Annotated in this window: 53 protein-coding genes (2 of these 53 only partly in view); 26 read left to right on the plus strand and 27 right to left on the minus strand. The window is 66.7% G+C overall.

What is annotated here, in order from left to right:
• A protein-coding gene (gene rbfA / locus G0A00_RS06165) for a 30S ribosome-binding factor RbfA (protein WP_066108464.1) crosses the window boundary here: on the minus strand, nt 1–29 show its start. The gene continues 391 nt to the left of window position 1, outside the view; 29 of the gene's 420 nt are visible here — the first part of the coding sequence; the start codon lies at nt 27–29; its stop codon lies off the left edge, out of view.
• A 228-nt stretch (nt 30–257) separates the two neighbouring features.
• Between rbfA and dapB the strand changes: the two genes are divergently transcribed.
• Nucleotides 258–1,073: a 4-hydroxy-tetrahydrodipicolinate reductase gene (gene dapB / locus G0A00_RS06170; RefSeq protein ID WP_066108466.1), complete on the plus strand. Its 816-nt coding sequence runs from the start codon at nt 258–260 to the stop codon at nt 1,071–1,073.
• A 2-nt stretch (nt 1,074–1,075) separates the two neighbouring features.
• On the opposite strand, the gene G0A00_RS06175 is transcribed toward dapB, so the two are convergent.
• A complete protein-coding gene (locus tag G0A00_RS06175; RefSeq protein WP_164179393.1) occupies nt 1,076–3,760 on the minus strand; it encodes a cation-transporting P-type ATPase in 2,685 nt (894 codons plus the stop codon).
• 90 nt (nt 3,761–3,850) lie between these two features.
• Complete coding sequence (locus G0A00_RS06180; protein WP_066108468.1) at nt 3,851–4,054, minus strand: DUF1674 domain-containing protein; 204 nt, start codon at nt 4,052–4,054, stop codon at nt 3,851–3,853.
• 101 nt (nt 4,055–4,155) lie between these two features.
• On the opposite strand from G0A00_RS06180, the gene G0A00_RS06185 reads away from it, so the two are divergent.
• The 8 genes from G0A00_RS06185 to G0A00_RS06220 all read left to right on the plus strand — a co-directional run bounded on the left by G0A00_RS06185 (nt 4,156) and on the right by G0A00_RS06220 (nt 14,317).
• A complete protein-coding gene (locus tag G0A00_RS06185; protein WP_164179395.1) occupies nt 4,156–5,478 on the plus strand; it encodes an RsmB/NOP family class I SAM-dependent RNA methyltransferase in 1,323 nt (440 codons plus the stop codon).
• Nucleotides 5,479–5,644: 166 nt separating this feature from the next.
• Nucleotides 5,645–7,393, plus strand: a complete 1,749-nt coding sequence (locus G0A00_RS06190) for a heparinase II/III family protein (RefSeq protein WP_164179397.1) — start codon at nt 5,645–5,647, stop codon at nt 7,391–7,393.
• 19 nt (nt 7,394–7,412) lie between these two features.
• Nucleotides 7,413–9,002 (plus strand): bifunctional phosphoribosylaminoimidazolecarboxamide formyltransferase/IMP cyclohydrolase, encoded by a 1,590-nt coding sequence (gene purH, locus G0A00_RS06195; RefSeq protein ID WP_164179399.1) that lies wholly within the window; start codon nt 7,413–7,415, stop codon nt 9,000–9,002.
• A gap of 144 nt (nt 9,003–9,146) precedes the next feature.
• Nucleotides 9,147–10,337, plus strand: a complete 1,191-nt coding sequence (locus G0A00_RS06200) for a serine hydrolase (RefSeq protein WP_164214196.1) — start codon at nt 9,147–9,149, stop codon at nt 10,335–10,337.
• 84 nt (nt 10,338–10,421) lie between these two features.
• Nucleotides 10,422–10,910, plus strand: coding sequence for a signal peptidase II (gene lspA, locus G0A00_RS06205; RefSeq protein ID WP_164179403.1), 489 nt, complete (start codon nt 10,422–10,424; stop codon nt 10,908–10,910).
• A gap of 55 nt (nt 10,911–10,965) precedes the next feature.
• Nucleotides 10,966–11,481, plus strand: a complete 516-nt coding sequence (locus tag G0A00_RS06210) for a DUF3035 domain-containing protein (protein WP_164179405.1) — start codon at nt 10,966–10,968, stop codon at nt 11,479–11,481.
• A gap of 101 nt (nt 11,482–11,582) precedes the next feature.
• Entirely contained in the window at nt 11,583–12,986 is a 1,404-nt protein-coding gene (locus G0A00_RS06215) for a pitrilysin family protein (protein ID WP_164179407.1), read from the plus strand.
• Nucleotides 12,987–13,000: 14 nt separating this feature from the next.
• Nucleotides 13,001–14,317 carry a pitrilysin family protein gene (locus G0A00_RS06220; protein WP_164179508.1) on the plus strand — a complete coding sequence of 439 codons (1,317 nt, stop codon included), beginning with the start codon at nt 13,001–13,003 and terminating at the stop codon, nt 14,315–14,317.
• A gap of 122 nt (nt 14,318–14,439) precedes the next feature.
• Here G0A00_RS06220 and dapA read toward each other — a convergent pair whose 3' ends face one another.
• Nucleotides 14,440–15,315, minus strand: a complete 876-nt coding sequence (dapA, locus tag G0A00_RS06225) for a 4-hydroxy-tetrahydrodipicolinate synthase (protein ID WP_164179409.1) — start codon at nt 15,313–15,315, stop codon at nt 14,440–14,442.
• Between the two features lie 140 nt (nt 15,316–15,455).
• Here dapA and G0A00_RS06230 point away from each other — a divergent pair, with 140 nt between their 5' ends.
• Nucleotides 15,456–17,411 (plus strand): lytic transglycosylase domain-containing protein, encoded by a 1,956-nt coding sequence (locus G0A00_RS06230; protein WP_164179411.1) that lies wholly within the window; start codon nt 15,456–15,458, stop codon nt 17,409–17,411.
• Between the two features lie 39 nt (nt 17,412–17,450).
• Here G0A00_RS06230 and G0A00_RS06235 read toward each other — a convergent pair whose 3' ends face one another.
• The 3 genes from G0A00_RS06235 to G0A00_RS06245 all read right to left on the minus strand — a co-directional run bounded on the left by G0A00_RS06235 (nt 17,451) and on the right by G0A00_RS06245 (nt 19,691).
• The gene (locus G0A00_RS06235; RefSeq protein WP_164179413.1) at nt 17,451–18,644 is read right to left on the minus strand and encodes a UbiH/UbiF family hydroxylase; all 1,194 of its coding nucleotides are present in this window, start codon (nt 18,642–18,644) and stop codon (nt 17,451–17,453) included.
• 56 nt (nt 18,645–18,700) lie between these two features.
• Nucleotides 18,701–18,928 carry a hypothetical protein gene (locus tag G0A00_RS06240; RefSeq protein WP_164179415.1) on the minus strand — a complete coding sequence of 76 codons (228 nt, stop codon included), beginning with the start codon at nt 18,926–18,928 and terminating at the stop codon, nt 18,701–18,703.
• A 118-nt stretch (nt 18,929–19,046) separates the two neighbouring features.
• A complete protein-coding gene (locus G0A00_RS06245) occupies nt 19,047–19,691 on the minus strand; it encodes a pyrimidine 5'-nucleotidase (RefSeq protein WP_164179417.1) in 645 nt (214 codons plus the stop codon).
• A gap of 170 nt (nt 19,692–19,861) precedes the next feature.
• Here G0A00_RS06245 and G0A00_RS06250 point away from each other — a divergent pair, with 170 nt between their 5' ends.
• Nucleotides 19,862–20,506 (plus strand): GntR family transcriptional regulator, encoded by a 645-nt coding sequence (locus G0A00_RS06250; RefSeq protein WP_066108491.1) that lies wholly within the window; start codon nt 19,862–19,864, stop codon nt 20,504–20,506.
• Nucleotides 20,507–20,511: 5 nt separating this feature from the next.
• Here G0A00_RS06250 and G0A00_RS06255 read toward each other — a convergent pair whose 3' ends face one another.
• Entirely contained in the window at nt 20,512–22,401 is a 1,890-nt protein-coding gene (locus G0A00_RS06255) for a glycosyltransferase family 2 protein (RefSeq protein ID WP_164179419.1), read from the minus strand.
• Nucleotides 22,402–22,508: 107 nt separating this feature from the next.
• On the minus strand, nt 22,509–23,654 hold the full coding sequence (gene carA / locus G0A00_RS06260) for a glutamine-hydrolyzing carbamoyl-phosphate synthase small subunit (RefSeq protein ID WP_164179428.1): 1,146 nt from the start codon (nt 23,652–23,654) through the stop codon (nt 22,509–22,511).
• A 196-nt stretch (nt 23,655–23,850) separates the two neighbouring features.
• On the opposite strand from carA, the gene G0A00_RS06265 reads away from it, so the two are divergent.
• Nucleotides 23,851–24,318, plus strand: a complete 468-nt coding sequence (locus G0A00_RS06265) for a GatB/YqeY domain-containing protein (protein WP_066108498.1) — start codon at nt 23,851–23,853, stop codon at nt 24,316–24,318.
• A gap of 61 nt (nt 24,319–24,379) precedes the next feature.
• On the opposite strand, the gene G0A00_RS06270 is transcribed toward G0A00_RS06265, so the two are convergent.
• From G0A00_RS06270 to gatC, 8 genes are all read right to left on the minus strand, one after another.
• Entirely contained in the window at nt 24,380–25,291 is a 912-nt protein-coding gene (locus tag G0A00_RS06270) for a hypothetical protein (protein ID WP_164179430.1), read from the minus strand.
• Between the two features lie 17 nt (nt 25,292–25,308).
• Complete coding sequence (locus G0A00_RS06275) at nt 25,309–25,812, minus strand: DUF2244 domain-containing protein (RefSeq protein ID WP_164179432.1); 504 nt, start codon at nt 25,810–25,812, stop codon at nt 25,309–25,311.
• Nucleotides 25,813–25,824: 12 nt separating this feature from the next.
• The gene (locus G0A00_RS06280; protein ID WP_164179434.1) at nt 25,825–26,610 is read right to left on the minus strand and encodes a metallophosphoesterase; all 786 of its coding nucleotides are present in this window, start codon (nt 26,608–26,610) and stop codon (nt 25,825–25,827) included.
• Between the two features lie 95 nt (nt 26,611–26,705).
• On the minus strand, nt 26,706–28,379 hold the full coding sequence (gene ctaD / locus G0A00_RS06285) for a cytochrome c oxidase subunit I (protein ID WP_066108512.1): 1,674 nt from the start codon (nt 28,377–28,379) through the stop codon (nt 26,706–26,708).
• A 464-nt stretch (nt 28,380–28,843) separates the two neighbouring features.
• A complete protein-coding gene (locus tag G0A00_RS06290; protein WP_368667667.1) occupies nt 28,844–29,515 on the minus strand; it encodes an N-acetylmuramoyl-L-alanine amidase in 672 nt (223 codons plus the stop codon).
• 7 nt (nt 29,516–29,522) lie between these two features.
• Complete coding sequence (locus G0A00_RS06295; RefSeq protein ID WP_066108518.1) at nt 29,523–30,218, minus strand: hypothetical protein; 696 nt, start codon at nt 30,216–30,218, stop codon at nt 29,523–29,525.
• A 31-nt stretch (nt 30,219–30,249) separates the two neighbouring features.
• Nucleotides 30,250–31,737 (minus strand): Asp-tRNA(Asn)/Glu-tRNA(Gln) amidotransferase subunit GatA, encoded by a 1,488-nt coding sequence (gatA, locus tag G0A00_RS06300; protein WP_164179438.1) that lies wholly within the window; start codon nt 31,735–31,737, stop codon nt 30,250–30,252.
• A complete protein-coding gene (gene gatC / locus G0A00_RS06305; protein ID WP_066108524.1) occupies nt 31,734–32,021 on the minus strand; it encodes an Asp-tRNA(Asn)/Glu-tRNA(Gln) amidotransferase subunit GatC in 288 nt (95 codons plus the stop codon). The genes gatA and gatC overlap by 4 nt, the downstream gene beginning before the upstream one ends.
• 361 nt (nt 32,022–32,382) lie before the next feature.
• Between gatC and G0A00_RS06310 the strand changes: the two genes are divergently transcribed.
• The gene (locus G0A00_RS06310; protein ID WP_164179440.1) at nt 32,383–32,964 is read left to right on the plus strand and encodes a hypothetical protein; all 582 of its coding nucleotides are present in this window, start codon (nt 32,383–32,385) and stop codon (nt 32,962–32,964) included.
• 3 nt (nt 32,965–32,967) lie between these two features.
• Here the strand turns inward: G0A00_RS06310 and G0A00_RS06315 are convergent, their stop codons facing one another.
• Both G0A00_RS06315 and G0A00_RS06320 read right to left on the minus strand, forming a co-directional pair.
• Nucleotides 32,968–34,371: a short-chain fatty acyl-CoA regulator family protein gene (locus G0A00_RS06315; RefSeq protein WP_164179442.1), complete on the minus strand. Its 1,404-nt coding sequence runs from the start codon at nt 34,369–34,371 to the stop codon at nt 32,968–32,970.
• 43 nt (nt 34,372–34,414) lie between these two features.
• A complete protein-coding gene (locus G0A00_RS06320; protein WP_164179444.1) occupies nt 34,415–35,641 on the minus strand; it encodes a multidrug effflux MFS transporter in 1,227 nt (408 codons plus the stop codon).
• Between the two features lie 175 nt (nt 35,642–35,816).
• On the opposite strand from G0A00_RS06320, the gene G0A00_RS06325 reads away from it, so the two are divergent.
• The 7 genes from G0A00_RS06325 to G0A00_RS06350 all read left to right on the plus strand — a co-directional run bounded on the left by G0A00_RS06325 (nt 35,817) and on the right by G0A00_RS06350 (nt 41,835).
• Nucleotides 35,817–37,349, plus strand: a complete 1,533-nt coding sequence (locus G0A00_RS06325) for an acyl-CoA carboxylase subunit beta (protein ID WP_164179446.1) — start codon at nt 35,817–35,819, stop codon at nt 37,347–37,349.
• Between the two features lie 13 nt (nt 37,350–37,362).
• Nucleotides 37,363–37,701 (plus strand): hypothetical protein, encoded by a 339-nt coding sequence (locus G0A00_RS06330; RefSeq protein WP_164179448.1) that lies wholly within the window; start codon nt 37,363–37,365, stop codon nt 37,699–37,701.
• A 46-nt stretch (nt 37,702–37,747) separates the two neighbouring features.
• Nucleotides 37,748–38,152, plus strand: a complete 405-nt coding sequence (locus G0A00_RS06335) for a DUF6497 family protein (RefSeq protein WP_368667668.1) — start codon at nt 37,748–37,750, stop codon at nt 38,150–38,152.
• A gap of 214 nt (nt 38,153–38,366) precedes the next feature.
• Nucleotides 38,367–38,510, plus strand: a complete 144-nt coding sequence (locus tag G0A00_RS26340; RefSeq protein WP_176806568.1) for a hypothetical protein — start codon at nt 38,367–38,369, stop codon at nt 38,508–38,510.
• A gap of 102 nt (nt 38,511–38,612) precedes the next feature.
• Nucleotides 38,613–38,975 carry a hypothetical protein gene (locus G0A00_RS06340; RefSeq protein ID WP_164179450.1) on the plus strand — a complete coding sequence of 121 codons (363 nt, stop codon included), beginning with the start codon at nt 38,613–38,615 and terminating at the stop codon, nt 38,973–38,975.
• Between the two features lie 442 nt (nt 38,976–39,417).
• Nucleotides 39,418–39,624: a hypothetical protein gene (locus tag G0A00_RS06345; protein ID WP_066108546.1), complete on the plus strand. Its 207-nt coding sequence runs from the start codon at nt 39,418–39,420 to the stop codon at nt 39,622–39,624.
• Nucleotides 39,625–39,834: 210 nt separating this feature from the next.
• Complete coding sequence (locus tag G0A00_RS06350) at nt 39,835–41,835, plus strand: acetyl/propionyl/methylcrotonyl-CoA carboxylase subunit alpha (RefSeq protein ID WP_164179452.1); 2,001 nt, start codon at nt 39,835–39,837, stop codon at nt 41,833–41,835.
• 54 nt (nt 41,836–41,889) lie between these two features.
• On the opposite strand, the gene G0A00_RS06355 is transcribed toward G0A00_RS06350, so the two are convergent.
• A complete protein-coding gene (locus G0A00_RS06355) occupies nt 41,890–42,351 on the minus strand; it encodes a DUF4174 domain-containing protein (protein ID WP_164179454.1) in 462 nt (153 codons plus the stop codon).
• 178 nt (nt 42,352–42,529) lie between these two features.
• Between G0A00_RS06355 and scpA the strand changes: the two genes are divergently transcribed.
• Nucleotides 42,530–44,665, plus strand: coding sequence for a methylmalonyl-CoA mutase (gene scpA, locus G0A00_RS06360; RefSeq protein WP_164179456.1), 2,136 nt, complete (start codon nt 42,530–42,532; stop codon nt 44,663–44,665).
• A 28-nt stretch (nt 44,666–44,693) separates the two neighbouring features.
• Here scpA and G0A00_RS06365 read toward each other — a convergent pair whose 3' ends face one another.
• Nucleotides 44,694–44,876 (minus strand): hypothetical protein, encoded by a 183-nt coding sequence (locus G0A00_RS06365; RefSeq protein ID WP_164179458.1) that lies wholly within the window; start codon nt 44,874–44,876, stop codon nt 44,694–44,696.
• Nucleotides 44,877–44,962: 86 nt separating this feature from the next.
• Between G0A00_RS06365 and G0A00_RS06370 the strand changes: the two genes are divergently transcribed.
• From G0A00_RS06370 to G0A00_RS06390, 5 genes are all read left to right on the plus strand, one after another.
• Nucleotides 44,963–45,577, plus strand: a complete 615-nt coding sequence (locus G0A00_RS06370) for a VOC family protein (RefSeq protein WP_164179460.1) — start codon at nt 44,963–44,965, stop codon at nt 45,575–45,577.
• Complete coding sequence (locus G0A00_RS06375) at nt 45,574–46,053, plus strand: GNAT family N-acetyltransferase (protein ID WP_164179462.1); 480 nt, start codon at nt 45,574–45,576, stop codon at nt 46,051–46,053. Before G0A00_RS06370 ends, G0A00_RS06375 begins: the two co-directional genes overlap by 4 nt.
• Before the next feature lie 102 nt (nt 46,054–46,155).
• Nucleotides 46,156–46,839, plus strand: a complete 684-nt coding sequence (locus tag G0A00_RS06380; protein ID WP_164179464.1) for a molecular chaperone DjiA — start codon at nt 46,156–46,158, stop codon at nt 46,837–46,839.
• A gap of 4 nt (nt 46,840–46,843) precedes the next feature.
• Nucleotides 46,844–47,845, plus strand: coding sequence for an endonuclease/exonuclease/phosphatase family protein (locus G0A00_RS06385; RefSeq protein WP_164179466.1), 1,002 nt, complete (start codon nt 46,844–46,846; stop codon nt 47,843–47,845).
• Between the two features lie 78 nt (nt 47,846–47,923).
• Nucleotides 47,924–48,367: a hypothetical protein gene (locus G0A00_RS06390; protein WP_368667669.1), complete on the plus strand. Its 444-nt coding sequence runs from the start codon at nt 47,924–47,926 to the stop codon at nt 48,365–48,367.
• A 15-nt stretch (nt 48,368–48,382) separates the two neighbouring features.
• Here G0A00_RS06390 and G0A00_RS06395 read toward each other — a convergent pair whose 3' ends face one another.
• The 6 genes from G0A00_RS06395 to G0A00_RS06420 form a co-directional block, all read right to left on the minus strand.
• Entirely contained in the window at nt 48,383–49,957 is a 1,575-nt protein-coding gene (locus tag G0A00_RS06395) for a Ppx/GppA family phosphatase (RefSeq protein ID WP_164179470.1), read from the minus strand.
• 223 nt (nt 49,958–50,180) lie between these two features.
• On the minus strand, nt 50,181–51,527 hold the full coding sequence (gene glmM, locus G0A00_RS06400) for a phosphoglucosamine mutase (RefSeq protein ID WP_164179471.1): 1,347 nt from the start codon (nt 51,525–51,527) through the stop codon (nt 50,181–50,183).
• Complete coding sequence (folP, locus tag G0A00_RS06405; protein WP_164179473.1) at nt 51,524–52,528, minus strand: dihydropteroate synthase; 1,005 nt, start codon at nt 52,526–52,528, stop codon at nt 51,524–51,526. The genes glmM and folP overlap by 4 nt, the downstream gene beginning before the upstream one ends.
• Before the next feature lie 51 nt (nt 52,529–52,579).
• On the minus strand, nt 52,580–53,509 hold the full coding sequence (locus tag G0A00_RS06410; RefSeq protein ID WP_164179475.1) for a dihydroneopterin aldolase: 930 nt from the start codon (nt 53,507–53,509) through the stop codon (nt 52,580–52,582).
• A gap of 94 nt (nt 53,510–53,603) precedes the next feature.
• Nucleotides 53,604–54,239, minus strand: coding sequence for a cell wall hydrolase (locus tag G0A00_RS06415; protein WP_164179477.1), 636 nt, complete (start codon nt 54,237–54,239; stop codon nt 53,604–53,606).
• 163 nt (nt 54,240–54,402) lie between these two features.
• On the minus strand, nt 54,403–56,001 hold the 3' portion of the coding sequence (locus tag G0A00_RS06420) for a putative PEP-binding protein (protein WP_164179479.1). The gene runs 966 nt beyond the window's last position; 1,599 of the gene's 2,565 nt are visible here — the last part of the coding sequence; its start codon lies beyond the right edge, outside the window — the gene reads right to left on this strand; it ends in the stop codon at nt 54,403–54,405.

Raw genomic sequence — 56,001 nt, forward strand, 5'->3', positions numbered from 1 at the left:
GAGCCCTCGTGGAATCTGTTTTTTGCCATGGCGCAGACATAGGCCTCCCGCAGGGCTTTGCCAAGAAGATGTCACCGAGATCTGCACGCGGCGCGGCGGGGTAGATGGGCGCATTTCTCGCCCCTTTCTCTACCGTATGGCGTCCACGGCCGGAAAGCGCCCTCTGCGGCGGTGCGCCTTCCTTTGGGACATCTGCTTTGCCAACCGCCCCGAGGCAGAGTAAGCCGGGCGCAAAGCTACGCGGAACGGAGAGCAAGATGTCGGAACTGCCGGGGATTGTCGTCACGGGCGTGTCGGGGCGCATGGGCCAGATGCTGGTGCGCGAGGTGCTGGCCAGCGACAAGGTCAAACTCGTCGGTGCGGTCGAGCGTGAGGGCAATGATTGGGTGGGCCGCGATCTCGGCACCTGCATGGGCGGGACCGAGATGGGCATCACCGTCAGCGATGACCCGCTCGAGACCTTCGCCAAGGCGCAGGCGGTGCTCGATTTCACCGCGCCCGCCGCGACCGTGCAGTTCGCCGAACTGGCGGCGCAGGCCCGGGCGGTGCATGTGATCGGCACCACCGGCCTCGAAGAGAGCGATCTGGAAAAGATCCGCGCCGCCGCGCGCCACGCGGTGATCGTCCGCGCCGGCAACATGAGCCTTGGGGTCAATCTTCTTACCAAGCTGACCAAGCAAGTGGCCGCGGCGCTCGATGAGGATTGGGACATCGAGATCGTCGAGATGCACCACAACCGCAAGGTCGATGCGCCCTCGGGCACGGCGCTGATGCTGGGCGAGGCGGCGGCAGAGGGCCGGGGCGTGACCCTTTCGGAAGCCTCGGACCGGGGCCGCGACGGCATCACTGGCGCGCGCGAGCGCGGCACCATCGGCTTTGCCGCGCTGCGCGGCGGTGACGTGGTGGGCGAGCATGAGGTGATCTTTGCCGCCGCGGGCGAGCGGATTTCGCTCAAGCACATCGCCTCGGACCGCGCGCTTTTTGCCCGCGGTGCGCTGAAGGCGGCGGTCTGGGGGCAGGACAAGGCGCCGGGCGAGTATGACATGCTCGACGTGCTTGGCCTCGGCGACTGAACTCAGCTACGGGTTTGCGCGCTTGATTCAGGCGCAGGTTCACCGGGCGTGGCTTCACTGGGCCGGGCTGCACGCAGCCCGGTCGCGATCTGCCCAACGACCAGCGGCACGAGGCTCAGGCCAAAGGCCAGCCCCAGCCCGGCCCCGCCCGGGGAGGGCAGGCGCAGCACCTGCGACAGGCCCGGCAGCCACAGCGCCGCGGCGATAAGCCCGGTGCAGAGCGCCAGCGCGCCCCAGACGTAGGGGTTGCGCAGCACGTCATTGTCCAAAAGCCCGGTGCCCGGCGCGCGCATGTTGAAGACGTTCCACAGCTGCGCCAGCGCCAGCGTTACGAAGGCGACGGTGATCGCCTCCTCGCCGGGCAGATGCAGCGCGTAGAGCGCCAGCGCAAAGGCCCCCAGCGTTGCGGCGGCCAAAAGACCGCCGAGCGCGGTGATCCAGACCCATTGCGCGCGGCCAAGGATCGGCTCCGCGGGATCGCGCGGCGGGCGCTGCATCTCCTGTGCATCGCCCCGGCCCATCCCCAGCGCGAAGGCGGGGAAGACATCTGTCACGAGGTTGAGAAAGAGGATCTGCAGCGGCAGCAGCGGCGCAGGCAGCCCGGCGCTGACCGCCAGCGTGACAACCAGCACCTCGCACAGGTTGCACGACATCAGATAGACCACGAACTTGCGGATATTGCCGAAGATCACCCGGCCCTGATGCACCGCCTCGACGATGGTGGCGAGACGGTCGTCGCGCAGCACCATATGCGCCGCCTCGCACGCCACCTGCGTGCCGCGCTGGCCCATGGCGATGCCAATGTCGGCCTTCTTCAGCGCCGGGGCGTCATTCACCCCGTCGCCGGTCATCGCAACGATCTCGCCGTCGCGCTGATAGGCGGCGACCAGCGCGAGCTTCATATCCGGCGCGACGCGGGCGAAGACATCGGCGCGGCGCAGTCGGGCGCGGTCGTCCTCGCTGGCGGTGGCGGGATCGAACCCGGCGAGCGCGCTGCCTTCGATCACCTCTGCCGCGCCCTCGTGCAGACCCGCGTCGCGGGCGATGCGGGCGGCGGTTTGGGCGTGATCGCCGGTGATCATCACCACGCGGATCCCCGCGGCGCGGCAGGCGGCGATGGCGGGGGGCACATCGGCGCGCAGCGGATCGGCAAAACACACCAGCCCCAGCAGGGTCAGCCCTTCGTAGGGCGCCTCATCCGGGGTTGCGGCATGTTTCATCGCCAGCGCCAGCCCGCGCAGACCATCCGCCGCCGCCGCTTCGTTGCGCGCCAGCCAGCGGGCACGCGCGGTCTCGTCGAGGCGGGTCTCTCCTGATGCGCTCAGAACCCGGTCACAGACCTCAAGCACCGACTCAGGTGCGCCCTTCACCGCATAGAGCACGCCGCCGTCGCTCGCGTGCACCGTCGCCATCATGCGCCGTTCCGGATCGAAAGCATGTTCGGTCAGCGCCGGGGTGTCCGCCGCAATGCCCGCGTCTTTCGCCGCCTCCAGAAGCGCCAGTTCCATCGGATCGCCAGTGCCGCGCGTGCCGTCCTGCCCAAGCTCGGCGCCATTGCACAGCGCGCCGACCTGCAGCGCCAGCGCGAGGGGGGAGCCCTTTGGCACGGCGCCTTGCGGCGGGAACGCGGTATCGCCCTCGTCCAGCAGGAAACGCGCCACCTGCATGCGGTTCTCGGTGAGCGTGCCGGTTTTGTCGGTGAGGATCACCGTCGTCGCGCCCAGCGTTTCCACCGACGCGAGCCGGGTGATCACCGCGTTGTGCCGGGCCATGCGCCACATGCCGCGCGCAAGGCAGAGCGTCGCGACCACCGGCAGCCCCTCGGGGATCGCCGCGACGGCGAGCGCGACGCCGGTCTGGATCATGTCGATCAGCGCATGGCCGCGCGCCACCCCGGCACCGATCATCACCAGCGCGAGGGCCAGCGTCAGCCACACCAGCTTTTGCCCCAGCCGCCCCAGCCGCCGTTCCAGCGGCGAAGCCTCGGCCTCGGCCTCCTGCGCCAGTTTCGAGATGCGGCCCAGTTCGGTCGCCATCCCGGTGGCGGTGACGAGGGCCTCACCGCTGCCGCGGGTCAGCGCCGTGCCCTTGAAGACCATGCTGCGGCGTTCGGCGAGCGCAGCCTCGGGCGCGGCGGGATCGGCGCTTTTCTCCACTGGCAGCGATTCGCCGGTGAGCACGGATTCATCGGCATAGAGCCCCGAGGCGCGCGTGAGCCGCAGATCGGCGGTGATCACGTCGCCCGCTTCGAGGATCACCACATCGCCGGGCACCAGATCGCGGGCATCCACCATCCGCGCGGCGCCGCCCCGCCGCACGCGGGTCTGCACCTCGGCCATATGCAGCAGCGCCTCCATCGAGCGGGCGGCGCGCAATTCGGTGAAAAAGCCGATGGCGGTGTTGAGCGCCAGCACCGCGAGGATCGCCAGCGCTTCTACGTGGTCCTGCACCAGCAGCGAGAATCCGGCGGCAGCAACCAGCAGCCAGACGATGACGCTGCGCAATTGGTGCACGAGGAGCGTCAGCAGGCTTTGGGGTTTCTGCTCGCGCAGCCGGTTTGGGCCGACCTGTGCCAGCCGCTTGACGGCCTCGGCCTCGGACAGGCCGGCGTCCGGCGCCACGCCAAGGCGGGTCGCCGTGTCCGCTGCGCTCAGCGCGTGAAAGCCGGTTTCGGCAGGGGGCGGCACGCTTTACCTCTTTGATCGACGGATAATCCGACGATTGCCAAGGCGGGCGGGCGCGTCAACAGGCGCTGGCGTCGCGGGAGGTGCGCGATCTCAGAAGTCGATCGCGATGCCTTTCTTCTCCCAGTCGCCATAGCGCGCCGGGTCGAGTCCGTCGCGGCCGCCGTATTCCTTGGCCTGCGGGGCCTTGGCGCGGGCCTCGGCTTCGGCCTTGCGGCGCGCTTCGGCCTCGGCCAGCGCGCGCTGCGCGGCGGGGGGAAGATCGGCGGAAATCTCGGGGCGTGTCTCGTCGCTCATGGCTATGCCCTCCTCGGGCGCGCTTTCCTTGCGTGGGTCCCCTTGATATAGGCCCCGAGATCAGGCGCGGGCAAGACCCGCAGGTTCGCGGAGTGGGTCCGATGGCAGAGAGCACAAAACGCCCCGGCAAGGGCAAGCGTCCGGGCAAAACCAAGGAGACCCCGTCGGCGAGCCCCGCGCGGGCCGCGGCGGTGGCGCTGCTTGGGCAGGTGCTGGGGCAGGGCCGCCAGCTGAGCGACGCGATGCAGGCCGGATCCTTTGCGCGGCTCGATCCGGCGGACCGCGCGGCGGCGCAGCGGCTGGCGACCGACGTGCTGCGCAACCTGCCGCGCTGCGATCAGGTGCTGAAGCCGCGACTGCGCAAGGCGCCGCCGCTGTCGGTGCGCAACGTGCTGCGGCTTGGCACCTATGAGCTTTGCACCGGCGGCGCTGCGCATGGGGTGGTGAACGATTGCGTCAGCCTGATTTCCGCCGATCGCAAGACCAAGACCATGTCGGGCATGGTCAACGCGGTGCTGCGAAGGCTGGCCGACGAGGGTCCCGAGCTGTGGGCCAAACTGCGTGTGCCGCGCCTGCCGCGCTGGCTGCGCGATCCGCTGGTCGCGGCATGGGGCAGCCCGGCCGTTGCGGAGATGGAGCGCGCACATCTGGCGGGCGCTCCGCTTGATATTTCCGTCAGCACGGATGCCGAAGGCTGGGCCGAGCGGCTTGGAGCCGAGCTTCTGCCCACCGGCTCGCTGCGGCTGGCGGATCCCGGTCAGGTTTCGGCGCTGCCCGGTTTCGATGAGGGCGGCTGGTGGGTGCAGGATGCCGCCGCGGCGTTGCCCGCCAAGCTGCTGGGCGACGTCAAGGGCCTGCACGTGCTGGACATGTGCGCCGCGCCGGGGGGCAAGACGCTGCAACTGGCCGCAGGCGGGGCCGAGGTCACGGCGCTCGACCTTTCGGAGGGCCGCATGGCGCGGGTGCTCGAGAACCTCATCCGCACCGGGCTGAAGGCCAAGACGCAGGTGGGTGACGCGCTGGAGGCGACCGGCAGCTATGACGCGATCTTGCTGGACGCGCCTTGTTCGGCCACCGGCACCATCCGCCGCCACCCCGATCTGCCCCACGCCAAGCAGGGCGAGGGCATTTCGGAGCTGATCGGCCTGCAGGAGGCGATGCTCGATCACGCGCTGTTGCTGCTGAAGCCGGGCGGGCGTCTGGTGTTCTGTACCTGCTCGCTGCTGCCCGACGAGGGCGAATGCCATATCGAAGAGGCGCTGACGCGCCACGACGGGCTGAAGGTTCTGCCGCTCGACGCGCCGTGGATCGAAGACGGCTGGCGCAGCGAAGAAGGTGGCCTGCGGCTGCGTCCGGACTTCTGGCCCGAGCGCGGCGGCATGGACGGCTTTTACATGGCGGTTCTGGAAAAGCCCGCCGGGTAAGCCTGCCTCGTTTCCGGGCGGCGGGGCCGTCCGGCGTTGCGCGCAGGTCGCAAAGGCGGGTGCATGGCATCGCGTTTGCGCGATTTAAGCCGCTTGCCCGGTGACTTGCGCCTCTGCCGGGTCTACCCTTGCCGCAAAAGCCCCGAGGCGGGCAGAAGGGCAGGGCATGGTAGATATGGCGAGCTGGTCGGTCACCGCCACGCAGTTTCTCAACCGCGTGCATTCGCGGCTCGCCGCGCGGGCCGGAAGCGCCACCGCCTTTGTCTCGCAGCCAGAGCCGCGCGCGACCGGCCAGTTTGCCCGTGGACGGCAGCTTTGCGCCGGGAACCTGATGTTCGCCGGCTATCTGGCCGAAGCGCCGGGCACCAGCATCTGGGACATCGAAGTCGACGACAGCGCTTGGCAGGAAGAGATCCACGCCTTCGGCTGGCTCGACGACCTTGCGGCGGTGGGGGACGCGCAGGCGCGGGAGCTCGCGCAGAACTGGCTGATGGGCTGGATCGACCGTTTTGGGCGCGGCACCGGGCCGGGCTGGGTGCCCGAGCTTTCGGGGCGGCGGCTGATCCGCTGGATCCATCACGCGCTGTTCCTGCTGCGCGGCATGACCCCCGAGCAATCGACGCGTTTCTACCGCGCGCTGGCGGCGCAGACCCGCTTTCTGGCCAAGCGGCGGGGGGCGGCGTTGCCCGGACTGCCGCGCTTCGAGGCGCTCACCGGGCTGATCTATGCGTCGCTTTCGCTGGAAGGGATGGGCGCGTATCTCGATCCGGCGCGCCGCGCCTTGGATCTGGAGTGCACCCGGCAAATCGACGTGGCGGGCGGGCTGCCGACGCGCAACCCCGAAGAACTGCTTGAGGTCTTCACCCTGCTGACATGGGCGCGCGCGGCGCTGGAAGAGGGCGATATCGAGCCCGGTCCCGCGCATCTCAACGCCATCACCCGCATCGCGCCGAGCCTGCGCGCGCTGCGTCATGCCGATGGTGGGCTGGCGCGGTTCCACGGCGGCGGGCGCGGCGCCGAGGGGCGGCTCGATCAGGCGCTGGCGGCCTCTGGCGTGCGGCGCCGCCCGGTCGATGGGCTGGCCATGGGATTTGCGCGGCTGGCAGGCGGGCGCAGCACAGTGATCATCGACGCTGCCGCGCCTCCGGCGGGGCGGGCCTCCGCCGAGGCGCATGCCGCGACGCTGGGGTTTGAGCTGACCTCGGGGCGACGTCCGCTGATCGTCAGTTGCGGTGCGGGCAAAGTCTTTGGCGAGGAATGGCGCCGCGCGGGCCGCGCCACGCCCTCGCATTCGACGCTGTGCCTTGATGCCTCCTCTAGTTCCAAGCTCGGCGCGCGCCGCCGGATCGGCGGCATCGAGCGCGAATTGATCGTCGAGGCGCCCGGCGATGTGCCGGTGGAGCTTGAGCAGGACGCCTCTGGCTGGCGCTTCGAAGGCGCGCATGACGGCTGGAAGCGCAGCCACGGGCTGACCCACGCGCGCAAGCTGGAACTGACGCTGGATGGGCGCATGCTGTCGGGCGAAGACATGCTGTTTGCGCTCGACGCCGGGGATCGCAAAGCCTTTGACCGGCGGATCGACAAGGCGGGGCTTTCGGGCATTCCCTATGAGATTCGTTTTCACCTGCATCCCGACGTGGATGCCGAGATCGACATGGGTGGCACCGCGGTCTCTCTGGCGCTGCGGTCGGGCGAGATCTGGGTGTTTCGGACCGAGCCGGGCGCGGATTTATCCCTAGAAAACTCGGTTTACCTCGAAAAGGGCCGTTTGAGGCCCCGCGGGGCGCAACAGATCGTTTTATCCGGGCGCGCGATAGAGTATGCGACGCGCATCCGCTGGTCGCTGGGTAAAGCGCAGGACACCGCTGTCGCGATCCGAGACCTTGCCCAGGACGAGCCGGATGTGACGCTCTGAACCATCTGGGACCCTCCTTATGCCTGATCTGCACCCCGTCGCCCGCGCTCTGATTTCCGTCTCCGACAAGACCGGTCTCATCGACCTGGCCAAGGCGCTGAGCGCAAGGGGTGTTGAACTGCTCTCCACCGGCGGCTCCGCCAAGGCGATCCGCGAGGCGGGCCTGACGGTGCGCGACGTGTCGGATGTGACCGAATTCCCCGAGATGATGGACGGCCGCGTCAAGACGCTGCACCCGCGCGTCCACGGCGGCCTGCTGGCGCTGCGCGACAACCCCGCGCATGTCGAGGCGATGAAGGCGCATGGCATCACTGGGATCGACCTGCTGGTGGTCAACCTCTACCCGTTCGAGGAAACCGTCGCCAAGGGCGCCGATTATGACACCTGCATCGAGAACATCGACATCGGTGGTCCGGCGATGATCCGCGCCGCGGCCAAGAACCACGCCTTCGTCAACGTCGTCACAGACGTGGCCGACTACGAGGCGCTGCTGGCCGAGCTTGACGCCAATGACGGCGCGACCACCTATGCCTTCCGCCAGAAGCTGGCGCAGGTCGCCTATGCCCGCACCGGCGCCTATGACGCCGCCGTCTCGACCTGGATGGCCGCCGCGCTGAACGACGACGCGCCGCGCCGCCGGGTGGTCTCGGGCGAGATTGCCCAGACCCTGCGCTACGGCGAGAACCCGCACCAGAAAGCCGCCTTCTACCGCGACGGTTCGGACCGTCCGGGCGTGGCGACCGCCGTGCAGCATCAGGGCAAGGAACTGAGCTACAACAACATCAACGACACCGACGCCGCCTTCGAGCTGGTCTCGGAGTTCCTGCCCGCCGACGGCCCGGCCTGCGCGATCATCAAGCACGCCAACCCCTGCGGCGTCGCCAAGGGCGCGACCCTGAAGGAAGCCTATCAGAAGGCTTTCGACTGCGACCGGACCTCGGCCTTCGGTGGCATCGTCGCGCTGAACAAGCCGCTGGATGCCGAGACCGCCGAGGCGATCACCGAGATCTTCACCGAGGTGGTGATCGCGCCGGGCGCCGATGATGCGGCCAAGGAAATCTTTGCCAAGAAGAAGAACCTGCGCCTGCTGACCACCAACGGCCTTGCCAACACCGCAGAGCCGGGGCTCGCCTACCGTCAGGTGTCGGGCGGCATGCTCGTGCAGGACAAGGACAACGGTCTGATCACGCTGGAAGATCTCAAAGTGGTCACCAAGCGCCAGCCCTCGGACGAGGAACTGCAGGACCTGCTGTTCGCGTGGAAAGTCGCCAAGCACGTGAAGTCGAACGCCATCGTCTACGTCAAGAACGGTGCCACCGTCGGTGTGGGCGCGGGCCAGATGAGCCGCGTCGACTCGGCGCTGATCGCCGCCAAGAAGGCCGAGCGCATGGCCGAGGCGCTGGAGCTTCCCGAGGCGCTGACCAAAGGCTCTGCCGTGGCCTCCGACGCCTTCTTCCCCTTCGCCGACGGTCTGCTCGAAGCGGCGGCTGCAGGCGCGACCACGGTGATCCAGCCGGGCGGCTCGATGCGCGACAACGAGGTGATCGCGGCGGCCGACGAGGCGGGCCTTGCCATGGTCTTCACCGGGATGCGCCACTTCCGGCACTGAATTCGGGCAGGGACGGGGGCTCTGCCCCCGCTTGGCCGATGGCCAATTCACCCCCGGACGTATTTGTGGAAAGATGAAAGAGGGGCCCTGCCGGGGCCTCTCTTTGCATTTGCGCAATTGGATTTGCCCGATGGGATTTGCCCGATGGGATTTGAGGGAGTGATTGGCGTGAAGGGATTTCTGGCGGTCGCGCTGATGCTGGTCGGGATGGGCTTTGCGGCGCCCACCAAGGCGCAGGAGGCCGAGCGCGCGGCGCTGCAGGCGCTCTTGAGCGATGGGGCGGGGGCGGTGACGGTCACGCCCGAGTTTGCCCAAGCGGTGCCCGAGGCGCAGCTCGATGGCCTGTTGGAGACATTGGCGGCGCAGGTGGGGCCGGTCGAGGAGATCGATCTGCAGCCCAGCGGCGCCGGCGAGATGCGCAGCGCGGCGCATCAGGTGCCGGTGCGCATCGTGCTTGATGATCAAGGCCGGATCGCCGGGCTGAGGTTCGGAGCGCCAGAGCCGCTGGTGGCCGATCTGCGCGCGGCGGTGGCAGGGCTGGAGGGGCTTGGCGCCGAGGTTTCCTGGTTGGTGCAGCGCGATGGTGGGGTGCTGGCGGCACAGGGCGCGGCGCATCCGCTGGCGGTGGCCTCGGCCTTCAAGCTGGGGATCCTTTCGGTGCTGGCGCGCGAGGTGCGGGCCGGAAAGACCGATTGGGACCGGGTGCTGCGGATCGCGGAGCCGCACCGCTCGCTGCCCACCGGGCGGCTGCAGGATTTCCCGACGGATGCGCCGGTGACGCTGCACACCGCCGCGCTGCTGATGATTGCCGAGAGCGACAATACCGCCACCGATCTGCTGCTTAATCTGCTGGGTCGCGAGACCGTGGCCGAGGAACTGGGGATCGCGCCCGAGGCGCTGCTCTCGACGCGGGAGTTCTTTGCGCTGAAGGCCGATCCCGTGGCGGCGCAGGTCTGGCGCGATGCCGAACCTGAAGCGCGGCCATCCATCGCCGCCGAAGCCGCGATGCTGCCGCCCGATGTTGCGGCGGTGAATGGCCCGTCGGTGCCCGGCATCGAGTGGTATCTGCCGCTCGAGACCCTTTGCGCGCTGATCGAGCCGATGGCCGATCTGCCGCTGTTGCAGCTCAATCCCGGCCCTGCCTCGGGCCTCGCCCCGGCGGCCTACAAGGGCGGCTCGGAGCCCGGCGTGCTGAATTTCACCGTTGCCCTGCACGACGAGGAGGAGCGGCTGATCTGCGCCGCGCTCACCGTCAACGACCCCGGCCCGATCGACGAGATCGCCGCCTCCGGCGCCTTCCGCGCGCTGCTGCGCCGCGCCATGGGGCAGCCGTGAGCCGGGCGGGGCTTTCCCTCTGCCGGCGCTGCCTGTAGACCGATGCGCGTGGAGCGGGGCGGGGCCCCGGCAATAGGAGACCTCATGCGTCTGGTATCGGTGACCGCGCTGATCACCTTCGTGGTGGATCAGCTTTCGAAATGGCTCGTGGTGCATGTGATGGGGCTCGCGCAGCGGCAGGCGATCGACGTGCTGCCGCCGTTCCTCAACTTCCGCATGGCGTGGAACCGCGGCGTGAATTTCGGACTGTTCGCCGATGACGCAGCAGCGGCGCGCTGGACGCTGATCGCCGTGGCGCTGGGGATCGTCCTGTTTGTGGCGGTCTGGCTGCGCCGCGATCCGCCGGGGCGGCTGGGGCTGATCTCGGGCGGTCTGTTGATCGGCGGCGCGCTTGGCAATGTGGTCGACCGGCTGCTCTATGGCGCGGTGGCGGACTTCCTCAACATGTCGTGCTGCGGGCTCGACAACCCCTTTGCCTTCAACGTCGCCGACATCGCGATCTTTGCCGGTGCCGTGGGCCTTGTGCTGTTTTCCGGCAATTCCCAGCCGGGCAAGCGTAAAAAGGCCCCGTGACGGGGCGCGCCGGATCGTATAGAGCGGACCCAGAGGCAAGAACCGGAGTATGGCCATGAAGCTGCCGCATCTCGTGCTGATGCTCGGAGTGACCGGGCTCGTCGCCTGCACGACGAGTGATCGCACGCTGCACCAAATGCGCAACAACCGCGGCACCCCCGAGGAGTTCGCCATCGTGCCGAACAAGCCGCTGCAGATGCCGCAGAGCTTTGCCGAGCTTCCTGCGCCGACGCCGGGCAGCGCCAACCGCACCGATCAGACGCCGCGTCAGGACGCTGTGGCCGCGCTTGGTGGCAACCCCGCGCAGCTTGCGGTGGGAGATGTGCCGGGCCGCGATGCGGCGCTGGTGAACCGCGCCTCGCGCTTTGGCCGTGACGGCAACATCCGCGCGCAGCTGGCGGTCGAGGATGCGCAGTTCCGCAAGGATCGCTCGATCTTCAACTGGAAGCTCTTCAAGGACGACGAGTACAACCGGGCGTATCGCACACAGATCCTTGACCCCTATGCGGTGCTGAACGCCTATCGCGGCGCGGGTGCGCGCACCCCTTCGGCACCACCGGGCGGCGAGTGAGCGCGCAGCGCATCACGATCGTGCAAGCCCAGCTTGGAAAGCCTGCTCCCGCCGCCTAGGTTGGGAGCAGTTTTCATTTTAGCGGAGATTGGGGCTTGCAGATGAAGTCATGGACCGCGGCGCTGGCCGCGATGGTGCTTTCCGCGATGCCGCTGCGCGCCGAGACGCCGCAGAAGACACCGGTCACCACCTTCTCGCTCGACAACGGCATGCAGGTCGTGGTGGTCGAGGATCACCGCGCGCCGGTGGTGGTGCATATGGTCTGGTACAAGGCCGGCTCGGCGGATGAGACCGCCGGCACCTCGGGCATCGCGCATTTCCTCGAGCATCTGATGTTCAAGGGCACCGACGAGCTGGAGTCCGGTGAGTTCTCGAAGGTGGTGGCGCAGAACGGCGGCACCGACAACGCCTTCACCTCCTTCGATCAGACCGCCTATCACCAGCGCGTCGCCGCCGACCGGCTGGGGCTGATGATGGAGATGGAGGCCGACCGGATGGTCAACCTGCATCTCACCGAGGAAGAGATCGCCACCGAGCGCGACGTGATCCTCGAAGAGCGCAGCATGCGCATCGACAATGACCCCGGCGCGCTGCTGCGCGAGCAGATGGGCGCCTCGCTTTACCTCAACCACCGCTATGGCGTGCCGGTGATCGGCTGGCGCCGCGAGATGGAAGACCTCGACCGCGACGACGCTCTGGCCTTCTACAAACGGTTCTACGCCCCCAATAACGCCATCCTCGTGGTCGCTGGTGACACCACGCCGGATGAGGTCCGCAGCCTTGCCGAAGAGACCTATGGCAAACTGCAGCCCAATCCCGATCTCGCCGCCGAGCGGGTGCGCCCGCAGGAGCCGCCGCAGCTTGCCGCGCGCCATATCGAGATGGAAGACCCGCGCGTCGCCCAGCCCTATGTGATGCGCCGCTACCTCGCGCCCGAACGCGATCCGGGCGATCAGAAAGAGGCCGCTGCGCTGACCCTGCTGGCCGAGGTGCTTGGCGGCGGTCAGACCTCGGTGCTGAACCAGTCGCTGCAATTCGATCAGAAAAAAGCGATCTACGTGGGGGCCTTCTACGATGGCACCTCTTATGACGACGGCAGCTTCGGCTTTGGGATGGTCCCGGCGCCCGGCGTGAGCTTGGAAGAGGCCGAAGAGGCGCTCGATGCGGAACTGGCGCAATTCATCGAAGATGGCGTCGATCCCGAGCAGCTTGACCGGATCAAGTTCCAGATGCGTGCCGCAGAGACTTATGAGCGTGACGACGTCGCCAGCGTGGCGCAGCGCTATGGCAATGCGCTGACCTCCGGGCTGACCATCGAGGACGTTCAGGCATGGCCCGAACTGCTGCAGGAGGTCACCGGCGAGGACATCGTCGCCGCCGCCCGCGAGGTTCTGGACAAGCGCCATTCGGTGACCGGCTACCTCAGCAGCCCCGCCGGGACGTCGCAGGCCGCTCAGCCCGGCGCCGTTCCGCCCTCCATGCCGCAGACCGAGGTGACCCAATGAACGCCCGCACCGTAATGATGCCGCTCTTTGCGGCGGCCACCTCGCTGATGTTCGCCCTGCCCGCCGCGGCGGAGGTCGACATCCAGCAGATCGAAACCCCCATGGGCTTCAAGGCGTGGCTGGTCGAAGAGCCCTCGATCCCTTTCACCTCGCTCGAGATCCGCTTCAAAGGCGGAACCTCGCTGGATGCGCCGGGCAAGCGCGGTGCCACCAACCTGATGGTGGGCCTGCTGGAAGAGGGCGCTGGCGCCTATGACGCGCAGGGGTTTGCAGCCGAATCCGAGGCGCTGGCCGCCAGCTTCGGATATGACGCGGGGCCGGACTCGGTGTCGGTCTCGGCGCGGTTTCTGACCGAGAACCGCGATGAGGCCGCCGAGCTTCTGCGCCAGAGCCTGATCGAGCCGAGCTTTTCCGAGACCGCGATCGAGCGCGTGCGCCAGCAGGTGATCTCGGGCATTCGCAGCGACGCGAAGGATCCCGATTCCATCGCCAGCGCGACGTTCGACAAGGCCGTCTTCGGCGATCACCCGTATGCCACGGATCAATCGGGCACGGTGGAGAGCGTCAAAGCCCTGACCCGCGATGACATCGTCGACGCGTGGCAGGGCGCCATGGCCAAGGACCGGGTCTATATCGCCGCCACCGGCGACATCAGCCCCGATGAGCTGTCGGCGCTGATCGACAACCTTCTGGGCGATCTGCCCGAGACCGGCGCGGCGATGCCCGAGGGCTATGACGTCGAGACCACGGCGGGCACCACCGTGGTGCCCTTCGACACGCCGCAATCGGTGGCCATTTTCGGCCACAAGGGCATGAAGCGCGACGATCCCGATTTCTTCGCCGCCTATGTGATGAACACGATCCTTGGCGGCGGCGGCTTCGAAGCGCGGCTGATGAGCGAGGTGCGCGAAAAGCGCGGGCTGACCTATGGCGTCTATTCCTACCTCGTGCCGATGGATCACGCCGAGCTTTACCTCGGTCGTGTTGCCTCATCGAACGACCGTATCGGCGAGGCGATCGAGGTGATCCGGGACGAATGGGCGAAGATGGCCGAGAACGGCGCCACCGAAGCCGAGCTTGAGCAGGCCAAGACTTATCTCACCGGCGCCTATCCGCTGCGTTTCGATGGCAATGGGCCGATCGCGCGCATCCTCGTAGGCATGCAGATGGACGGGCTGACCCCCGACTACATCGCCACGCGCAACGACAATATCGAGGCGGTCACGCTCGCGGACGTCAAACGCGTCGCGGGCGAGCTTCTGAAGCCGGACGCGCTGCGCTTTGTGGTGGTGGGCCAGCCCGAAGGCGTCGAAAGCGACGACGCGGGCTGAGCGTGCGCCGCGCGTAATCCACAATCGAGCCATAGAAAAAGGGGCGGGCCAGAAACAGGCCCGCCCCTTCGTCTAGATCGAAATATCCCGGGGGTGCGGGGGCAGAGCCCCCGATCAGAAGCTCAGTTCATCAGCCCCGCGTGGCGCAGCGCCGCGTCGATGCGCGCGCGCACCGGCTCGGTCACCGGCAGCAGCGGCAGGCGCATTTCCTCGTCGCAGAGACCAAGGCGGCTCATGGCGTATTTCGCGCCGCAGAGGCCCGGCTCGGCAAAGATCGCCTGATGCAGCGGCATCAGCCGGTCCTGCAGGTCCAGCGCCTTGCCGTAGTCACCGGCGAGGGTCGCCGCCTGCACCTGCGCGCAGAGCGCCGGAGCGACGTTCGCGGTGACCGAGATCACGCCGACGCCGCCTTGCGCGTTGAACCCATGCGCGGTGGCGTCTTCACCCGAGATCTGCAGGAAGTCCTTGCCGCAGGTGATGCGCTGCTGGCTGACTCGTGCGAGATCGCCGGTGGCGTCCTTGACGCCGACGATGCGCGGCAGTTTGGCCAGCTCGCCCATGGTGGCGGGGCTCATGTCCACCACCGAGCGTCCGGGGATGTTGTAGATGATGATCGGCAGATTGGTGGCGTCGTGGATCGCGGTGAAATGCGCGATCAGCCCGGCCTGCGTCGGCTTGTTGTAATAAGGGGTCACAACCAGCGCCGCCTGCGCGCCGACTTTCTCGGCGAACTGGGTGAAATGCACCGCCTCGGCGGTGGAATTCGACCCGGCCCCGGCGATCACCGGGATGCGGCCCGCGGCGGTCTTCACCACGCATTCGATGACCGCTTCATGCTCTTCGTAGCTGAGAGTCGGGCTCTCGCCGGTGGTGCCAACGGGGACCAGCGCCGAGCTGCCCTCTGCCACATGCCAGTCGACGAGTTTCTTGAGCGCGTCAAAATCTACGACGCCGTCTTTAAACGGCGTGACCAGTGCTGGCATCGAACCTTTGAACATGACACGCTCCTTGAATGTTGATGTGTTCGTTTCGCTATCGCGAAGCGCCGGTCTGGAGGGAATGTGAATTGGAACGCTCCAAGCCCCGCGCTAAGCTTCGCCGCGTGTCTATTCCTTTTCGCCAGGGAAATTGCAAGCTCATGTCGCGCCTCCGCGCCGCTCTCCTGCTGCTTCTCGCCATTCTCGCAACGCCCGCGCTGTCTCAGGACCGGCCCCTCGCCAAGGCGATGGCCGACATGCGTTCGGGCAACTGGGCCTCTGCGCTGATCGAGTCGCGCAGCGACGGTCAGGCTGCGCTCGATGTCATCCTTTGGAACTACCTGCGCGCGAGTAGGGGGGAGGCACCGCAGGTGATGGATTTCATCCGCCGCAACCCCGATTGGCCGGGCATGCCCTATCTGCGCGAGAAGAGCGAGATCGCCATCTCCGAGGCGGATCTGCCCACGATCCGCGAGTTTTTCACCGGCTATCTGCCGCAGACCGGGGCCGGCGCTCTGGCGCTGGCGCGGGCGCATATGGCCGAAGGAGAGCGCGGTGCCGCCGAGGCCGATATCGTGCTGGCGTGGCGTACGCTGCCGCTCAGTTCCGAAGAGCGGCAGACCTTCCTGCGCGACTGGGGCGACCTGCTGAAGCCGCACCATGAGGCGCGGCTCGACATGGCGCTGTGGCAGGGCTGGGAGGACAATGCCCGCGCGCTGCTGCCGCTGGTCTCGGACGGCTGGCGCAAGCTCGCCGAGGCGCGGCTGGCGCTGCGCGGCCTGCAGGCTGGTGTGGATACGCGGATCGAGGCGATTCCCGCCTCCTTGGCCGATGATCCCGGCCTTGCCTACGAGCGTTTCCTGTGGCGGGTGCGCAAGAACCGCGACGAGGATGCCATTTCCTTGCTGCTCGAACGCTCGAGCAGCGCCGATGCGCTCGGAGAGCCTTGGGCCTGGGCCGAGCGGCGTGACGAACTGGCGCATGAGAAGATGCGCCGCGGCGATCCTGAAACCGCCTATGCTATCGCCTCGCGCCACGGGCTGACCGAGGGTGATCAATACGCGGCGCTGGAATGGCTCTCGGGCTTCATCGCGCTGCGGTTCCTCGACGATCCGCAAACCGCGCTCAGCCATTTCCGCAACCACGATGGCGCGGTGACCTCGCCGATCTCCAAGGGCCGTTCGGGCTACTGGATGGGCCGCGCGCTGGAGGCGATGGGCGACGCCGAGGGCGCGCGCCAAGCCTATGCGCAGGGCGCGCGCTATCAGACGTCGTTTTACGGACTGCTTGCCGCCGAACGCGCCGGGCTGCCGCCGGATCCCAAGTTGGCGGGCACCGAGGAGTTTCCCGACTGGCGCGAGGCCCCCTTCACCAAGAGCAGCGTCTATAACGCCGCCGTGCTGCTGCTGGCCTCGGGCGAGACCACGCTGGGTGAGCGCTTCCTGACGCATCTCGCCGAGGGGCTGGACCGGCAGCAGATCGGCCAGCTTGGCCAGATGCTCGCCGAGATGCAGCGCCCGCATGTGGAGGTGATGGTCGGCAAGCGCGCGGCGCAATACGGCATCGAAATGCCGGGGCCCTATTATGCGCTGCACCCGGATCTGCTGAAGGCGAGCTTCCCGATCCCGCGCGAGATGGTTCTGTCGATCGCGCGGCGCGAGTCGGAGTTCGATCCGAGGGTGGTCTCGGGCGCCGGGGCGCGGGGTCTGATGCAGCTGATGCCGGGCACCGCCAAAGAGGTCGCGGGCTGGCTGGGCGTGCCCTACAGTTTCGACGGGCTGCTCGACAATCCGGGCTATAACGCCAAGCTCGGTGCGCGCTACCTGCAGAGCCTGTCTCAGCAGTTCGACGGCAACGTGGTGATGATGGCGGCGGGCTATAACGCGGGGCCGTCGCGGCCGCTCAGCTGGATGAAGATTTTCGGCAACCCGCTGAAGGGCGAGATCGATATGATCGACTGGATCGAAATGATCCCCTTCAACGAAACCCGCAACTACGTGATGCGCGTCTCGGAAAGCCTGCCGGTCTATCGCGCCCGGCTCGGCCAAGACCCGCATCCGGTGCCCTTCAGCGAGGAACTGACAGGCAGCACGCTGCTGCCGGTGGCCGAGCAATAAGGTGACGGCTGGGCCGCGAGCTGCGGCCCGCGCGGTGCGCTAGCCCTTCGCGCCGAGGCCCATCTGCATCAGCGTCTTGCGCACCGATGTCACCCCGTAGAGCGCATCCAGCGCCGTGGCGCGGGCGTCGCGCAGCAGCGGGTTCGACAGCATCGAGGTGCGGTTGAGCGCGGTGATCCCGGCCACGCGGGCGCGGATGTCGGGCATGCGCTTGCGGGCATAGGCGTCCAGCATAGCGGCCTCGCCAAGCGCGCCCGGCCGGGCCACCGCGAGATCATGCAGCACCTTCATGTCGGCCAGCGACATGTTCAGCCCCTGCGCGCCAATGGGCGGCACCACATGCGCGGCTTCGGCCACCAGCGCAAGGCGCTGGCCGGTGAGGCATTCAGCGTGCTGGGCGATGATCGGCCAGATGCTGCGGCGCGAGGCCAGTTTCAGCGGCCCGAACAGGTGGCACGAGCGTTCGGACATGGCGGCCTCGAAGGCCTCGTCATCCAGCGCCATCAGCGCCTCGGCCTTGGGGCCTTCCTCCATCCACACGACCGCCGACGACGGACGGCCCTCGAAATCGGGCAGAGGGACCAGCGTGAACGGCCCGCCGGTGCGGTGGATTTCGGTGGACACATTCTCGTGCGGGATCGGATGCGTGGTGGCGAAGGCCAGCGCCTTCTGGCCAAAGCGCGTGGTCTTCACCCCGATCCCCGCCGCCTGTCGCATCGGCGAGTTGCGCCCGTCGGCGGCGATCACCAGCCGTGTGCGGATGCGGCGCCCGTCGCTGAGCGTGACGCGGGCCTCGGCCTCGCGGGTGAACAGCGCGGTGGTGGCGGTGCCGGGCAGGAAGGTGACGCCCTCCATCTCGTGCAGATGGGCAGAGATCTCGCGCCGCAGCAGCCAGTTGGGAAGGTTCCAGCCGAAGGGCAGTTCAGAGATCTCGGCGCTGTCGAAATCCTTGACGATGCGCGGCTCGGGCAGGTCTCCGCCGGCATCGACGATGCGCATCACCTGCAGCGGCATGGCGTGCGGGGCAAGACGCTCCCACAGGCCCGCCTCGGCAAGGAAAGCCTGCGCGGGCTGCAGAAAGGCGGTGCTGCGCAGATCGGCGCCCTGCGCCTCGCGCTCGGTCACCGGCGGCGCCGGATCGACGCAAAGCACCGAAAATCCGGCGCTTCCAAAGGCGGCGGCTGCGGTGAGCCCGGCGATCCCGCCGCCCGAGATGAGAATGTCGTAATCCATGACCGCTCTCCTTTGTGCCTCTATCTAGGGCAGGCGGGCGGCTATGGCCATGCGGCTTACTTGCCGACGGTGATCCACAGGATCATGAAGTAGCACACGGGCACCAGCGCCAGCGCGGTCATCGCCAGACCCACCGGGCCGAAGGCAACGGTGTTGATTGCGCCGATCACCAGCAGCAGCGCTGCCACAAGGAAAAGCACGGCTTCGCCGCGGCTCTCGCGCGTGGCGGGGGCGTGGTTGGCGTGATCTGCTTGGGTGGTTGCGGTGACGTCGGTCGCGGTCATCGGTATCTCCTGCTTGGGCCCTGCAGCAGATAGGGGGCGCGTCTCCGCGCTCCCATTGTGAAAAATGTCGCATGGCCGCGCGGGCAGGGTCTTTCGGCCCGCAGCCGCGCGCCGCGGCTCAGCCGAGCCGTGCGAGGAAGGCCGCGAGGTCGTCGGTATGGTGATGGATATGCTCACCTTTTGCCCGCTCCGGCGCGACATGCACGGTGCGCATCCCCATGGCATGGGGTGCGGCAAGATTACGCGGGTCGTCCTCGAACATGGCGGCGGTGGCGGTGTCGGTGCCATCAAGGGCAAACACCGTCTCGAAGGCCTGCGTCTCGGGCTTCGGGCGATATCCCGCGTTCTCGACACCATAGATCGCGTCAAAAGCGGCATCGAGGCCGCGCGCCTCCAGCACCCGCGCCGCATAGGGCGCGCTGCCATTGGTGTAGACGATCTTGCGCCCGGGCAGCCCGGCGATCAACTCGGCCAGATGCGGATCGGGGGTGAGCGCATCGAAGGAGATGTCGTGCACCTCGGTCAGATAGGCATCAGGGTCGAGCTCGTGGTTGGCCATCAGCCCCGCCAGCGTGGTGCCGTGATCCATCCAGTAGCGTTTGCGCAGGGCGTTGGCCTCGGCGGCGCCAAGACCGGTGACGCGCATCACCACGTCGTTCATCTTGCGTTCGATCTGGTCGAACAGGCGCACCGCCGGAGAATAGAGCGTGTTGTCGAGGTCGAAGACCCAGTGGCGCACGTGGGAGAAATGCTGCTTTACCATGGCGCGCAACCTACGCCGCCGGGCGGCGGGCGGCAATGGGTGGCAGCGGGCGGCGATGCCACCGGACTGCGACCTTGATGCCGCAGCGGCGGGCGCGACAAAGGGGGGCGTTGATCCCAAGGCCCCGCTACCGCTATCTTGTCACATCACTTATGAAGGACCCCCCGCAGATGAGCCAGATCCGGACGCCGAACAAGGATGCCTATACGCTGATCCTCGAGGCGATCGATCAGGGGGTCTATCGGCCCGGCGACCGGCTGGTGGAAAGCGAACTGGCCGAGCGTTTCGGCGTCTCGCGCACGCCGATCCGCGAGGCGCTGCAGCGACTCGAGACGCAATCGCTGCTGGCGCGCGACGGGCGCTCGCTGATCGTCGCCTCGCTCGATCACAACCAGATGGCCGAGCTTTACGTGGTGCGCACCGAGCTTGAGGGGCTGGCGGCCCGGCTCGCGGCGCGGCATGCGACCGAAGAGGAAGTGAAGGTGCTGCGCGACATGATCGAGGAGGATCGCGCGCTGCTCAACGATCCGGCGGCGCTGGCCCGCGCCAACCGGCGCTTTCACCGGATGATCCAGCTGGCCTCGCACAATCGCTATCTGGTGCAGCAGCTTGACCTCGTGCACCGCTCGATGGCGCTGATGGCCACCACCTCGCTGGCCGCCGAGGGGCGTGGCACGGATGCGCTGGCCGAACACGCCGCGATCGTCGATGCCATCGCGCGCCGCGACGAAGAGGCCGCGGACCGGGCGCTGCGCGAGCATATCTCTGCCGCCTTCGTGACCCGCCTCAAGCTCGACAGCCGCAAGACCGCGTAACCGGCTCAGCGCCGCTCTTCGGGGATATCCGCATCCGGATGGTCGGGGGAGGACCGCCCGTGGGCGGTCTTGTCCCAGTAGAAGGGGCGGGCAAAGATCTCCCACAGCGCCTTGTAGATGGCGATTGTGCCGAGCGGGAAGTAGAGAAACAGCGTCGGCACCCAAAGCAGCAGCCCCGGATGCGGGCTGCGCGCCACCCCCGCGAGGCCAAGCAGCAGCGTCACGCCCTCGCCGAGCAGCAGCAGCCCGGTGACCGCTTTCAAAAGCGCGATGCTCTCGGGTCCGGCGAAGGGATGCGGCCAGCCCAGCAGGATCGGCCAGAACGACCAGAAGAGCGGTGCGAGAAGGAATTGCACGGTGCCGGTGAGCAGCAGAAGCTGCAGCCCCAGCAGCCGCCACGCGCCAAGCTGACGCAATGCCCGGCGCGGGTGCCGCATGTGCACGAACCAAGTGATCATATAGCCCTTCAGCCAGCGCGAGCGCTGGCGGATCCATGGCCAAGGGCGGCAGTTGGCCTCTTCGCGCGTCACCAGCGGCAAAAGATCGGTGCGATAGCCGAAGCGGGCGAGGCGAAACCCCAGATCGGCGTCTTCGGTGACGTTATGGGCGTCCCATCCGCCGACCCGCTCCAGCGCGGTGCGGCGAAAGAACACCGTGGTGCCGCCCAGTGGAATGGCAAAGCCGAGGCGGAGGAAGCCGGGCAAGAGAATGCGGAACCACGCGGCGTATTCGATGGTGAAACAGCGCGAGATCCAATTTGCGTGCGGGTTGTAGAAGTCCAGAATGCCCTGCACGCAGCCAAGCTCGGGCGGGGCGCGTCCGAAATGCGCCGCCATCATCCGCAGCTGACCCTGCGCCGGGCTGTCCTCGGCGTCATAGATGCCGATCAGCGCGCCGCGGGCAAAGTTGAGCGCATAGTTCAGGGCGCGCGGCTTGGTGGTGATCGTGCCGCCGGGCACCTCGATGACCCGCATCCACGGCGGTAGTGCGGCATCTTTCAGGGCGCGCCGGGTGGTGCTGTCTTCGGCTTCGAGCACAAGCAGCACATCGAGCAGCGCGCGCGGATAGTCGAGACGGCCGAGCCGCTGGACCAGCGTATCGGCGATCGCTTCTTCGCGGTGCAGCGGCACCAGAAGGCTGACCGGGGGCAGCCGGTGCCCCTCGGGCGGTGGGGCGGGCGGCAGCGGCGGCAGCCCGGCGACGAATGCGGAGATCTTTGCAATCTGGCCGAGCAGCAGCGTCACCGAGGCGATCATCAGCCCCGCAAGGAAGAAGGCGGTGGGCGCGATCAGCAACAGGGACAGGCAAAGCAGGGCCGAGGCGCCAAGCATCGCGCAGCGCTCTGCGGGCAGCCTGTTGAGGTCACGGCAGCTGAGCTCCGTGGGCAGGGCCTGCTCGGCGGCCTCTGTAAACGCTGGGCCATAGCGGGCCGCGATCTCGTCGAAAATGTCCTGCTCGGTGACAAGGGCCATCTCGACCGGGCCGCGATGGCTGATCAGATGAGCGCGCAGGCGGGCGAAGCTTTCGGGGTGGGCGACGGCCAGCACCAGAGTCTCGCCGCGTCGGAGCCAGGGCAGCCCCGCGTGGCGCAGGCACAGATGCGGCGGCAGCAGGGCGGCAAGCTCGGGCGCGGGCGGTGTGAGGCTGCGCATCAGTGCCGGGGCGCCATGGCAGCGCGCAAGCGTGTCGCGCAGGCGCGCGGGCGAGACATGCCCCTCGGCGATCAGGTGACGGGTAAGGTCGGTGCCCTCATGGCGACTGCGGGCCAGCGCTTCGAGCGCTTGTGGCGCATCGAGCGCGCCGTCTTCGAGCAGAACCGCGCAGACAGGGCGTCCGCGGTCATGGCCGCGGGACGCGCGGCGCTGGTCTTCGAACGTCGGAGGCGGGTTCGGCATGGGATGCTCCTGACCTTTCCGGGCGCGGACAGGTCAGGGCATCGCGGTAAACACAGGGTTAAATTGTGCGCATCACAGAAACAATGCGCACAATGTTCTCTGCATGATCACATGCTGTTCACGAACCGTTCGAACAGGTAGAAGCTGTCCTGCGGGCCGGGGCTGGCTTCGGGGTGGTGCTGAACCGAGAACACCGGGCGGTCGGTCATGCGAATCCCGCAGTTCGACCCGTCGAAGAGGCTGACGTGGCTTTCGACCACACCCGCAGGCAGGGTCTGCCCGTCGACGGCGAAGCCGTGGTTCATCGAGGTGATCTCGACCTTGCCGGTGTCGATCTCTTTCACCGGGTGGTTGGCGCCATGGTGGCCGTGGTTCATCTTGATGGTCTTGGCGCCGAGCGCCAGCGCCAGCATCTGGTGACCGAGGCAGATGCCGAAGACCGGCAGATCGGTGTCGTCGAGGATGCCCTTGATCATCGGCACCGCGTAAGCGCCGGTGGCGGCGGGGTCGCCCGGTCCGTTCGACAGGAAGACGCCGTCGGGGTTATGCGCCAGCACCTCTTCTTTGGTGGCGGTCGCGGGCAGCACGGTCACTTCGCAACCTGCCGAGGCGAGGCAGCGCAGGATGTTGCGCTTGGCGCCATAGTCGATGGCGACCACTTTCTTGCGCGGGTTGGTCTGCGGCAGGTAGCCATCGGGCCACGCCCACCGCATCTCGTCCCAGCGGTAGCTCTGGGCACAGGTCACGTCCTTGGCAAGGTCGAGCCCGGTAAGACCGGGGAAGGCGCGCGCGGAGGCGACCAGCGCCTCGACGTCGAACACGCCCTCGGGGTTGTGCGCGATGGCCACATGCGGGGCACCCTGCTGCCGGATCGCCCGGGTCAGACGGCGGGTGTCGATGCCGCCGATGGCGATGCGCCCGCGCGAGGCGAGCCATTCCGACAGTTCCTGCACCGCGCGCCAGTTCGACGACTGCGTGGGCATCCACTTCACCACCATGCCCGCGGCGACCGGTTCGCCGGTTTCGTCATCTTCGGGGTTCACGCCGACGTTGCCGATGTGCGGGAAGGTGAAGGTGACGATCTGCCCGGCGTAGGACGGATCGGTCATGATCTCCTGATAGCCGGACATGGAGGTGTTGAAGCAAAGTTCGGCCTGAGCCTCGCCGGTTGCGCCGAAGCCCTGTCCATAAAACAGCGTCCCATCGGCGAGCGCGAGGCATGCGGTAGGCTTTTGGGGGGTGGCGAGCGACATGGCGCGACTCCTGTTCGGATCTGGGCGGGAAGCAAATCGCGCCATGCCTAAGGGAAGCCGGGGAAAGGGTCAAGTGCTGATTTTCCTATAGAAATATAGCAAAATCAATGGGTTGCATTGGTATAGGGCGGGATTGCGCGCGCGAAGGGCTTTCTGTAGTGTCAGGGTTTGGAAACGTCAGGGGATATCCGTTCCTATGGAATTGCGTGAACGCATCAAGGCTGCGACCAAGCAGGCGATGAAAGACAAGGACAGCCAGCGGCTCTCGACGCTGCGGCTGATCTCTGCCGCAGTGAAGGATCGCGACATTGCCGCCCGTGCCGAGGGCAACGACGATGGCGTCGAGGATGCCGAACTGCTGTCGATCCTCGCCAAGATGGTCAAGCAACGCCGCGAGAGCGCGCGCACCTACGAAGAGGGCGGGCGGCTCGACCTCGCCGAGGCGGAACTGGCCGAGATCCCGGTGATCGAGGAGTTCCTGCCGAAGCCGATGAGCGAAGACGAGGTCTCGCAGGCGGTCAGCGCGGCGGTCTCCGAGGTTGGTGCCAGCTCGATCCGCGATATGGGCCGGGTGATGGGCGTGTTGAAGACGCGCTATCAGGGCCGCATGGACTTCGGTGCCGTGGGTCCGATGGTCAAAGACCGGCTCGCCGCCGCGGGCTGAGCCGGGCAAACGCCTTCAAAGGCTTTTGCAGCTCTCTTCGAAGAGAGCTGCAGCACAGATGTCAGGGGGCGGGAAACTCTTCCGCCACCTGCGCCAGTTCAGCGGCGTCTTCGAGGCGGAAGCGCTGAACGAAGCGGGTCTTGAACCCCACGCGGCCCCGGCGCGCGCCAAAGTTTTCCCCGTGATTGAGCACATAGAGCACCGAGGGCCGTTGCAGCGGCACCGGCATCTGTCCCGAAAGCGCGGCGAGATAGGGGAACATCCGGTGTTCGTGCTGCGTCATCTCGCGCAGGAAAGCCGCGCTTTGCGGCAGCGCCGGGTCGTGATGCAGCGCCATGCACGATCCGCAGAGCTTCCAGAACGGCTTGCGCAGCGGCAGGGCCATCGTCGGCTTGCCCGCCAGCGCCACATCGCCGGTGGCGTGGTCCATGACATAGCCCTGCTCCACGAGATAGCCCGGCGCTTGACGGGCCAGCATCTCCGTCACAGCGCCATCGCGCAGCAGGTCGTCGGCGTCGAAGCTCATCACATAGGCCGGGGCTTTGCAGACCCTGCCGAGATGATCGCAGAGCGCCGCTAGCTTGCGCCACTTGTCATTGCCGGGGGTCGGGTCGTCGAAGGGCAGCCAGCTGATCCTCTCGTCTTCGGCCAGCGCGCGGGGAAGGGGCGGGCGCTGCTGGCAGCAGATCACCGCGCGCCATGCGCCGCTCTGGCGCCGAAAGCTTTGAAGCGTCTTTGCCAGCCGCTCGGTCACCGCCTGCCAATCGCCCACATGTTCTGGCCCGACCAGCGGGAGGAGGAAGACCACCTCTTCGGCGCGCGGGCGAGGGTGGCCGTGGCGCGCCGCGCGCAGCGCCAGCGCGGCCTGTTCGGAGGGGGCGGGCGACAGGCGTTCGGCCAGAGACGGCGCCAGCGCGGCGGCAAGACGCAGGGCGCGGCGCTTCATCTTCGGGGTGGCAGGAACCTGAGCCATGAATACCTTTCGCGCGGTCAGGGCCGCGCCATGAGCCGCAGCCGGTCGGAGAGCTCGAGATAGAGCGCCTTGCGCTCCTCTTCGCTCAGAAATGCGCCGATCTCAACCTCGCGCCCCGCCCCCTTGAGCGTCACATAGTAGGGCACCGGCCCGCCGGTCTCATGCATCTGCGCGCTGACCCAATAGGTGTTGCTCTGCCAGTCCTGCGCCGGGCCGCGCGGGTTGTGCCGCAAAAGCTGGGTCGTTTCGGGGCCGAGGGTGAGCACTTCGAGGATTTGCCGGTCCTTCTCGTTGCGGCGCAGCGCGTACCAGATCCCCCAGAGCGCGGCGAGCATGAAGGGCAGCAGCCCCCAGAGCAGCAGCGTGCCCAAAAGGCTGTAGAAGGGGATCAGCGCCATGAAGAAGAAGATCCCGATGAAGGTGACGAACCCCTTGGCCGACAGCGACTGATGCGGCCAGAGCCTCAGCTCTGCCTCCTGCGTGCCGTCCTCCCCCGTGTCCATCGTCCAAGTGTATGGCATGGCTGGAATGTATCACCCGCCCGCGGTCTGCCCAATGGGATTTGCCGCCTCGCGGCTGATCCAGCCGGTGGTCAGCGCCTCGGCCCATTCCGCGCGGCCCCGGCTGCGGGCGCGCTGTGCCATGCGCGCGGGATCATAGGGCACATGGTGATGCGCGACGTGCCAAGCCGCGCCCTCGGTTTCCAGCACCGCGAAACAGGCGTGGGGCGTGCCGGTCTCGACCACATGCGGCACCGGGTGAATGTCGGTGTAGCCCGGACATCCGACGCTGCCGGGGTTCACGACGCAGTGCCGTTGCCAGCTGACAACGCGCGGCAGATGGGTGTGGGCGCAGAGCACCAGCGGCTGCGGGATCCCCTCTAGATGCCGGGCGATCTGCGCGGCCCCGGCGGGATGGACCATGCCGCCAGCGTCCACGTCATGCAGCCAGTAGCGATCGTCGGCACCGGGCGTGGCATGGCAGAGAAATATCTCGTCCAACTCCAGCGTCACCGGCAGGTCGCGCAGCCAGTCCAGCGCCTCCGGCGGCAGCTCGTCATGGGCCGCGCGGTCAGACGGGCCCATCTCTTCCGGCGTCTGGCTGATCAGGTAGCGGTCATGGTTGCCGCGCACCGTGGGCATGGGGCGGTCGCGCAGGATCTCCCAAGTCTCACCGGCCGCGAGCGGACCGCTGAACATATCGCCGAGGTTCACCACGAACTCGATCTCCATGGCATCTATACGCGCCAGAACCGCGCTCAGGGCGTCGGAATTGCCGTGAATGTCGGCGATGGCGGCGAAGCGGCGGGGCAGGGGCATCGTGGGAACCTTGCTGTGGCGGTCCCGCAAATGAGAACCGGCCCCGAGGGTTCCCCCGGGGCCGGTCTATGTCAATCGCTCAGAGCGTTATGCGCTCAGTGGGCGGGATGCTTGTCCCAATCCTCGCGCTTTGGCAGCTGCTCGAACGTGTGCTCGGGCGGCGGCGAAGGCAGGGTCCACTCTAGCGTATCCGCGTATTCGTTCCACGGGTTGTTCTGGGTGCATGCCGCGCCTTTGCGCAGCGAGTGCCACATGATCCAGAAGAAGAAGAGGAACGAGGCGAAGGAGATGATCGCACCCCAGCTCGACACATGGTTCCAGAGGGCGAAGGCCTCGGGGTAGTCGATGTAGCGGCGCGGCATGCCCTGACGGCCAAGGAAGTGCTGCGGGAAGAAGGTCAGGTTCGCACCGACGAACATGACGTAGAAGTGCAGCTTGCCCGCCCACTCGGGGTACATCTTGCCGGTCATCTTGGGGAAGTAGAAGTAAATCCCCGCGAAGATCGCAAAGACGGCACCCAGCGACATCACGTAGTGGAAGTGCGCGACCACATAGTAGGTGTCGTGGTAGGCACGGTCGACGCCAGCCTGGCTCAGCACCACGCCGGTCACGCCGCCGACGGTGAAGAGGATCAGGAAGCCGATCGCCCAGAGCATCGGCGTCTTGAACTCGATCGAGCCGCCCCACATCGTCGCGATCCAGCTGAACACCTTCACGCCCGTCGGCACCGCGATGACCATCGTGGCCAGCATGAAGTAACTCTGCTGGGTCAGCGACATGCCCACGGTGTACATGTGGTGGGCCCAGACGACGAAGCCGAGCGCGCCGATCGCGATGATCGCCCAGACCATCGGCAGGTAGCCGAAGACCGGCTTGCGCGAGAAGGTCGCGATCACATGGCTGATGATGCCGAAGCCGGGCAGGATCACGATGTACACTTCCGGGTGGCCGAAGAACCACAGGATGTGCTGGTAAAGCACCGGATCACCGCCGCCAGCGGGGTTGAAGAAGGTCGTCCCGAAGTTGCGGTCGGTCAGCAGCATGGTGATCGCGCCGGCCAGAACGGGCAGCGACAGCAGGATCAGCCACGAGGTGACGAAGATCGACCACGAGAACAGCGGCACCTTGAACAGCGTCATGCCGGGGGCGCGCATGTTCAGGAAGGTGGTGATCATGTTGATTGCGCCAAGGATCGACGAGGCACCCGAGACGTGCACCGCAAAGATCGCAAGGTCGGTCGACATGCCCGCTTCATTGGTCGACAGCGGCGGATAAAGCACCCAGCCGATGCCTGAGCCGAGCTGGCCGTTGCCGCCCGGCGCGAAGACCGAGCAGACCGCCAGCGTCGAGCCAGCCACATAGAGCCAGTAGCTGAGGTTGTTCATCCGCGGGAAGGCCATGTCCGGCGCGCCGATCTGCAGCGGCATGAAGTAGTTGCCGAAACCGCCGAACAGCGCGGGAATCACCACGAAGAACATCATCAGGATGCCGTGGCCGGTGATCATCACGTTCCACAGGTGCCCGTTGGGCGTACAGTTCTCGACCGCGGTCGGGAACAGGCGCGCGCCTTCCATGCACATGTACTGGACGCCGGGGCTCATCAGCTCCAGACGCATGTAAACGGTGAAGGCCACCGAGATGAGACCAACAAACGCTGCGGTAATCAGGTAAAGAATCCCGATATCCTTGTGGTTCGTCGACATGAACCAACGGGTAAAGAACCCGCGGTCGTCCTCGTGCTCGTGGCCGTGAATGGCTGCATCTGCCATTGCGTGCCTCCTGTATAGGTACGTCCCTCGCAAGGGCGCGCACTAAACTCCTCCACGCCCTTAGTCTGATCATCCTTTTAGAATGCGACCAAGTTCCGGGCAATCATCTCCTTTGATCCAGATCAAAATTAATTGTCGCACCCCCCTGCGCGCCTCACCTTGGCGTGAGAATTCAGCGGCTGGCGGGGTGGGGTATTCCAGACCTGCGCCAAAGCCGGGCAGGCGGTATGGTTCTGGGGTGCCGTCTCGTCTCCACCCGGGTGCCAACCGTTCCCGGCGGTCAGGTTCCGGTTCGGCCCGGTTCCTGCCCGGTTCCGGCCTGCGCAACGGTTCGCGGCCAACGCGGCACAGCGCCCCCGGCCTTGGCGCCGGGGGACGCACCCGCCCCTGCCGCGCCAGCTCCCAGATCGCCGCAGGGGCGGCTCCTGTTTGGCGAGCGAAAATGTCCGTAGGTGAGCGCTGAGTCAGGCGGCGGGCCAGCACGCGGCGAGCCCGGCCATCCGCGCGCGATCCTCATCGTCGAGCGGGCCGGTGGCGCCGGGGCGAAAGCGGTCGCGGAAGGATTTCAGCAGCGCATCGAGCTGTTCGGGCTCTGTCCGATAGCCGAAGCGATGCGCGTCCTGCCGGAACTGGTCGGGCGCGTCGCCGGGTGTCTGCGGCGCGGCATCGACGGCCAGCCCCTTTTGCACCAGACGGGCCCAGTCGAAGCGCGGGCCGGGGTCGATCTTGCGTCCCGGCGCCATGCAGGCATGGCCGATCACCCGCTGCGGCGGGATCTGCCAGCGCTCGAGGATGCCGGAAAGCAGCACCTCCAGCGCGTCCATCTGCGCGTCGGGGAAAGGCTCGTCACCGGTGTTGGCGATCTCGATGCCGATCGAGCGGGAATTGACCTCGGCGACCGAGCCCCATGCGCCCAGCCCGGCGTGCCACGCGCGCATCTCTTCGGTCACCAGCTGCCAGCAGGTGCCGTCATAGCCCAGCACGTAATGTGCAGAGACGCCGCTTTCGGAATTGCACAGCCAGTCGCGCGCCGCTTCGGCGCTTTTCATCGCGGTGTAGTGCAGCACTACGATTTCGGGCCGCGCCCCAAGTCGGCGCGGCCCGAAATTGTCGGAAGGGTGCCAGATCGGCTGCACCTGCCCGTCAGTAGCCGCGCACGGCGCGGAAGGGGGCCGGATCCCAGCTACAGGCGAAGCCGTCGCCATCGGGGTCGATGCCGTTGCGGTCCTTCTCGGGGCCACCGTCGGCAAGGAAGGCTTCCTGCGCGCGGTCGGTGGTCTCGTATTTGGCGCAGTTGCGCTGTGCCTTCGACTCCGACGAGAAGCTCGAACGGCTGTAGAGCGGCGTGCCCACCGGGTTGGTGGTCTGCAGCGCATAGGCCACGATGTTCGGCGCATCCGAGTCGGGGCGCGCGGGCAGGTCGGTCGGGGCGACCACCTCATATTGCGCGCGGTTCTGCTGGATCAGGGCCTTGTCGTCGGCGATGGTCCGTTCGGCCGAGACCGCGTCAAAGCTGTTCTCTTCCGAAAGCCCTGCGGAATCGGTCACCGACTGCGGTGCCGGAGTGGCGGCGGCGGTGGGCAGCGGCGCGCCCTCTGCAGGACCGTCGAGCACCGAGGTGGCCGCGGCGACCGCAGGGTCGCTGGAATCGCGACCTGCCGGCGGCAGCGTCGAGGAATCCACCGGCGCGCTGCCTTCGAGCGCGGCGTCACGCTGCGCGCGCTCGGCCTGATAGCTTCCGTAGTCGTCAAAACCGACCCCCGGCCCGCTGTCGGGGATCGGGGTGGTGCAGGCGGTCAGCGCGAGCAGAGCCGCGCCACCGAAGAAAATGCGAGTCATCACTCTGCCCTCGTCCTTTATTCCGGCGCCGTTACCACCACTTGGCGGGTTTCGACGCGAACCCGGCGGCCTGCTCCAGCGCATAGGCGGTGTTGAGCAGGTCGCCCTCTTCCCACGGACGCCCGATCAGCTGCAGCCCAAGCGGCAGCCCCTTGGAATCGAGTCCCGTCGGGACCGAAACGCCCGGAAGCCCGGCAAGGTTCAGTGTAACCGTGAACACGTCGTTGAGATACATCTGCACCGGATCGGCGGTCTTCATTTCTCCGATACCGAAGGCCGAAGAGGGCGTCGCGGGCGCGAGGATCGCGTCGACCCCTGCGGCGAAGGCATCCTCGAAGTCCTTCTTGATCAGCGTGCGGACCTTGCGGGCGCGGTTGTAATAGGCGTCGTAGAAGCCCGCCGACAGCACATAGGTGCCGACCATGATGCGGCGCTGCACCTCAAGGCCGAAGCCTTCGGCGCGGGTCTTCTCGTACATGTCGTTGATGCCTTCGCCCTGGCCCAGCTTGGCGCGGTGGCCGTAGCGCACCCCGTCATAGCGGGCGAGGTTCGACGAGGCTTCCGCCGGGGCGATCACATAGTAGGCCGGCAGCGCGTATTTGGTGTGCGGCAGCGAGATCTCGACGACCTTCGCGCCCGCATCTTCCAGCATCTTCGCGCCCTCGTCCCAGAGCTTCGAGATTTCCTCGGGCATACCGTCGACGCGGTATTCGCGGGGAATGCCGATGGTCTTGCCACGGATGTCGCCGGTCAGCATCGCCTCAAAGTCGGGCACGGGCAGATCGGCCGAAGTCGAATCCTTGGGATCATGGCCGCACATCGCCTGCAGCATGATCGCCGCGTCGCGCACGTCCTTGGTCATCGGGCCAGCCTGATCGAGCGAGCTGGCGTAGGCGACGATGCCCCAGCGCGAGCAGCGCCCATAGGTCGGCTTGATGCCGGTGATGCCGGTGAAGGCGGCGGGCTGGCGGATCGAGCCGCCGGTGTCGGTGCCGGTGGCCGCAAGGCACAGGTCCGCCGAAACCGCCGAAGCCGAGCCGCCCGACGAGCCGCCGGGGGTCAGCTTGGTGTCGTCGCCGGTGCGCTTCCACGGGTTCACCGCGGGGCCGTAGCAGGTGTTTTCGTTCGAGCTGCCCATGGCGAACTCGTCCATGTTGAGCTTGCCCAGCATGACGGCGCCAGCGTCGAACAGCTGGCTGGTGACGGTCGATTCATACTCGGGGGTGAAGCCCTCGAGGATCGCCGAGGCCGCCTGCGACGGCACACCCTTGGTGCAGAAGAGATCCTTCACGCCGATCGGCAGGCCGCACATGGCAGGCGCGTCGCCCGCCTTGATGCGCACGTCGGCGGCCTTGGCCTGCTCCAGCGCGATCTCGGGGGTCTTGTGCACGAAGGCGCCGAGCGCATCCGCGCCCTCGATGACCTTCAGGCAGGCCTCGGTCAGTTCGACCGAAGTCACGTCGCCCTTGCGCAGCGCGTCGCGTGCCTCAGAGAGCTTGAGCTTGTTCAGTTCGGTCATTCCACCACCTTCGGCACGGCAAAGAACCCTTCGCGGGCATCGGGGGCGTTCGCGAGGATTTTTTCCTGCATATTGCCATCGGTCACGCCATCGGCGCGGCGCTTGAGGCGCATCGGGGTCACCGAGACCATCGGCTCGACGCCCTCCACGTCCACCTCGTTCAGCTGCTCGATGAAGTCGAGGATATTGCTGAATTCCTGTGCCAGCGCCGGAAGCGCATCGTCTTCCACGCGGATGCGTGCCAGCTTGGCGACACGTGCCGCCGTCTGAATGTCGATCGACATGGGTTCCCCCTGTCCGTGAATGTCCGTCAAAGTCCCGTTGCCTTTACCCCCCCGAGCAACGCCCCGCAAGGCGCAGCGAGGGGGAGGAGTGCTTGGTCGCCCGGAATCAAGCGGAAGGCGCCGGGCGAGCGCCTGCCCGTCCCGGCGGGCTGGCGCTTTGTCATCGGTGCGCAACAGATCGAAAGCGCGCGGAACTGGCTGGGATAAAGCGCAGACCTCAAGTGTACCAGCGCCATCCCACGGGCAGGCGCCCGCCCGGCACGCGCCGTGCAGAGGGATGAGCGCTCCGCGCTCGACAGCCCCCCTCTCGCGCGCTAGGTCAGTTTAAGTTCCATTTCCCAACAACAAGACCGTCCGAGCCGTGCCCCAGTTCCTCTCCCGCCTCTCTCTGCTGCCGCTGCTGCTGGCCGCCTCGCTTCTCTCGGCCTGCGCGGGCACCCGCGATCCGCATGTGCCCGCGCCGCCGCCCTCGGAATACATGGCGCTGGCGCAGGCGATCGAGGATCTCGGCCCGGGGGTCGATCCCGAGGAAGCGCAGCGCATGGCGCGCATCTCGATCGACTACCCGCGTGAGCTTGCGGTGAAATGGAACGTCACCGACCCGGCGTATATCCACAACATCAAGGTCAACAATGGCACCCGCCCGCGCGGCCTGTGCTACCAGTGGGCCGACGATCTGCAGGCCCGGCTCGAGCAGGAGAATTTCCAGACCATCGACATGCACCGCGGCATCGCCAACGCGCTGAAGACGTTCCGCATCGAGCACAGCTCGGTCATCGTCAGCCAGAAGGGCGGCACGATGAAAGAGGGCATCGTGCTCGATCCGTGGCGCTTTGGCGGCGAGCTGTACTGGGGGCCGGTGGTGGATGACCACAAATACCCGTGGGTCGAGCGGCAGGAAGTCTTTGCCACCAAGCGGGCGCTGCGCCTGCAGGAGGGCTGAGCGCTATTCCAGCGTGTAAGGCAGGATGCCGCGGCGCTCGGGGTGGATCGACATCTTCTTTTCAAGCGGCGGCACCGAGCGCTGGTGGCAGTCGGTGCGCTCGCAGATGCGGCACGAGATGCCGATCGGCTCGAACGCCCGGTCGCGGCTGAGGTCCATACCGTCGGCATAGACCAGCGCGCCTGCGTGTTTCACCTCGCATCCCAGCGCGATGGCAAAGCGCCGCACCGGAGCGCCGAAGCGGCCTGCCGGTTTCGTGACATCGCGGGCCAGCAGCACATAGCGCGCCCCGTCGGGGGTTTCGGCCAGCTGACGCAGGAACTGGTTCGGCGTCTCAAAGGCCTGATGCACGTTCCACAGCGGGCAGGCCCCGCCGAAACGGGCGAATTGCAGCCGCGTGGCCGAGTGGCGCTTGGTGATGGTTCCGGCCTGATCGACGCGGGCAAAGAAGAAGGGAATGCCCTTGGCGCCGGGTCTTTGCAGCGTCGAAAGCCGATGCGCCACCTGCTCGACCGAGGCACCAAAGCGCGCGGCCAGAAGCTCCAGATCGTGGCGGGTTTCCTGCGCCGCCTCCAGCAGTCGCGCATAGGGCATCATCACCGCCCCGGCGAAATAATTGGCAAGGCCGAGCTTGGCGATGCCGCGCGCGGTCTCTGACTGGAAGCGGGCGAGATCGAGCGTCGCCTCCAGCAGCTTTTCCTGCCGCAGCAGCGCCACTTGGATCAGCATCTGGAAGGTCAGCGTCTCGGGCTGCGCCAGCGACGAGAGGGTCAGAACCCGCCGCTCGGCGTCATAGTTGCGCAGCGGTGCGGACTGCTGGAACTCGACGGTGATGCCGCGCTCGCGCAGATGCGCGAGGACCGCGCCGCGCAGGTCGGCGCCGCCTTGCCCCAGCCCATGCGCGTAGTGCTCGGCGGCGCGGTCCACGGCGTCGATGTAATTGTCGCAATAGTGGAAGAAGTCGCGCACCTCTTCCCAAGGCGAGGGCTGCATCTGCGTGCCCTCGCGCCCCAGCGCCTCGTCGAGCGAGGCGAGCCGCTCGTGGGTCTGCCGGTAGGCGCGGTGAAGCTCCAGAAACGCGCGGGCAAGGGCAGGGGCGTTTGAGGCGGTGAGCCGCAGGTCGGCCAAGGGCGGCGTGTGCTCGCCAAAAATAGGATCGGCCAGCGCCTCGCGCATGTCCGAGATCAGCCGCTCGGAATCGCCCTGACCCAGTTCGGTCACGTCGAAGCCGAACTCTTGCGCCAGCGCGAGCACCACCGTGGTCGAGACCGGGCGGTTGTTGTTTTCCATCTGGTTCAGATAGGGCAGGGAAATCCCGAGCTTTGCCGCGAATTCTTTCTGGGTCAGCCCCAGCCGTCCGCGCAGATCGCGCAGCTTCGCCCCGGCATAGAGTTTCCGTGTTGCCATGTTTGCGCCTTTGCTCCCCGCTGGGAACAATTTTGCAAACTCCTTACCCGGCGTCCAGACCTGCGAGCCGTCTTTCGCGCCGGAACACCATGAGGATTGACAGTACCGACGCGACCGAGGTCGCTAGCATCAGCCACAGCAGCGGCCATGCGCCGGTGCCGGGCTGCAGCAGCGCCCCGGCCAGCGCCGAGAGCGCCGCGCCGCCGCCGATCATGATCGCGCCGCCGAGGCCCGAGGCCGTGCCTGCCAGATGCGGGCGCACCGAGAGCGTGCCTGCGGTGGCGTTGGGAATGGTCATGCCGTTGCCAAGGCCGACGAAGCACATGAAGCCAAAGAAGATCAGCGCCGAGCCGCCGGTCAGCGCAAAGGTGATCAGCGCGGCGCCAAGGCCTGCGGTCAGGATCAGCGAGCCCCAGAGGATCATCTTGTTGATGCCGACGCGGGCCGAAAATTTTCCCGAAATCCAGTTGCCGAGGAAGTAGCCCACCGCCGGAGCGCCAAAGTGCAGACCCAGCGACGCCGGGGTCAGTCCGAACACTTCGGATCCGACGAAAGGCGCGCCGCCGAGGTAGGAAAAGAACGCGCCCGACGAGAAGGCGCAGGCCAGCGCGTAGCCCCAGAAGCGCGGCGAGGTGAGCAGTTCGGGGTATTCGCGGAACTGCTGCGCCAGCGACAGGCCGGAGGCGGTCGAGGTCTCGCCAAGGTCGCGCCAGCTCAGCCACAGCACCGCGCCGCCGAGAATGAACAGCAACCAGAAGATCGCTTTCCAGCCCATGAGCTCGCCAAGCGCGCCGCCGATCACCGGGCCGACCATCGGCACGACGGCGACGCCCATGGTCACATAGGCGATCATCGAAGCGGCTTCTTCTTGGCTGACCATGTCGCGCACCACGGCGCGGCTCAGCACCATGGCGGTGACGATCACCGCCTGACACATGCGGAAGAACAGGAAGAGCGACACATTCGGCGCAAAGATACAGCCCAGCGTCGCCACCATGAACAGCGCCACGCCCCAGAGGATCACCGGGCGGCGTCCCAGCTTGTCCGAGATCGGGCCGATCACCACCTGCAGCGCCGCGTTGACGGCGAGGTAGATCGCCACCGAAAGCTGCATCAGACGGTATTCCGTGTCGAAATATGCCGTCATCTGCGGCAGCGACGGCAGGAACACGTTCATCGCCAGCGCTGAGAGCCCGGCAAGCAGGACAAGCGTGACAAGATGTGGCGGGGTCGAGGCGTCGAGAAAACGGACGCGGGCTTTGGTGCTCATGGGTTTCCCGTATGCCGGGGGCCTCTCAAAGTCTACGTGTATCATCGCGTTGAGGCGATTTTTGCGAATTTGCTATTTGCTTGCAGAGGTATTTCCAGAGTTTGCAAATTTGCCGAATTTGACTTGAGTGCAAGGGCCTCCACTGTATGGTCCGGGCAAACGGAGAGGATTGGACATGAAAGACATTCTTCACGAGCTGGAGGCGCGCCGAGCCGACGCACGTCTTGGCGGTGGCCAGAAGCGGATCGACACGCAGCACGCCAAAGGCAAGCTGACCGCGCGCGAACGCATCGAGCTGCTGCTCGACGAGGGCAGTTTCGAAGAATACGACATGTTCGTTTCGCATCGCTGCACCGATTTCGGCATGGAAAAGAACCGTCCCAGCGGCGACGGGGTGATCACCGGCTGGGGCACGATCAACGGGCGCATGGTCTATGTGTTCAGTCAGGACTTCACCGTGCTTGGCGGGTCGGTCTCGGCCACCCATGCCATGAAGATCTGCAAGATCATGGATATGGCCATGCAGAACGGCGCGCCGGTGATCGGCCTCAACGATTCCGGCGGTGCGCGCATTCAGGAAGGCGTCGACAGCCTCGCGGGCTATGCCGAGATCTTCCAGCGCAACATCATGGCGTCGGGCGTGATCCCGCAGATCTCTGTCATCATGGGGCCCTGCGCGGGCGGCGCGGTCTACAGCCCGGCGATGACTGACTTCATCTTCATGGTGAAAGACACCTCCTATATGTTCGTCACCGGCCCCGATGTGGTGAAGACGGTGACCAACGAGGTTGTGACCGCAGAGGAGCTTGGCGGCGCGACCACCCACACCCGCAAATCCTCGGTCGCCGACGGCGCATTCGAGAATGATGTCGAGGCGCTGGCCGAAGTGCGCCGCCTTGTCGATTTCCTGCCGCTCAACAACCGCGAGAAGCCGCCGGTGCGGCCCTTCTTCGACGAGGTGGAGCGGGTGGAAAGCTCGCTCGACACGATCATCCCCGAGAACGCGAACCAGCCCTACGACATGAAGGAGCTGATCACCAAAGTCGCAGATGAGGGCGATTTCTACGAGATTCAGGAAGAGCACGCCAAGAACATCATCACCGGCTTCATCCGCCTCGAAGGCCAGACGGTCGGCGTGGTGGCGAACCAGCCGATGGTGCTGGCGGGCTGCCTCGACATCGACAGCTCGAAGAAAGCCGCGCGTTTCGTGCGTTTCTGCGACTGTTTCGAGATCCCGATCCTGACCTTCGTCGACGTGCCGGGCTTCCTGCCGGGCACCTCTCAGGAATACGGCGGCGTGATCAAGCATGGTGCCAAGCTGCTCTTTGCCTTTGGCGAGGCGACGGTGCCCAAGGTCACGGTGATCACCCGCAAGGCCTATGGCGGGGCCTATGACGTGATGAGCTCGAAGCACCTGCGCGGCGACGTGAACTACGCATGGCCCACCGCCGAGATCGCGGTGATGGGCGCGAAGGGCGCGACCGAGATCATCCACCGCGCCGACCTTGGCGATGCCGAGAAGATCGCCAAGCACACGGCCGACTATGAGGATCGCTTTGCCAATCCCTTCGTGGCGGCCGAGCGGGGCTTCATCGACGAGGTGATCCAGCCGCGCTCCACCCGCCGCCGGGTCAGCCGGGCTTTCGCGATGCTGAGAAACAAACAGCTCAGCAATCCGTGGAAGAAGCACGACAACATTCCGCTCTGATCCGGAGAGACCGATGCGCGTGAAGGGATGGCATATGGAACGCGAGGGCGAGGCACTGACCCTCGCCCGGCGCAGCCCGGCGCGGTTCGACCTGAAGGTCGAAACGCTGCTGCCGCCCGTTGGCCGGCTTGAGCGGCTGGCGCATCAGGTCCGGCAGGACATGTGGCGGGCGCTGCGCGATCTGCGCGGCTTCGCGCCCGTGGTGCGGGTGCGCCCCTGCGCGGGCGGGGTGAGTGTCGAGGCCGGAGGAGAGGTCGCCGGGGCGCTGCCGCGCAAGGCGGTCGAGGCTCGGATCGCCGAAGTTCTGGAAGACCGCGCCAACCGGGCGCGCTGGGTAAACTGGGCGGCCTGAGCGCCGTCCCGGACCGCTGCACGAGATGAGGAACGGGGAGATCCTTGTGACGAGGGTGATCGGATTTGGCATTCTGGCGTTGGCTGCGGCCATGGCGCCGGGCCAGACCACGGCGCAAGAGGAGAGCGCCGTGGTAGTGCCCTCTGGCATGCCCGTCATCTTCTACGACTCGCTCTGGGACAGCGCCTCTTCGACCGAGCGTTTTCGCTTTCTTGCGCCCCGTATCGGGGGTGACATGCCGATGGACTTTGCCGCTGTGTCACCTGACATGCAGCATTTGTGCGACAGTTTCGCGCTTCCGCGGCTTGGCGGTCGCGACAAGCTGCCTGCGCTGATCGTGATCTCGCTTATGGCCGAACCGGTCGCATTTGGTGATCCCGCACCGGGAATACCCCAATATTTCGAAGCCTATAGCCCAAAAGGCGGGATTTGCGCATGGGAGGCCTTCTGATCATGACCCCTGCACGCGCGGAAATCCGCTCATTTTCCTCTTATTTTACGGGTCCGGCGGGAGAATTTTTGCTCTCGAAGCGAGTTACGTATTTCTTTTTCGTAACTTGCGCTATGTTGGGGAATGATTGCACGCGAGCAATCGTAACACCGGAACGAGGGTTGGCAGGGCCGATACGGTCTGTCCGCCCTGAAGAATCTGACAGGAGATCAAGATGTCCAAGAGCATCCAACTGCTTGCCATGCTCGGCTTCGTTGCCACCCTTTCCGCTTGCGGCGGCCAGCAGGAAGAAGAGTACGTGGTCGTGGATCCCGAGCCCGTTACCGCGGAGCCCGTCTACACCGGCAAGTACAAGTAACTTGCCGACGGGACGGGCCTTCGGGTCCGTCCCGCCTTACCGGCCCCGCAGGGCCGACTACCACCGCCCGCTTCCACGGGCCCTTACAAAGGGGGGCCCGGTATGCTGAAGCACCGTGGCTTTCCGAGCCGGCTTCCCGGCACGGACTTTCAATTCACCATTCGCCGAGCCAATCCCAAAGGGATCACCGCGATCACGCGGCGCGAGCGCTATCGTGACCGCAAGGCGGCCGACAAGCGCGCGGACCTTGGGTTCATGGCGTCGCTCTGGGCGCATTTCGGCGATCAGCCCTTCGAACGCGGAAACCTCGATGCCGGGCGCCTGTCCTGGCTCTTTGGCCGCGAAGTGCTGGCCTACGACGATCCTTTCGATCCCGAAAGCTACGAGGCGATGCTGATCATCGATCCGGTGGTCGCGCGTGCCTCGTTCCCCGAAGCCTTCGAAGAGGGGAACGAATGGGCGTGAACTCGCTTTCCTTTCCGCGTGATGCGCGGAAACAGGCCGGTCCGGCATATCCTTTTGGATATCGCTTGGAGACGGCTGGCGAGTCGTGCAGCCTGACGGTGTTGCGGGCAATGACGCGGCGTTCCGCTGCGCTCGTTGCTCACCGTTACCCTTCCCCTCGCGGGCGCTGCGGCTCATCCCCTGACCGCACGCCCGCTTCTTTTCGTTCAGAGCATGGCGCATCGGCGTTTGGTTTTGCCAAGCGCAGAGCAGATTTGCGCGCGGCTGCCAGCCTGTCGTCGCGTCAACGCAGGGGCCGATCGGCAGGCTTGCGCAGCGCCGCCCACCCGGATCGGCGGGCGGGCGCCCACGCCGGGACAAAAGCAAAAGATGTATGGAACCTTCACCAATTCCGTGGCGTTGAGGAGCGACTTCAACTTACGGAACACAGGGAGTTTCCCACATGCAAAACGTTATTCGCATCGTCGCAGTCCTCGGGGTTTTTGGTGTCGCAGCCTGTGAGAACTCGGACCTTCCGCGCGCAGGCATCGGCGCTGGCGCGGGCTACCTCGTCGACCGCGCCACGGGTGGTGACGGCACCATCGGTGCTGCTGTCGGCGCGACCGCAGGCGTGGTCTGCGACGACGTCACCCCGCAGTACTGCAACTAATCACGCGCAGCGCCGCGGCGAGCTTCGCCGCGCGCTGTCAGTAACGATTTCCAAGGCCGCCGGAGCATCTCGCTCCGGTGGCCTTTTTGCTGCGCCGTCGCCCGTTTCGACGCCAGCCAACATCCCCGCCAACACCCCCGATACTCTGTCAGCCGCGCCCCGGGCCTGCGGCCAAAAAACGCGCCAAAAAACGCTACGAAAGGGAGAGACATGTTCGACAAGATCCTGATCGCCAACCGCGGTGAGATCGCCTGCCGGGTCATCAAGACCGCGCGCAAGATGGGCATCCAGACCGTGGCGGTCTATTCGGACGCCGACAAACACGCGCTGCACGTGGAAATGGCGGATGAGGCGGTGCACATCGGCCCGCCGCAGGCCAACCAGTCCTACATCGTGATCGACAAGATCATGGGCGCGATCCAGCAGACCGGCGCGCAGGCGGTGCATCCGGGCTATGGCTTCCTGTCGGAAAACCCCAAGTTCGCCGAGGCGCTCGAAGCCGCTGGCGTTGCCTTCATCGGCCCGCCCAAGGGCGCGATCGAAGCCATGGGCGACAAGATCACCTCGAAGAAGATCGCCCAAGAGGCCGGTGTCTCGACCGTGCCCGGCTATATGGGGCTGATCGAGGATGCCGACGAGGCGGTGAAGATCTCGGGCGAGATCGGCTACCCGGTGATGATCAAGGCCTCGGCTGGCGGCGGCGGCAAGGGCATGCGCATCGCATGGACCGACGAGGAGGCGCGCGAGGGCTTCCAGTCGTCCAAGAACGAGGCCGCAAGCTCCTTCGGCGACGACCGGATCTTTATCGAGAAATTCGTCACCCAGCCGCGCCACATCGAAATTCAGGTGCTCTGCGACGCGCATGGGGGCGGCATCTATCTCAACGAGCGTGAATGCTCGATCCAGCGGCGCAACCAGAAGGTCGTCGAAGAGGCGCCGAGCCCTTTCCTCGATCCCGAGACCCGCAAGGCGATGGGCGAGCAGGCGGTCGCTCTGGCCAAGGCGGTGGGCTACACCAGCGCCGGCACGGTGGAATTCATCGTCGATGGCGAAAAGAACTTCTACTTCCTCGAGATGAACACCCGCCTGCAGGTGGAACACCCGGTGACCGAACTGATCACCGGCGTCGATCTGGTCGAGCAGATGATCCGCGTCGCCAATGGCGAGCCGCTGTCGATCACCCAAGATGACGTGAAGATCGACGGCTGGGCGATCGAGAACCGCCTTTATGCCGAGGATCCCTATCGCGGCTTCCTGCCCTCGATTGGGCGCCTCACCCGCTACCGTCCGCCCGCCGAGGGCGAGCTGCATGGCGGCATCGTGCGCAACGACACCGGCGTCTACGAGGGCGGCGAGATCTCGATGTATTACGACCCGATGATCGCCAAGCTCTGCACATGGGCGCCGACTCGCGAGCAGGCGATCGAGGTCATGCGCAACGCGCTCGACAGTTTCGAGGTCGAGGGCATCGGGCACAACCTGCCGTTCCTGGCCGCCGTCATGGACCACGAGCGTTTTATCTCGGGCAATATCACCACCGCCTTCATCGCCGAGGAATATCCCGACGGCTTCGAAGGGGTGACGCTGGCCGAGCCCGCGCTGCGCGACGTGGCCGCCGCCTGCGCCGCGATGAACCGGGTGGCCGAAATCCGGCGCACCCGTATCTCCGGCACGCTCGACAACCACGAGCGCAAGGTGGGCGATCACTGGAACGTCACGCTGCAGGGCGAAAGCTTTGATCTGGTGCTCAGCGCCGACAAGGACGGCACCTCGGTCGAGTTTGCCGACGGCGCGACGCTGCGGGTCAGCGGCACATGGACCCCGGGGCAGGCGCTGGCGCACATGCAGGTGGACGGCAAGCCGCTGGTGCTGAAGGTCGGCAAAATCCCCGGCGGGTTCCACATCCGCAGCCGCGGCGCCGATCTGAAGGTCAATGTGCGCACCCCGCGGCAGGCCGAACTTGCGCGCCTGATGCCCGAAAAACTGCCGCCCGACACCTCGAAGATGCTGCTCTGCCCGATGCCGGGTCTCATCGTGAAGGTGAACGTGGCCGAAGGCGACGAGGTTCAGGAAGGTCAGGCGCTCTGCACCGTCGAGGCAATGAAGATGGAGAACATCCTGCGCGCCGAGCGCAAGGGCACCGTCAAGAAGGTCAACGCTGGGCCGGGCGACAGTCTGGCGGTGGACGACGTGATCATGGAGTTCGAATGACCCCATGGTCCGCGCGCCGCGCATAAGGCTCCAAGGCGGGGGCCTCGGCTCCCGCTACTGCCGCAGCGCGTCGCGGCGGTCGCGCACCTCTTGCTGGCGCAGCGGTTGCTTGTCGATGGAGCGGGTGATCTCGCGCACGTCCCACGGGCTGGGTTTGCGCAGGATGACCGAGCCGTCCTTGGCCAGCAGCATGATCATGAAACCGCGTGGGCGCATCGCCCGGCGGATCGGGCTGCGCGCGGCGGGGTCGGTATCGGTGATCACCACGACATCGCGCTCGGTCAGCGCGTCGAGGCGCTCGGTGATCAGTTGGATCTGCTGCACGTATCGCGGATCGCTCGGGTTGTCGGCAAAGACCAGAAGCGGGCGCTTAAGCCAGAGAAACTCGTCGAGCGTCGACTCGCCCGCCGGGCGGATCGGCTCGTCGATGCTGGGTGTCTCGGCGCCCTGTGCCGCCCCGAATCCCGCGGCGAGGGTTAGAAATCCAAGCAGGGCGAGGGCGATACGTCGGTTCATACTTCAAAATATAGGCAAAGCTCTGGCGGCTGCACAGGGCTTGCCGCGCGGGCTGACAAAAAATTTAGGCACGGCCTGCGCCAATTGGCGTCTCGGCGCTGCCGGATGATCACGAATGGAGGATGCCGTGCAGGTCGGGACCGCCCGCCTGCAGGCTGCTAGGAGAGAGGACGAGAGGATGACGGCCAAGAAGGACGACTGGCGCCAGCTCGCGGAGAAGGAACTGCGGGGGCGCCCGCTCGATGACCTGACGTGGCACACGCTCGAGGGGATCGACGTGCAGCCGCTCTATACCGCCGAGGACACGGCGGATCTGCCGCATATGGGCACGCTGCCGGGCTTTGGGCCCTTCACCCGCGGGGTGAAGGCGACGATGTACGCGGGCCGTCCGTGGACCATCCGGCAGTATGCCGGGTTCTCCACCGCCGAGGACTCCAACGCCTTCTACCGTAAGGCGCTGGCGGCGGGCCAGCAGGGCGTTTCGGTGGCCTTCGATCTGGCCACCCACCGCGGCTATGACAGCGACCACGAGCGCGTCGTCGGCGACGTCGGCAAGGCGGGCGTCGCGATCGACAGCGTCGAGGACATGAAGATCCTCTTCGACGGTATTCCGCTCGACAAGATCTCCGTGTCGATGACGATGAACGGCGCGGTGATCCCGATCCTCGCCAGCTTCATCGTCGTGGGCGAAGAGCAGGGGCATGATCGCGCGGTGCTTTCGGGGACCATTCAGAACGACATCCTCAAGGAGTTCATGGTCCGCAACACCTACATCTACCCGCCCGAGCCTTCGATGCGGATCATCTCGGACATCATCGAATACACCTCCAACGAGATGCCGAAATTCAACTCGATCTCGATCTCCGGCTACCACATGCAGGAGGCCGGGGCGAACCTCGTGCAGGAGCTGGCCTACACGCTGGCCGACGGGCGCGAATACGTGCGTGCGGCGATCGAGGCGGGCATGGATGTCGACAAATTCGCCGGGCGGCTGTCGTTCTTCTTTGCCATCGGCATGAACTTCTTCATGGAGGCGGCCAAGCTGCGCGCGGCGCGCACGCTCTGGCATCGCATCATGACCGAGTTCGGCGCCAAGTCCGAACGCTCGAAGATGCTGCGCACCCACTGCCAGACCTCGGGTGTGAGCCTGCAGGAGCAGGACCCCTACAACAACGTCATCCGCACCGCCTATGAGGCGATGAGCGCGGTGCTTGGTGGCACCCAGTCGTTGCACACCAACGCGCTTGACGAGGCAATTGCGCTGCCCACCGAGTTTTCGGCCCGGATCGCGCGCAACACCCAGCTCATCCTGCAGGAAGAGACCGGGGTGACCAATGTGGTCGACCCGCTGGCGGGATCTTACTACGTGGAAAGCCTCACCAACGAGCTGATCGAGAAGGCGTGGGCGCTGATCGAAGAGGTCGAAGAGATGGGCGGCATGACCAAAGCCGTCGCCTCGGGCATGCCCAAGCTGCGGATCGAAGAGACCGCGGCGCGCCGTCAGGCGCAGATCGACCGCGGCGAAGAGGTGATCGTCGGCGTCAACAAATACCGCAAGGACAAGGAAGACCCGATCGATATCCTCGATATCGACAACGCCAAAGTCCGCGAGAGCCAGATCGCGCGGCTGGAAAAGGTGCGGTCGAGCCGGGATCAAGCGGCCTGTGACGCGGCGCTGGCCGAACTCACCCGCCGTGCGCAAGAGGGCGGCAACCTGCTGGAAGCCGCGGTCGAAGCCGCCCGTGCTCGGGCCTCTGTCGGAGAGATTTCCATGGCCATGGAAAAGGAATTCGGGCGCCATCGCGCCGAGGTGAAAACCCTCGCCGGTGTCTATGGCGCCGCCTATGAAGGCGACGAGGGCTTTGCCCAGATCCAAAAGGACGTCGAGAGCTTCGCCGAGGCCGAAGGCCGCCGTCCGCGGATGCTGGTGGTCAAGATGGGGCAAGACGGTCACGACCGCGGCGCCAAGGTCATCGCCACCGCCTTTGCCGACATCGGCTTTGACGTGGACGTCGGCCCGCTGTTCCAGACGCCCGCCGAAGCGGCGCAGGACGCCATCGACAACGACGTGCATATCGTCGGTATCTCGTCGCAGGCCGCCGGGCACAAGACGCTCGCGCCGCAACTGGTCGAGGAACTGAAGGCGCAGGGCGCAGGGGATATCATCGTGATCTGCGGCGGGGTGATCCCGCATCAGGATTACGAGTTCCTCTACAAGGCCGGGGTCAAGGCGATCTTTGGGCCGGGCACCAATATCCCGGCTGCCGCCAAAGAGATCCTTGGCCTCATCGGCACGCCGCGCGCCGCGGAGTAAGCCGCACGCCCCGGATCGTGCCGCTGGCTCAGATCAGCGGCACGAAGGGCACGCCGCAGGCGGCAAGGCCGAGGGTGGCGATCAGCATCACGGTCAGGGTGCGGATTTTCATGGGCGTTCTCCTTGCCTCGTGGCGGCCGGGTCTTTTGCCCGCCGCCTTTGCCGGGCAGACTATGTGCTGCCGCCGCATCGGACCAGCGCTGCGCGACATTTTCTTGTGCCCGCGTGTCCATTTCCCGATTGCACCCCCCTTCGCCACGGCTAACGTGGTGCGGGTGCAACAGGGCCGGAGGGACGATGCTCGAGCTTGATCATGTGGCGGTGCTTGGGGAGACGCTGGCAGAGGCTGTGAGCCATGCCGAAAGCGCCTTGGGACTGCCGCTTTCGCCGGGCGGGGCGCATCCCGATTTCGGCACGCATAACTTCCTGCTCGGGCTGGAAAACGACCTATATCTCGAGGCCATCGCCGTCGATCCTTCAGCGCCCGATCCCGGGCGTCCGCGCTGGTTCGGGCTCGATGGGTTCGCAGGGCCCGCGCGGCTCGACAAATGGGTGTGCCGGGTGCCGGATCTGGATGCGGCGCTGAAGGTGCTTCCCATGGCAGGGGAGGCCGTGGCAGTCACCCGCGGCGCGCTCAGCTGGAAGATCTCGGTGCCGCGCGACGGGCAGCTGCCCTTTGACGGCATGTTCCCGGCGCTGATCGAATGGGTCAGCCCGGTGCCGCCGGGCGTGTCGCTTGCGGGGGCGGGCATCCGGCTCGACCGGCTGACCGTGGCGCATCCGCAGGCCGACGAGTTGCAGGCGCTGCTCGCACCGCATCTGAACGTGCCGCTGGCCGAGTTTGAAGTCGAGGCCAAGCCCGCCCTGCGCGGCAATTTCGTCACCGTCTCGGGCTCGCGGGTGCTGCAATGATCATTCGTACCGCCAACAGTGAGGACGCCGCCGCCATCACGGCGATCTGGAACCCGATCATCGACGACAGCGCCGCTACCTTTACCAACCTGCGCAAAACGCCCGAGGGTCTGCAGGCCGACATCGCGGCGCGCGGTCCGGCCTTCCTCGTGGCCGAGGAAGACGGGCTGGTGCTGGGCTTTGCAACCTTCTTTCCGTTTCGCGGCGGGCCGGGCTATGCCCAAACCAAGGAGCACACGGTGATCCTCGGCCCGGCGGCGCGCGGGCGCGGCGTGGGACGGGCGCTGATGACCGCCCTGATGGAAGAGGCGCGCGGGCAGGGGGTGCATTCGCTGATTGCCGGGGTCTCGGGCGAGAACGGCGCGGGCGTGGCCTTCCATGCGGCGCTGGGCTTTCGCGAGGTCGCCCGGCTGCCGGAAGTGGGTTTCAAGTTCGGTCGCTGGATGGATCTGGTGCTGATGCAGAAATTCCTGTGACCGCTTTCGGTGAGGCCCGGCCTCACCCGGTCCTGACAGAAAATTTAGCCGACTTCTCATTGTCGCACTGACAGTTGCCGCGTTGCCGCGTAAACTGCGGGAATGTCGATTTGGTCGCGCATCTCCGAAGCTCTCGCCGCCCTTGCCAAGGGTGAGGGGCTTACCGCTGTCTTCGAGAAACTTCGCCAGCCGCCCGAACGCAGCGTCGCCTTCACCATCGCGGTCATCGCGCTGTCGGCAAAGATGGCCAAGGCCGACGGGCAGGTCACACGCAATGAGGTCGCCGCCTTCCGCGAGATCTTTACCATCGCCCCCGAGGATGAGGCGGCGGCGGCACGTGTGTTCAACCTCGCGCGGCAGGACGTCGCGGGTTTTGAGGAATATGCCCGCCGCATCCGCCGCATGTTCGACAGCAACGCGGAGCAACTGTCGGATCTGATGGAAGGGCTGTTCTACATCGCGCTGGCCGATGGCGACTACCACACCGCCGAGAACGCCTTCCTCGAACGGGTTGCCGAGATTTTTGGCATTTCCGACAATGCCTTCCGGGCGCTGCGGGCACGCTTTGTGCCCGATGCCGTCCCGGACCCCTTTACCGTGCTCGGGGTCAGCCCCGACATGCCCATCGCCGAGATTCGCAAGCAATGGCGCAAGCTGGTCCGCGAGAGCCACCCCGATGTGATGTGCGCCCGCGGCCTGCCCGAAGAGGCGATCAAGCTTTCGGAAAAGCGCCTGATCGACATCAACCGTGCTTGGGAAGAGATCTCGGCCCGCGAACAGGTCTGATCCGATGCGGCTCGCCACCTACAATGTGGAGTGGTTCGACGACCTCTTCAGCAAGCGGGGCGAGCTTCTGATCGACGACCATTGGTCGGGGCGGCGCGATGTCACCCGCGCGCAGCAGGCCGAGGCGCTGGGGATGGTGTTCACCGCGATGGATGCCGACGCGGTGATGATCATCGAAGCGCCCGACACCGGCATTCGCCGCGACACGCGGCGCGCGCTGCACAGTTTCGCCGAGGCCTTCGATCTGCGCGCCCGCGAGGTTCTGGTGGGCTTCGTCAACGACACGCAGCAAGAGATCGCGCTGCTTTATGACCCGGATGTGCTGACCGCGCGCCATGTCCCCGGGCACAGCGCAGACGCACCGCGCTTCAACGGCACGGCGCAGATCGACCTCGGGATCGGCGACGGCGAAGAGGCGGTGATTTTCTCCAAACCGCCGCTGGAGGTCGAACTGACCATGGCGGGCGGGCGCAGCCTCCGCCTTCTCGGGGCGCATCTGAAATCCAAGGCCCCGCATGGCGCGCAGGGCGCGGCCGAGGTCAGACGCCTCGCCATCGCCAACCGCCGCAAGCAACTGGCGCAGGCGATCTGGCTGCGCCGCCGGGTCGATGCGCTCTTGCAGGATGGCGAGAGCGTGGTGGTTCTTGGCGATCTCAACGACGGTCCCGGCGTCGATGAATACGAGCATGTCTTTGGCCGAAGCTCGGTCGAGGTGATCCTCGGCGACGGCGAGACCGCGCTCTACGATCCGCACGCCAGCGAGGCGCTGCGCGGCAAGCTGACGCCCCAGCCGACCACCGCGCGTTTCTATATCGAGCCGGAAAAGCGCTACCTGCAGGCGCTGCTCGACTACATCATGGTCTCGCAGGACCTGCGCGAGGTGGCGCAGGGCTGGCGCATCTGGCACCCGTTCGAAGACGCCCGCTGCTGGCAGGCCCCAGACCTCTGCAGCGCGCTGCTGGCGGCCTCGGATCACTTCCCGGTCACGCTGGATCTCGCCATCTGACTGGCTCATCCGGCTGGAGCGACAGGCTTTCTCTACCCCGACTCAGCCCGCCGCCCTATATTACGTGGCATGAGACGCATGTTTCCCCTCGCCCTCGCGGCCAGCCTCGCCGGTGCCTCTCTGGTGCCCCTCGCAACTTCCGTGCTGGCGCAGCAGGAGGCGCAGCCCGACACCGAACCGCTGATCGAGGAGGACACCCCGGAAGAGGGGCGTGGCCTGATGGAGCGCGGCGCCGATATGTTCCTGCGCGGGCTGCGCGACGAGATCGACCCCGCCGTGCAGGATCTCAAGCGGCTCGCCGAACGCATGGGCCCGGCGCTGCAGAGCTTTGTCGAAGAGATGGGCCCGGCCATGGCCGAACTGTCGGACAAGGTCGAGGATTGGACGCTCTATGAGTCGCCCGAGATGCTGCCCAATGGCGATATCCTGATCCGCCGCCGCGAAAAGCTCGATCCCGATGCGATGCCCGAAGACGCCCCCGATCTGCCGGAGCCCGGCCCCGGCGGCGAGGTCGAACTCTGAGTCTTCGGCAGCGGTTCAGATCAGCGCCCGCGGCTCCTCGCCGTCGATCTCCAAAAGCAGCGCCTTGGCCGACAGCGCCTTGGCCAGCGAGTTCAGCCGCGCCTCTGCGACTTCGCCATAAAGCGGCGCCGCATCGCGGGTCAGCTGCAGCCGCAGCTCGCGCGCCTCGGGGTCCCAGAGGAACTGCGCCCCGTCCTCGCGGGTGACATCCGACATCCACAGCATCGAGCCGAAGCGCATGGCCTTGCCGAGGATCTCGGCGGCCTGCGTGCGCTCCTTGTCGAGCAACGCATAGAAATCCTCGAACCGGGTGCCCTCGCGCTTGTTGCGGTAGCGGTGCAGCAGCGCAAGGCCAAGGAACACCCGCTCGGGGTGGTCGAGCCCGCCAAGGTTGGCGCGGGTGGCATTGTCAAAACAGGTCTCGGCCCGATAGTCGGGATGCGCGCGCCAACTGACGTCATGCAGCAGGCAGGCCGCCTTCACGATGCGCAATTCGGCCTCGCTGGCCTCGGGGAAAAGCGGCAGCACGAACCGGTAGAGCTTTTTGCCAAAGCCCGGCAGACGCGCATCCTTGGCCTCGGAAAAGCGGCAGGCCTCGATCAGCGGGTCGCGGTCGCGCAGCATCTGCGGCATCTGCTCGTAAAGCAGCCCCTCGCGGATGCCATAGCTCGAGATGGCGATGGCGGTGGGCTCAAAGACCTTCAGCAGCTCCGCCAGCACTTCGGCGGCAAAGGGCACAAGGCTCATGCGCGCGGAAGAAATGCCGCATGCGCTGCGCAGCGCGTCGAGATCGGCATCTTCGATGAACTTCAGCGTCTCGCGCGCGTTCTCGAGGGTCATCCGATATTCGTGCAGCACATGCAGCGGATAGCCGAGGCGCTCCATGTCGATGCGCGCGATGGCCCGCCACGAGCCGCCCACCAGAAACAGCGGCATCGGCGCGCTGCCCATGCGCTCGGCCAGCTCGGCGATGGCTTTGGTAATGTATTTCTCGCGCGCCTTCTTGCCGCCATTGAGGTCCTTGAACTTGAGCGGCCCCAACGCCGATGTGGCCCGCTTGCCGATATGGCCGCCGCGGATCTCGGCCAGTTCCATCGACGAGCCGCCGATGTCGCTCACCAGCCCGTCGGCGCCGGGCCAGCCCAGCAGAACGCCCTGCGCCGACAGCCGGGCTTCCTCGTCGCCGTCGATCACCCAAATCTTGAGGCCGGTGGCCTGCTCGATCTCGGCGCGGAAGGCCGGGCCATCCTCGGCGTCGCGCATGGCGGCGGTGGCCACGGCGGTCAGCGGCGGCAGTTCCATACCGCGCGCCAGCGTCTGAAAGCGTTGCAGCGCCGCCAGCGCGCGGGTCTTGCCCTCGGGGTTCAGCCGCCCGGTCTCGGACATGCCAGCCCCCAGCCCGCACATGATCTTCTCGTTGTAGAAATACGCCGGGCTGCGGGCCGCGCCGTCAAACACGACAAGCCGCACCGAGTTCGACCCGATGTCGACCACGCCGACCCGCGACAGCCGTCGCGCGCGCGGATCGTCGAAGAGCGGCTTGCCGAAGAGGCCCGCGTCGCTCTGGCTGGAGTCGCCGTTACCGTCCATCTGCTCCTCCGGCATTGGTCTTCCGGTTTCATCTAGCACGGAGAGGCCAAAGCGCAAAAGAGAGTTAGCGGCAGCAAACCTCTCTGCCGCAGCGGCACCCGCAAGCCCCTCGTCTGCCTCAGCTTAAGGTGCACCGCGCCCAGGCAAAACCGCGTCCCCGGCTTCTTCTCTTTCCAAATACGCATATCCGGCAGCGCCGCGCGCGGTGCCGCCGGGGTGGGGCTCAGACCGCCGCCGCCTGCACCTCGGCGACGATGCCGTCGACGACCTGCGCCAGCAGCGCCTCGTCCTCGCATTCGGCCATCACCCGGATCAGCGGCTCGGTGCCCGATTTGCGGATCAGCAGGCGCCCCCGGCCCGAGAGCGTCGCCTCGGCCTCGGCGATGGCCCCCTGCACGCTGGCGGCCTCCAGCGGGGTCTGCCCGGCGCCGAAGCGCACGTTCTTCAGCAGTTGCGGCACCGGCTCGAAGTTGCGCGCAAGGCGGCTGGCGGGCTGGCCGGTGCGCACCATCTCTGCAAGGAACTGCAGCCCCGCCATCAGCCCGTCGCCGGTGGTGGCGTAATCGGTCATCACGATGTGGCCGGACTGCTCGCCGCCGAGGTTGTAGCCCTTGGCGCGCATCATCTCGACCACATAGCGGTCGCCCACTTTGGTGCGGGCCAGTGTCAGCCCCCGGTCATCCAGATAGCGCTCCAGCCCGAGGTTCGACATCACCGTGGCGACCAGCGTGCCGCCCGACAGCCGGTCTTCCTCGGCCCAGCGGCCCGCCATCAGCGCCATGATCTGATCGCCGTCGGCCACGGTGCCCTTCTCGTCGATCAGGATCACCCGGTCGGCATCGCCATCAAGGCAGATGCCCACATCCGCGCCATGCGCCACCACCGTCTCGGCGGCGGTCTGCGGCTTGGTCGAGCCGCATTGGTCGTTGATGTTGAGCCCGTTCGGATGGGTGCCCACCGGGATCACCTCGGCGCCCAGTTCCCAAAGCACTTCGGGCGCGGCGCGATAGGCGGCCCCATTGGCGCAGTCGATCACCACCTTCATGCCATCGAGGCGCATGCCATGCGGGAAGCTCGACTTCACCCGCTCCTGATAGCGGAAGCGCCCGTCGTCGATGCGCTTGGCGCGGCCGATATTGCCCGCCTGCGCGGGCTCGACGCCCGAGGCCACCAGCGCCTCGATCTCGCTCTCTGCCTCATCCGACAGTTTGAAACCGTCGGGGCCAAAGAACTTGATGCCATTGTCATGCGCCGGGTTGTGCGAGGCCGAGATCATGATGCCCACATCGGCGCGCATCGACGGCGTCAGCAGCCCCACGGCGGGGGTGGGGACGGGGCCCAGCAGCAGCACGTTCATGCCCGTCGAGGTAAGGCCCGCGGTCAGCGCGGTCTCGAACATATAGCCCGACAGCCGCGTGTCCTTGCCGATCACCACCCGGTGCGTGCCGCCCGCCTCGCGGCGGAAATAGCGCCCGGCGGCGGCGCCGATGGCCAGCGCCATTTCGGCGGTCATCGGGTGCATGTTGGCGGTGCCGCGCACCCCGTCGGTTCCGAACAGTTTGCGACTCATCTGGAGCCTCCTTCTTCGACAGCCTGCCAGAGCGTCAGCGCCTGACGGGTTTGCGGCACGTCGTGCACACGGATGATCTGGATCCCCTGTGCCGCCCCGGCAAGGGCGACAGCGATGGATCCGGGGAAACGTTGCGCGGCGTCACCCTCGCCTGAGAGCTTGCCGATGAAGCCCTTGCGCGAAACGCCCAGCAGGATGGCGCAGCCGAGCCCGTGAAAAATCGACAGCCCGTTCAGCAGCGCAAGGTTCTGCTCCAGCGTCTTGGCAAAGCCGATGCCGGGATCGACGACGATCTTCTCGCGCGGCAGCCCGGCATGTTCGAGCGCGTGGATCTGCGTCTCGAGGAAGTCATAGACGTCGAGCAGCACGTCCTCATAGTCGGTCTCGGCGGTCATCGTCTCGGGGGTGCCGCGCATATGCATGACGCAGACCGGCAGGCGCGCGGAGGCGCAGAACTCGGTCATCTCGGGATCGAAGACGAGGCCCGACACATCGTTGATCAGCGTCGCCCCGGCCTCGGCAGCGGCGCGGGCGACGGCGGCCTTGCGGGTGTCGACCGAGATCGGCACGCCCTTCAGCGCCTCGGTCACCGGCACGACGCGGGCGATCTCTTCAGCCACCGGCACCTCGGGCGCGCCGGGACGGGTGCTCTCGCCGCCGATGTCGAGGATCTCGGCGCCATCGTCCAGCATCTGCCGCGCACGGGCGATGGACTCGGCCACCGAGCCATCGGTGCCACCGTCCGAGAAACTGTCGGGCGTGACGTTGAGGATGCCCATGATCCGGCAGCCCTGCATCGACAGGCCCGCCACCGGCTCGCGCGGGGCGGTCAGCCGGGCCAGCACGTCCTGCGGCACTTCGGCGGCGGGGATCACCGTGACCGGCGCGCCGCGGGCATGGCGCGCGCAATGGGTGAACCAATGCGGGCCACCCGCCAGCGGCAGGGCATCCTCGGGGCGGGGCGTGGCGGTCTGGACGAGCGGTCGGTATCGGGCAGTCATTCTAGTGCTGTGCCCGATGCGCTGCGGCTTGGCAAGCCGGGGCTGCCGGGCTCAGAGGCTGGGGTTTCCAACTGTTACAGATCGCGCGGGCACGGTCACATCCGCGGGCGGCTCTTCGCCGATCATCACCAGTTCGCGCGCCTCCATCAGCCCGGCGAACCACGCGGCCAGCTCTGCCGGATCCTCGGGGTGGGCGTGATGCCCGGCGGGCGTGTCAAGCACGATCTTCGAGGGTGCCCAGATGCAGCTCTGGCCGTTCTTCATCGCCCAGTCGAGTTCGGTCCGGGTGGCCACCACCTTGGCGCGAGGGTCGCGCGCGGCAAGCGTCCATGCGTTCTGCTCGATGGCCAGAAGGTCGATCCGGCGCTGCGCCAGCGGATGCGCGGCGCTGGGGCGGGGGCCATCCGGCAGACCCACGCAGAGGATCACCGGCGCGCCCAAAGCCTCGGCCTGATCAAGCCAGCTGGACAGCGCGGCATCCGCGATGGCGGCGTTCGACAGGTAGATAACCCGCGGGTGCGGCCGCTCGCGCGCCGCATCCTGCGCCGAGCCCACCGGCTCGCCGTCGCGGGCGCGGACGATCTCGACCCCCAGCGCACCGGGACCGCGATCCAGCTTCTCGATCCGCACGAAGACCCGCAGCGCCTGCGGCTCCAGCAGGATGCGCTCGGCGATGCGCTCGGCCAGCGTCTCGAGCAGGTTGAGCCGTTCGGCCTCCAGCTCGGCGGCGATGGCCTCGGTCACCTTGTCGTAAGAGAGGATCAGATCGACGTCGTCTTCCAACGCGCCCTTACCGGGGGCCACTTCGACCACGACGTTGAAGCGCACGCGCTGGGGATGGCCGCGCTCGGCCTGAAAGGCGCCGATCTCGACCTCCACCACATGGTCACGCAGCGAGATGCGGTCGCGCGGCGTTTCGCCCGCGGTGGCAATGGCGCGTTCGTCGGGATGGGCGAAGGCGAGGCGGATTTCGTCGGCCATGGCAGCGGCTCCGAATGGAAAAGTGCCGCCTCTCTAGCAGGGGCTTTCCGCAAGGGCGACCCCGCGAACGTCGCCGCGGGGACGAAAAGCGGCCTCAGTTCGAGCTGACGCGATACCCGGCGCGATAAAAGTAATGCGCGCCGATGCTGGCGGTCTTGGTGAACTTGCGCGCCCAGCTGGGGCGCACGGCGCGGGTGTGATAGAAGGTGGCGCCCTTGGTCAGCACGCGCGGCGCGCCGGTCATCACCGCCTTGGCGACTTTCGCCACGCGGTCCCACGCGGCCTTTTCGCTCACATGCTCGGGGCGGCCATCGCAGGTGTAGGAGAACTGGCAGGCGTGCAGCCGCCCGGTGCCCTGATTCACCACGCCGCAGATTGAGCCGGGGAAGCGCGGGCTGTCGACCCGGTTCATGATCACCTCGGCCACCGCGAACTGACCCTGCAGGCTTTCGCCGCGGGCCTCGAAGTACAGCGCCTCGGCGAGGCACTGGAACTGCGCGCCGCCCGTGGCCTGGGGCTGGGTGGCAAGCCAGCTCTTGTCGTAGCTCGGCCCTTTCACCGCGCTGGCAGAGACCGGCGTGATCATGCTGCGCAGATGCGAAGAATTTGCGGAACGAAGTGCGCTCTGCTCGAGTTTAACGAGGTGACGGATACTATCATGCTGAATGTCAGCACGAGCGGGCAGGGCAGCCGAAAAGGCAGCGATGGCGATCGCGATGGCACGGAACATTCTGGGCTCTCACATCTCGGGGAGGCTAACGCAGGGTTGCCGAAATCTGGGGCGATTTACAAAAATGTCGCCTAATGGTCCAGCCTGATGGAGTCACACAAAAGTATCGGTGCCGTAACCTTTCGAGGGAAACGGCTCATTTAGGGCGAAAATCGGGCAAAACCTACCCGATCTTGTGTTTGATCGCGAGCTGTGCGGCAGCAAGTCGCGCCACCGGAACCCGGAACGGAGAGCAGCTCACATAGTCGATGCCCGCCTCTCGGCAGAATGCAATCGAATCAGGATCGCCGCCATGCTCGCCGCAAATCGACAGCATGATTCCCCCGTTACCGTGTCTTCCGCGCTCCACCCCGATGCGGATCAACTCGCCCACACCCTCGGGATCGAGCCGGTGGAACGGGTCCTCTGCAAAGACCCCCTGTTGCACGTAATGCGACATGAAGCGCCCCGCGTCGTCGCGCGAGAGGCCATAGGTCATCTGCGTGAGGTCGTTGGTGCCGAAAGACATGAAGTCGGCATGCTGGGCGATCTCGTCGGCGCGCAGGCAGGCGCGCGGCGTTTCGACCATCACGCCGAGCGAATAGTCGAAATCGCGCCCGCGCTCGTTGCGCACGGCGGCGGCCACCGCGTCGATGCGCGTCTTGACCAGTTCCACCTCTTTCATCGCCGAGACCAGCGGCAGCATGATCTCGGGCTCGACCGGGGCGCCGTCCTTCGAGGCGTCGATCGTGGCCTCAAAGATGGCGCGGGCCTGCATGTCGTAGATCTCGGGCACCGCGATGCCGAGACGAACGCCGCGCATGCCCAGCATCGGGTTGTATTCGCCCATGGATTCCACCCGCCGCGTCACATCGCTGACCGGCAGATCCAGCGCTTCGGCGAGATCGCGCAGCCCGGCGCGGTCGGTGGGAAGGAACTCGTGCAGGGGCGGATCGAACAGGCGGATGCAGACGGGCATGCCTTCCATGATCCGGAAAAGCTCTGTGAAATCCGCACGTTGCATCGGAAGCAGGCGCGCCAGCGCGGCCTTGCGGTCATCGGGGCTGTCGGCAAAGATCATCTCGCGCATCGGCGTGATGCGATCCGCCTCAAAGAACATATGCTCGGTCCGGCACAGGCCGATCCCCTGCGCCGCGAAGTTGCGCGCGGTGGCGGCATCGGCGGGCGTGTCGGCATTGGCACGGATGCCGATGTCGCGCGCCTCGTCTGCCCATGACATGAACGTATGGAAGGCGTCGTCCAGCGCCGCCTCGACCATCTGCGGAGCCCCTGCCAGCACCTGACCCGACGAGCCGTCGATGGTGATCACATCGCCCTCGCTGAAGCGGCGACCGTCCTGCGAAATCAGCACCTTGTCGTTCAGCCGGAAGCCCATGTTCGCGGCGCCCACCACCGAAGGCAGGCCAAGGCCGCGTCCAATCACCGCCGCATGGCTGGTCATGCCGCCACGCTCGGTCAGCACCGCGGCGGCCACATGCATGCCGCGCACGTCCTCGGGCGACGTCTCGCGGCGGACAAGGATGCAGGGCTCGCCGCGCGCGGCAGAGGCCTGCGCCTCGGCGGCGTTAAAGACGATCTTGCCGGTCGCCGCACCGGGCGAGGCGGCCACGCCGCGTCCGATTACGTCGCGCTCGGCCTCGGGCGAGACCTGCCGGTGCAGCAGTTCCGAAAGCCCGCGCGGCTCGACCCGCATCAGCGCCTCTTCGCGGCTGATGATGCCATCCTCGGCCAGCCGCACGGCGATGCGCAGCGCGGCGCGGGG

The organism is Salipiger sp. PrR002 (genome assembly GCF_010500775.1).
Taxonomy (GTDB): domain Bacteria; phylum Pseudomonadota; class Alphaproteobacteria; order Rhodobacterales; family Rhodobacteraceae; genus Salipiger.

Excerpts from the sequence above, each read along its gene's own strand:
- dapB (WP_066108466.1), top strand. The coding sequence starts at position 258 with ATGTCGGAACTGCCGGGGATTGTCGTCACGGGCGTGTCGGGGCGCATG.
- G0A00_RS06180 (WP_066108468.1), bottom strand. The coding sequence starts at position 4,054 with ATGAGCGACGAGACACGCCCCGAGATTTCCGCCGATCTTCCCCCCGCC.
- G0A00_RS06185 (WP_164179395.1), top strand. The coding sequence starts at position 4,156 with ATGGCAGAGAGCACAAAACGCCCCGGCAAGGGCAAGCGTCCGGGCAAA.
- G0A00_RS06190 (WP_164179397.1), top strand. The coding sequence starts at position 5,645 with ATGGTAGATATGGCGAGCTGGTCGGTCACCGCCACGCAGTTTCTCAAC.
- purH (WP_164179399.1), top strand. The coding sequence starts at position 7,413 with ATGCCTGATCTGCACCCCGTCGCCCGCGCTCTGATTTCCGTCTCCGAC.
- G0A00_RS06200 (WP_164214196.1), top strand. The coding sequence starts at position 9,147 with ATGGGATTTGAGGGAGTGATTGGCGTGAAGGGATTTCTGGCGGTCGCG.
- lspA (WP_164179403.1), top strand. The coding sequence starts at position 10,422 with ATGCGTCTGGTATCGGTGACCGCGCTGATCACCTTCGTGGTGGATCAG.
- G0A00_RS06210 (WP_164179405.1), top strand. The coding sequence starts at position 10,966 with ATGAAGCTGCCGCATCTCGTGCTGATGCTCGGAGTGACCGGGCTCGTC.
- G0A00_RS06215 (WP_164179407.1), top strand. The coding sequence starts at position 11,583 with ATGAAGTCATGGACCGCGGCGCTGGCCGCGATGGTGCTTTCCGCGATG.
- G0A00_RS06220 (WP_164179508.1), top strand. The coding sequence starts at position 13,001 with ATGATGCCGCTCTTTGCGGCGGCCACCTCGCTGATGTTCGCCCTGCCC.
- dapA (WP_164179409.1), bottom strand. The coding sequence starts at position 15,315 with ATGTTCAAAGGTTCGATGCCAGCACTGGTCACGCCGTTTAAAGACGGC.
- G0A00_RS06230 (WP_164179411.1), top strand. The coding sequence starts at position 15,456 with ATGTCGCGCCTCCGCGCCGCTCTCCTGCTGCTTCTCGCCATTCTCGCA.
- G0A00_RS06235 (WP_164179413.1), bottom strand. The coding sequence starts at position 18,644 with ATGGATTACGACATTCTCATCTCGGGCGGCGGGATCGCCGGGCTCACC.
- G0A00_RS06240 (WP_164179415.1), bottom strand. The coding sequence starts at position 18,928 with ATGACCGCGACCGACGTCACCGCAACCACCCAAGCAGATCACGCCAAC.
- G0A00_RS06245 (WP_164179417.1), bottom strand. The coding sequence starts at position 19,691 with ATGGTAAAGCAGCATTTCTCCCACGTGCGCCACTGGGTCTTCGACCTC.
- G0A00_RS06250 (WP_066108491.1), top strand. The coding sequence starts at position 19,862 with ATGAGCCAGATCCGGACGCCGAACAAGGATGCCTATACGCTGATCCTC.
- G0A00_RS06255 (WP_164179419.1), bottom strand. The coding sequence starts at position 22,401 with ATGCCGAACCCGCCTCCGACGTTCGAAGACCAGCGCCGCGCGTCCCGC.
- carA (WP_164179428.1), bottom strand. The coding sequence starts at position 23,654 with ATGTCGCTCGCCACCCCCCAAAAGCCTACCGCATGCCTCGCGCTCGCC.
- G0A00_RS06265 (WP_066108498.1), top strand. The coding sequence starts at position 23,851 with ATGGAATTGCGTGAACGCATCAAGGCTGCGACCAAGCAGGCGATGAAA.
- G0A00_RS06270 (WP_164179430.1), bottom strand. The coding sequence starts at position 25,291 with ATGGCTCAGGTTCCTGCCACCCCGAAGATGAAGCGCCGCGCCCTGCGT.
- G0A00_RS06275 (WP_164179432.1), bottom strand. The coding sequence starts at position 25,812 with ATGCCATACACTTGGACGATGGACACGGGGGAGGACGGCACGCAGGAG.
- G0A00_RS06280 (WP_164179434.1), bottom strand. The coding sequence starts at position 26,610 with ATGCCCCTGCCCCGCCGCTTCGCCGCCATCGCCGACATTCACGGCAAT.
- ctaD (WP_066108512.1), bottom strand. The coding sequence starts at position 28,379 with ATGGCAGATGCAGCCATTCACGGCCACGAGCACGAGGACGACCGCGGG.
- G0A00_RS06295 (WP_066108518.1), bottom strand. The coding sequence starts at position 30,218 with ATGACTCGCATTTTCTTCGGTGGCGCGGCTCTGCTCGCGCTGACCGCC.
- gatA (WP_164179438.1), bottom strand. The coding sequence starts at position 31,737 with ATGACCGAACTGAACAAGCTCAAGCTCTCTGAGGCACGCGACGCGCTG.
- gatC (WP_066108524.1), bottom strand. The coding sequence starts at position 32,021 with ATGTCGATCGACATTCAGACGGCGGCACGTGTCGCCAAGCTGGCACGC.
- G0A00_RS06315 (WP_164179442.1), bottom strand. The coding sequence starts at position 34,371 with ATGGCAACACGGAAACTCTATGCCGGGGCGAAGCTGCGCGATCTGCGC.
- G0A00_RS06320 (WP_164179444.1), bottom strand. The coding sequence starts at position 35,641 with ATGAGCACCAAAGCCCGCGTCCGTTTTCTCGACGCCTCGACCCCGCCA.
- G0A00_RS06325 (WP_164179446.1), top strand. The coding sequence starts at position 35,817 with ATGAAAGACATTCTTCACGAGCTGGAGGCGCGCCGAGCCGACGCACGT.
- G0A00_RS06330 (WP_164179448.1), top strand. The coding sequence starts at position 37,363 with ATGCGCGTGAAGGGATGGCATATGGAACGCGAGGGCGAGGCACTGACC.
- G0A00_RS26340 (WP_176806568.1), top strand. The coding sequence starts at position 38,367 with ATGTCCAAGAGCATCCAACTGCTTGCCATGCTCGGCTTCGTTGCCACC.
- G0A00_RS06340 (WP_164179450.1), top strand. The coding sequence starts at position 38,613 with ATGCTGAAGCACCGTGGCTTTCCGAGCCGGCTTCCCGGCACGGACTTT.
- G0A00_RS06345 (WP_066108546.1), top strand. The coding sequence starts at position 39,418 with ATGCAAAACGTTATTCGCATCGTCGCAGTCCTCGGGGTTTTTGGTGTC.
- G0A00_RS06350 (WP_164179452.1), top strand. The coding sequence starts at position 39,835 with ATGTTCGACAAGATCCTGATCGCCAACCGCGGTGAGATCGCCTGCCGG.
- G0A00_RS06355 (WP_164179454.1), bottom strand. The coding sequence starts at position 42,351 with ATGAACCGACGTATCGCCCTCGCCCTGCTTGGATTTCTAACCCTCGCC.
- scpA (WP_164179456.1), top strand. The coding sequence starts at position 42,530 with ATGACGGCCAAGAAGGACGACTGGCGCCAGCTCGCGGAGAAGGAACTG.
- G0A00_RS06365 (WP_164179458.1), bottom strand. The coding sequence starts at position 44,876 with ATGTCGCGCAGCGCTGGTCCGATGCGGCGGCAGCACATAGTCTGCCCG.
- G0A00_RS06370 (WP_164179460.1), top strand. The coding sequence starts at position 44,963 with ATGCTCGAGCTTGATCATGTGGCGGTGCTTGGGGAGACGCTGGCAGAG.
- G0A00_RS06375 (WP_164179462.1), top strand. The coding sequence starts at position 45,574 with ATGATCATTCGTACCGCCAACAGTGAGGACGCCGCCGCCATCACGGCG.
- G0A00_RS06380 (WP_164179464.1), top strand. The coding sequence starts at position 46,156 with ATGTCGATTTGGTCGCGCATCTCCGAAGCTCTCGCCGCCCTTGCCAAG.
- G0A00_RS06385 (WP_164179466.1), top strand. The coding sequence starts at position 46,844 with ATGCGGCTCGCCACCTACAATGTGGAGTGGTTCGACGACCTCTTCAGC.
- G0A00_RS06390 (WP_368667669.1), top strand. The coding sequence starts at position 47,924 with ATGTTTCCCCTCGCCCTCGCGGCCAGCCTCGCCGGTGCCTCTCTGGTG.
- G0A00_RS06395 (WP_164179470.1), bottom strand. The coding sequence starts at position 49,957 with ATGGACGGTAACGGCGACTCCAGCCAGAGCGACGCGGGCCTCTTCGGC.
- glmM (WP_164179471.1), bottom strand. The coding sequence starts at position 51,527 with ATGAGTCGCAAACTGTTCGGAACCGACGGGGTGCGCGGCACCGCCAAC.
- folP (WP_164179473.1), bottom strand. The coding sequence starts at position 52,528 with ATGACTGCCCGATACCGACCGCTCGTCCAGACCGCCACGCCCCGCCCC.
- G0A00_RS06410 (WP_164179475.1), bottom strand. The coding sequence starts at position 53,509 with ATGGCCGACGAAATCCGCCTCGCCTTCGCCCATCCCGACGAACGCGCC.
- G0A00_RS06415 (WP_164179477.1), bottom strand. The coding sequence starts at position 54,239 with ATGTTCCGTGCCATCGCGATCGCCATCGCTGCCTTTTCGGCTGCCCTG.